50 protein-coding genes (2 of these 50 cut by a window edge) are annotated in these 57,671 nt (G+C 55.2%); 32 read left to right on the forward strand and 18 right to left on the reverse strand.

All coding sequences use genetic code 11. The features are described 5' to 3' along the window. From MKX51_RS02985 to MKX51_RS03010, 6 genes are all read left to right on the forward strand, one after another. Nucleotides 1-187, forward strand: partial view of a Gfo/Idh/MocA family protein gene (locus MKX51_RS02985; protein WP_036731252.1) — the final stretch only. It extends 800 nt beyond the left edge of the window; 187 of the gene's 987 nt are visible here — the last part of the coding sequence; its start codon lies beyond the left edge, outside the window; it ends in the stop codon at nucleotides 185-187. Between the two features lie 49 nt (nucleotides 188-236). After that, nucleotides 237-1,112 (forward strand): radical SAM/SPASM domain-containing protein, encoded by an 876-nt coding sequence (locus MKX51_RS02990; RefSeq protein ID WP_340991149.1) that lies wholly within the window; start codon nucleotides 237-239, stop codon nucleotides 1,110-1,112. 118 nt (nucleotides 1,113-1,230) lie between these two features. After that, nucleotides 1,231-1,905 (forward strand): response regulator transcription factor, encoded by a 675-nt coding sequence (locus MKX51_RS02995; protein WP_340991150.1) that lies wholly within the window; start codon nucleotides 1,231-1,233, stop codon nucleotides 1,903-1,905. Continuing rightward, complete coding sequence (locus MKX51_RS03000) at nucleotides 1,902-3,269, forward strand: sensor histidine kinase (protein ID WP_340991151.1); 1,368 nt, start codon at nucleotides 1,902-1,904, stop codon at nucleotides 3,267-3,269. The genes MKX51_RS02995 and MKX51_RS03000 overlap by 4 nt, the downstream gene beginning before the upstream one ends. A gap of 124 nt (nucleotides 3,270-3,393) precedes the next feature. Then, the gene (locus tag MKX51_RS03005; RefSeq protein ID WP_340991152.1) at nucleotides 3,394-4,332 is read left to right on the forward strand and encodes an alpha/beta hydrolase; all 939 of its coding nucleotides are present in this window, start codon (nucleotides 3,394-3,396) and stop codon (nucleotides 4,330-4,332) included. A 172-nt stretch (nucleotides 4,333-4,504) separates the two neighbouring features. Then, nucleotides 4,505-6,595, forward strand: coding sequence for a class I SAM-dependent methyltransferase (locus MKX51_RS03010; RefSeq protein ID WP_340991153.1), 2,091 nt, complete (start codon nucleotides 4,505-4,507; stop codon nucleotides 6,593-6,595). A gap of 71 nt (nucleotides 6,596-6,666) precedes the next feature. Here the strand turns inward: MKX51_RS03010 and MKX51_RS03015 are convergent, their stop codons facing one another. Beyond that, nucleotides 6,667-7,017 carry a nuclear transport factor 2 family protein gene (locus MKX51_RS03015; RefSeq protein WP_051494108.1) on the reverse strand — a complete coding sequence of 117 codons (351 nt, stop codon included), beginning with the start codon at nucleotides 7,015-7,017 and terminating at the stop codon, nucleotides 6,667-6,669. Nucleotides 7,018-7,177: 160 nt separating this feature from the next. Then, the gene (locus MKX51_RS03020; RefSeq protein WP_340991154.1) at nucleotides 7,178-8,095 is read right to left on the reverse strand and encodes an AraC family transcriptional regulator; all 918 of its coding nucleotides are present in this window, start codon (nucleotides 8,093-8,095) and stop codon (nucleotides 7,178-7,180) included. 126 nt (nucleotides 8,096-8,221) lie between these two features. Between MKX51_RS03020 and yicI the strand changes: the two genes are divergently transcribed. Continuing rightward, complete coding sequence (gene yicI / locus MKX51_RS03025; RefSeq protein ID WP_340991155.1) at nucleotides 8,222-10,543, forward strand: alpha-xylosidase; 2,322 nt, start codon at nucleotides 8,222-8,224, stop codon at nucleotides 10,541-10,543. A 779-nt stretch (nucleotides 10,544-11,322) separates the two neighbouring features. Beyond that, nucleotides 11,323-12,516: an SGNH/GDSL hydrolase family protein gene (locus MKX51_RS03030; protein WP_340991156.1), complete on the forward strand. Its 1,194-nt coding sequence runs from the start codon at nucleotides 11,323-11,325 to the stop codon at nucleotides 12,514-12,516. A gap of 402 nt (nucleotides 12,517-12,918) precedes the next feature. On the opposite strand, the gene MKX51_RS03035 is transcribed toward MKX51_RS03030, so the two are convergent. Both MKX51_RS03035 and MKX51_RS03040 read right to left on the reverse strand, forming a co-directional pair. Beyond that, on the reverse strand, nucleotides 12,919-14,844 hold the full coding sequence (locus MKX51_RS03035) for a helix-turn-helix domain-containing protein (RefSeq protein ID WP_340991157.1): 1,926 nt from the start codon (nucleotides 14,842-14,844) through the stop codon (nucleotides 12,919-12,921). A gap of 6 nt (nucleotides 14,845-14,850) precedes the next feature. Continuing rightward, nucleotides 14,851-16,680, reverse strand: a complete 1,830-nt coding sequence (locus MKX51_RS03040; RefSeq protein ID WP_340991158.1) for a sensor histidine kinase — start codon at nucleotides 16,678-16,680, stop codon at nucleotides 14,851-14,853. A 133-nt stretch (nucleotides 16,681-16,813) separates the two neighbouring features. On the opposite strand from MKX51_RS03040, the gene MKX51_RS03045 reads away from it, so the two are divergent. The 4 genes from MKX51_RS03045 to MKX51_RS03060 all read left to right on the forward strand — a co-directional run bounded on the left by MKX51_RS03045 (nucleotide 16,814) and on the right by MKX51_RS03060 (nucleotide 22,092). Continuing rightward, nucleotides 16,814-17,695: a carbohydrate ABC transporter permease gene (locus MKX51_RS03045; RefSeq protein WP_340944014.1), complete on the forward strand. Its 882-nt coding sequence runs from the start codon at nucleotides 16,814-16,816 to the stop codon at nucleotides 17,693-17,695. Beyond that, nucleotides 17,695-18,528 (forward strand): carbohydrate ABC transporter permease, encoded by an 834-nt coding sequence (locus MKX51_RS03050; RefSeq protein ID WP_340944013.1) that lies wholly within the window; start codon nucleotides 17,695-17,697, stop codon nucleotides 18,526-18,528. The genes MKX51_RS03045 and MKX51_RS03050 overlap by 1 nt, the downstream gene beginning before the upstream one ends. A gap of 59 nt (nucleotides 18,529-18,587) precedes the next feature. Beyond that, the gene (locus tag MKX51_RS03055) at nucleotides 18,588-19,892 is read left to right on the forward strand and encodes an ABC transporter substrate-binding protein (RefSeq protein WP_340944012.1); all 1,305 of its coding nucleotides are present in this window, start codon (nucleotides 18,588-18,590) and stop codon (nucleotides 19,890-19,892) included. A gap of 190 nt (nucleotides 19,893-20,082) precedes the next feature. Continuing rightward, entirely contained in the window at nucleotides 20,083-22,092 is a 2,010-nt protein-coding gene (locus tag MKX51_RS03060; RefSeq protein WP_340991159.1) for a beta-galactosidase, read from the forward strand. Here the strand turns inward: MKX51_RS03060 and MKX51_RS03065 are convergent. Further along, nucleotides 22,082-22,312 (reverse strand): hypothetical protein, encoded by a 231-nt coding sequence (locus tag MKX51_RS03065; protein ID WP_340991160.1) that lies wholly within the window; start codon nucleotides 22,310-22,312, stop codon nucleotides 22,082-22,084. The two genes, MKX51_RS03060 and MKX51_RS03065, sit on opposite strands and share 11 nt — an antisense overlap. Nucleotides 22,313-22,466: 154 nt before the next feature. On the opposite strand from MKX51_RS03065, the gene MKX51_RS03070 reads away from it, so the two are divergent. After that, entirely contained in the window at nucleotides 22,467-23,375 is a 909-nt protein-coding gene (locus tag MKX51_RS03070; RefSeq protein WP_340995480.1) for a LysR family transcriptional regulator, read from the forward strand. 183 nt (nucleotides 23,376-23,558) lie between these two features. Here the strand turns inward: MKX51_RS03070 and MKX51_RS03075 are convergent, their stop codons facing one another. Further along, on the reverse strand, nucleotides 23,559-24,395 hold the full coding sequence (locus tag MKX51_RS03075) for an AraC family transcriptional regulator (RefSeq protein ID WP_340944006.1): 837 nt from the start codon (nucleotides 24,393-24,395) through the stop codon (nucleotides 23,559-23,561). A 119-nt stretch (nucleotides 24,396-24,514) separates the two neighbouring features. Here MKX51_RS03075 and MKX51_RS03080 point away from each other — a divergent pair, with 119 nt between their 5' ends. Then, nucleotides 24,515-26,545: a beta-galactosidase gene (locus tag MKX51_RS03080; protein ID WP_340991161.1), complete on the forward strand. Its 2,031-nt coding sequence runs from the start codon at nucleotides 24,515-24,517 to the stop codon at nucleotides 26,543-26,545. A gap of 88 nt (nucleotides 26,546-26,633) precedes the next feature. Here the strand turns inward: MKX51_RS03080 and MKX51_RS03085 are convergent, their stop codons facing one another. Genes MKX51_RS03085 through MKX51_RS03095 form a run of 3 tightly spaced genes read right to left on the reverse strand, consistent with a single transcriptional unit; the run spans nucleotide 26,634 to nucleotide 30,616 of the window. Then, nucleotides 26,634-27,824 (reverse strand): Ger(x)C family spore germination protein, encoded by a 1,191-nt coding sequence (locus tag MKX51_RS03085; protein ID WP_340991162.1) that lies wholly within the window; start codon nucleotides 27,822-27,824, stop codon nucleotides 26,634-26,636. After that, a complete protein-coding gene (locus tag MKX51_RS03090) occupies nucleotides 27,817-28,920 on the reverse strand; it encodes a GerAB/ArcD/ProY family transporter (RefSeq protein ID WP_340944002.1) in 1,104 nt (367 codons plus the stop codon). The genes MKX51_RS03085 and MKX51_RS03090 overlap by 8 nt, the downstream gene beginning before the upstream one ends. Nucleotides 28,921-28,948: 28 nt before the next feature. Continuing rightward, nucleotides 28,949-30,616 carry a spore germination protein gene (locus tag MKX51_RS03095; protein WP_445322053.1) on the reverse strand — a complete coding sequence of 556 codons (1,668 nt, stop codon included), beginning with the start codon at nucleotides 30,614-30,616 and terminating at the stop codon, nucleotides 28,949-28,951. Nucleotides 30,617-30,805: 189 nt separating this feature from the next. Here MKX51_RS03095 and MKX51_RS03100 point away from each other — a divergent pair, with 189 nt between their 5' ends. Next, on the forward strand, nucleotides 30,806-31,363 hold the full coding sequence (locus MKX51_RS03100) for a DUF1273 domain-containing protein (protein ID WP_340991163.1): 558 nt from the start codon (nucleotides 30,806-30,808) through the stop codon (nucleotides 31,361-31,363). A 63-nt stretch (nucleotides 31,364-31,426) separates the two neighbouring features. Here the strand turns inward: MKX51_RS03100 and MKX51_RS03105 are convergent, their stop codons facing one another. Then, nucleotides 31,427-32,884, reverse strand: coding sequence for an amidase family protein (locus MKX51_RS03105; protein ID WP_340943995.1), 1,458 nt, complete (start codon nucleotides 32,882-32,884; stop codon nucleotides 31,427-31,429). A gap of 212 nt (nucleotides 32,885-33,096) precedes the next feature. On the opposite strand from MKX51_RS03105, the gene MKX51_RS03110 reads away from it, so the two are divergent. Then, the gene (locus tag MKX51_RS03110) at nucleotides 33,097-34,023 is read left to right on the forward strand and encodes a DUF6612 family protein (protein ID WP_340991164.1); all 927 of its coding nucleotides are present in this window, start codon (nucleotides 33,097-33,099) and stop codon (nucleotides 34,021-34,023) included. A 103-nt stretch (nucleotides 34,024-34,126) separates the two neighbouring features. Here the strand turns inward: MKX51_RS03110 and MKX51_RS03115 are convergent, their stop codons facing one another. The 4 genes from MKX51_RS03115 to MKX51_RS03130 form a co-directional block, all read right to left on the reverse strand. After that, the gene (locus MKX51_RS03115) at nucleotides 34,127-34,864 is read right to left on the reverse strand and encodes a hypothetical protein (RefSeq protein ID WP_340943989.1); all 738 of its coding nucleotides are present in this window, start codon (nucleotides 34,862-34,864) and stop codon (nucleotides 34,127-34,129) included. Nucleotides 34,865-35,037: 173 nt separating this feature from the next. Next, entirely contained in the window at nucleotides 35,038-35,541 is a 504-nt protein-coding gene (locus tag MKX51_RS03120) for a hypothetical protein (protein WP_340991165.1), read from the reverse strand. Nucleotides 35,542-35,719: 178 nt separating this feature from the next. Then, nucleotides 35,720-37,150: an ATP-binding protein gene (locus tag MKX51_RS03125; RefSeq protein ID WP_340991166.1), complete on the reverse strand. Its 1,431-nt coding sequence runs from the start codon at nucleotides 37,148-37,150 to the stop codon at nucleotides 35,720-35,722. Beyond that, nucleotides 37,138-37,818, reverse strand: coding sequence for a response regulator transcription factor (locus MKX51_RS03130; RefSeq protein ID WP_340991168.1), 681 nt, complete (start codon nucleotides 37,816-37,818; stop codon nucleotides 37,138-37,140). Before MKX51_RS03130 ends, MKX51_RS03125 begins: the two co-directional genes overlap by 13 nt. Before the next feature lie 145 nt (nucleotides 37,819-37,963). On the opposite strand from MKX51_RS03130, the gene MKX51_RS03135 reads away from it, so the two are divergent. The 5 genes from MKX51_RS03135 to MKX51_RS03155 all read left to right on the forward strand — a co-directional run bounded on the left by MKX51_RS03135 (nucleotide 37,964) and on the right by MKX51_RS03155 (nucleotide 42,298). Further along, nucleotides 37,964-38,677, forward strand: a complete 714-nt coding sequence (locus tag MKX51_RS03135) for a YceI family protein (RefSeq protein WP_340991169.1) — start codon at nucleotides 37,964-37,966, stop codon at nucleotides 38,675-38,677. Nucleotides 38,678-38,784: 107 nt separating this feature from the next. Continuing rightward, nucleotides 38,785-39,234 carry a hypothetical protein gene (locus MKX51_RS03140; RefSeq protein WP_340991170.1) on the forward strand — a complete coding sequence of 150 codons (450 nt, stop codon included), beginning with the start codon at nucleotides 38,785-38,787 and terminating at the stop codon, nucleotides 39,232-39,234. Nucleotides 39,235-39,436: 202 nt separating this feature from the next. Further along, a complete protein-coding gene (locus MKX51_RS03145) occupies nucleotides 39,437-40,228 on the forward strand; it encodes a hypothetical protein (protein WP_340991171.1) in 792 nt (263 codons plus the stop codon). Nucleotides 40,229-40,339: 111 nt separating this feature from the next. After that, on the forward strand, nucleotides 40,340-41,338 hold the full coding sequence (locus MKX51_RS03150) for a Gfo/Idh/MocA family protein (protein WP_340991172.1): 999 nt from the start codon (nucleotides 40,340-40,342) through the stop codon (nucleotides 41,336-41,338). Nucleotides 41,339-41,374: 36 nt separating this feature from the next. Continuing rightward, nucleotides 41,375-42,298, forward strand: coding sequence for an ADP-ribosylglycohydrolase family protein (locus MKX51_RS03155; RefSeq protein ID WP_340991173.1), 924 nt, complete (start codon nucleotides 41,375-41,377; stop codon nucleotides 42,296-42,298). Between the two features lie 715 nt (nucleotides 42,299-43,013). Here the strand turns inward: MKX51_RS03155 and MKX51_RS03160 are convergent. After that, on the reverse strand, nucleotides 43,014-43,715 hold the full coding sequence (locus MKX51_RS03160; RefSeq protein ID WP_340991174.1) for a class I SAM-dependent methyltransferase: 702 nt from the start codon (nucleotides 43,713-43,715) through the stop codon (nucleotides 43,014-43,016). A 161-nt stretch (nucleotides 43,716-43,876) separates the two neighbouring features. Here MKX51_RS03160 and MKX51_RS03165 point away from each other — a divergent pair, with 161 nt between their 5' ends. The 9 genes from MKX51_RS03165 (at nucleotide 43,877) to MKX51_RS03205 (ending at nucleotide 51,009) form a co-directional block, all read left to right on the forward strand. Then, nucleotides 43,877-44,761, forward strand: a complete 885-nt coding sequence (locus MKX51_RS03165) for a hypothetical protein (RefSeq protein WP_340991175.1) — start codon at nucleotides 43,877-43,879, stop codon at nucleotides 44,759-44,761. Between the two features lie 56 nt (nucleotides 44,762-44,817). Next, nucleotides 44,818-45,039, forward strand: coding sequence for a hypothetical protein (locus MKX51_RS03170; RefSeq protein ID WP_340991176.1), 222 nt, complete (start codon nucleotides 44,818-44,820; stop codon nucleotides 45,037-45,039). Between the two features lie 184 nt (nucleotides 45,040-45,223). Then, entirely contained in the window at nucleotides 45,224-45,598 is a 375-nt protein-coding gene (locus MKX51_RS03175) for a Na-translocating system protein MpsC family protein (protein ID WP_340991177.1), read from the forward strand. A gap of 118 nt (nucleotides 45,599-45,716) precedes the next feature. Further along, nucleotides 45,717-46,502 (forward strand): ABC transporter ATP-binding protein, encoded by a 786-nt coding sequence (locus MKX51_RS03180; RefSeq protein ID WP_036731326.1) that lies wholly within the window; start codon nucleotides 45,717-45,719, stop codon nucleotides 46,500-46,502. A gap of 109 nt (nucleotides 46,503-46,611) precedes the next feature. After that, a complete protein-coding gene (locus MKX51_RS03185; RefSeq protein WP_445322054.1) occupies nucleotides 46,612-47,421 on the forward strand; it encodes an ABC transporter permease in 810 nt (269 codons plus the stop codon). Between the two features lie 37 nt (nucleotides 47,422-47,458). Continuing rightward, the gene (locus tag MKX51_RS03190; protein WP_340991179.1) at nucleotides 47,459-48,508 is read left to right on the forward strand and encodes an ABC transporter substrate-binding protein; all 1,050 of its coding nucleotides are present in this window, start codon (nucleotides 47,459-47,461) and stop codon (nucleotides 48,506-48,508) included. 34 nt (nucleotides 48,509-48,542) lie between these two features. Next, nucleotides 48,543-49,181 carry a cysteine hydrolase family protein gene (locus MKX51_RS03195; RefSeq protein WP_340991180.1) on the forward strand — a complete coding sequence of 213 codons (639 nt, stop codon included), beginning with the start codon at nucleotides 48,543-48,545 and terminating at the stop codon, nucleotides 49,179-49,181. Next, complete coding sequence (locus tag MKX51_RS03200; RefSeq protein WP_340991181.1) at nucleotides 49,178-50,590, forward strand: MFS transporter; 1,413 nt, start codon at nucleotides 49,178-49,180, stop codon at nucleotides 50,588-50,590. Before MKX51_RS03195 ends, MKX51_RS03200 begins: the two co-directional genes overlap by 4 nt. 83 nt (nucleotides 50,591-50,673) lie before the next feature. Beyond that, on the forward strand, nucleotides 50,674-51,009 hold the full coding sequence (locus MKX51_RS03205; protein ID WP_340991182.1) for a hypothetical protein: 336 nt from the start codon (nucleotides 50,674-50,676) through the stop codon (nucleotides 51,007-51,009). Nucleotides 51,010-51,319: 310 nt separating this feature from the next. Here MKX51_RS03205 and MKX51_RS03210 read toward each other — a convergent pair whose 3' ends face one another. The 3 genes from MKX51_RS03210 to MKX51_RS03220 are packed head-to-tail and all read right to left on the reverse strand — an operon-like array spanning nucleotide 51,320 to nucleotide 54,253. Further along, nucleotides 51,320-53,128: a hypothetical protein gene (locus tag MKX51_RS03210; RefSeq protein WP_340991183.1), complete on the reverse strand. Its 1,809-nt coding sequence runs from the start codon at nucleotides 53,126-53,128 to the stop codon at nucleotides 51,320-51,322. 56 nt (nucleotides 53,129-53,184) lie between these two features. Then, nucleotides 53,185-54,108 (reverse strand): hypothetical protein, encoded by a 924-nt coding sequence (locus MKX51_RS03215; protein ID WP_036731341.1) that lies wholly within the window; start codon nucleotides 54,106-54,108, stop codon nucleotides 53,185-53,187. After that, nucleotides 54,101-54,253 carry a hypothetical protein gene (locus MKX51_RS03220; protein ID WP_155991665.1) on the reverse strand — a complete coding sequence of 51 codons (153 nt, stop codon included), beginning with the start codon at nucleotides 54,251-54,253 and terminating at the stop codon, nucleotides 54,101-54,103. Before MKX51_RS03220 ends, MKX51_RS03215 begins: the two co-directional genes overlap by 8 nt. 244 nt (nucleotides 54,254-54,497) lie before the next feature. Here MKX51_RS03220 and MKX51_RS03225 point away from each other — a divergent pair, with 244 nt between their 5' ends. Continuing rightward, entirely contained in the window at nucleotides 54,498-56,318 is a 1,821-nt protein-coding gene (locus MKX51_RS03225; protein ID WP_340991184.1) for a vWA domain-containing protein, read from the forward strand. Between the two features lie 85 nt (nucleotides 56,319-56,403). Then, on the forward strand, nucleotides 56,404-57,671 hold the start of the coding sequence (locus tag MKX51_RS03230; protein WP_036731349.1) for a tubulin-like doman-containing protein. The gene runs 2,122 nt beyond the window's last position; only the first 1,268 of its 3,390 coding nucleotides appear in the window; its start codon is at nucleotides 56,404-56,406; the stop codon falls past the right edge of the window.

Raw genomic sequence — 57,671 nt, forward strand, 5'->3', positions numbered from 1 at the left:
CGTCGAGGAGCTTACGCTACCGCAGGTGTATGAGGCGATGTACTATGAGATTGAGGAGTTCATTCATCTGCTGAAGAGCGGGCAGCGGGAGAGCGCGACCAACAGCCACGCCAATTCCCTGGCGGTGGCAGAGCTGATGGAAGAGGCGAGAGCCCAGATTGGCCTGCGGTATGCTTCGGATCTCTAGCGTAACGGGCAGCCTGGCCTGCATTATATATTGAAATGGGGAGCGGAACTTGAAGACATTCAAAAAGGTATACATCGAGATCACAAGCGTCTGCAACCTGGCCTGCAGCTTCTGTCCGCCCACGGAGCGGCAGAAGAATTTCATGAAGCTGGAGACGTTCAACACCATTCTTGATGAGATCAAACCGCATAGCAATCATATCTATCTGCATGTCAAAGGCGAGCCGCTGCTGCATCCGAAGCTGGGCGAGCTGCTGGATGCCGCGCATGCCAAGGGCTTCAAGGTCAATATTACGACCAACGGCACGCTGATCCGTAAAGCGGGGCCGAAGCTGCTCGGCAAGCCGGCACTGCGGCAGATGAACTTCTCGCTGCACAGCTTCGACGGCCATGCAGGCTCGGAGAACCGTGAAGGTTATCTTACAGAGATCATCCAGTTCGTCCGGGAGATCTCTGCGCGCGGCGTCATTGTCTCGTTCCGGCTCTGGAATCTGACGGAGGACAACCGGACGAATCTGGAGAAGGAGCGCAACCGTGAGACACTGGCCCTGCTGGAGGAGTCCTTCGGACTGGGCTACAGGATCGAGGAGAAGGTCGTCCCCGGCAGCGGCGTGAAGATTGCCCCGCGTGTGTACCTGAACCAGGACCACGAGTTCAGATGGCCGGCGCTGCATGAGCCGGAGGATGACGGCAAGGGCTTCTGCCATGCGCTGCGCAGCCAGGCGGCGGTCCTGGTAGACGGCACCGTTGTGCCGTGCTGTCTGGATGGCGAAGGGGTGATCAACCTCGGCAATATTCATGAGCAGCCATTCTCCGAGATTGTCGAGGGGGAACGGGCGAATAATCTGTTCTATGGCTTCTCGCGGCGGGAAGCTGTTGAGGAGCTGTGCCGTAAATGCGGCTACCGGCAGCGGTTCGGCACCTAGCCGGAGCACGAGGCCGGAGTGGGTGCTGGTGTCGGTGCATACCGGCAAAGCAGCAGGGTGATGCTAGAGGGAAGATAGAAATATTTATAAGGCCGGATCATATGAAAAGAGGGAATAGATGCCTACTATACTTGTTGCAGACGACGATGCGAATATCCGCGAGCTTGTCTGCCTATTTCTGCGCAATGACGGATTCGATACCGCTGAAGCGGCAGACGGTCAAGAGGCGCTGGCGGTCTATGCCAGAACGCATGTGGATCTGGTCATCCTGGATATTATGATGCCGGTGATGGACGGCTGGGCGCTGTGCAAGGAGCTGCGCAGAGCAGACCCGGAGCTGCCGCTTTTAATGCTGACGGCGAAGGGGGAGACCTGGGAGAAGGTGAAGGGATTCGAGCTGGGAACCGATGATTATCTGACCAAGCCCTTTGATCCGCTGGAGCTGACGGTCCGGGTCAGAGCCTTGCTGAAGCGCTCGGGAATCGGCAAATCGCATACGATCCGTATAGGAGAGGTAACGCTGGACCGGCAGACCTACAAGGTGATGAACGGGACAGAAGCGCTGTCTCTGCCGCTTAAAGAGTTCGAGCTGCTGTATAAGCTGGCCGGAACACCGGGGCAGGTCTATACCCGCGAGCAGCTGATCGACCAGATCTGGGGTATTGATTACTCCGGGGATGACCGGACGATAGATGTACATATTAAGCGCCTGCGTGAACGGTTTGCGGCTTCGCCGGATTTTCGGATCGAGACTGTCCGCGGTCTGGGCTACCGGCTTGAGGTTACTGAATGATCAAGTCGTTATATACCCGTGTGGTTCTGACCTTTCTGGTATCGGTAATCGGAGGGACGGTGATCTCCTTCAATCTGGCAATCTGGCTGTACAAAGATGAATTGAACGAGAATTTGCAGGTTCCCTTGCTGCGCTTCGGACAAGATATCGTACGGATCTATAAGAGCTTTCCGCTGAACGAAGCCAACGAGTTCGTCGCAGGCATGAAGCAGCTTGAGACCTATCATGTGCGGATTTATGATGAGAACGGCGGGATTCAGTCTTATGGCAGTCCAGAAGGAATGAAGCTGGAGACCGTGACTGAAGAGCAGGTGAAGCAGGTGCTGGCAGGCAGGATCGTTCAGGTCAATCCGACAGGCATCTCCACCAGCCTCCTAGGGCTGCAATTAACTACGGATACGGGAAAAAAAGCATTGTTCGTAGAGCCTGTCGGCCCCCCTTCTTCCGCCTTTGTGCTGAAATGGCTGGTGTATTTCGTGGTGTATTCGCTGATCTCCGGCAGTCTTGTGATCTTGGTAGCGGCCATATTCGTGGTCCGGCCGATCAAGAAGCTGACCAACGCGACGCGCAGGATCGCAGCCGGGGACTTCAACGTGAAGCTGAATATCAAGCAAACGGGAGAGCTGGGTGCCCTCGCGCGCAGCTTCGAGGAGATGACACATGATCTGCAGCAGCTGGAACAGATGCGCCGTGACTTCGTGTCGAATGTATCTCATGAGGTGCAGTCTCCGCTGACCTCCATCTCCGGCTATGCCCTGGCGCTGAAGCAGATGAATATTCCTGAGAGCGAGCGGGGCCGCTATCTCGATATCATCATCGGGGAAGCCGAACGGATGTCCAAGATGAGCGACAGCCTGCTGAAGCTGAGCCTGCTGGAATCGCAGTCCCAGCAGCTCCGGTTCACCACCTTCAGCCTGGATGAACAGATCCGGCGCGTGATCGTTGCTCTTCAGCCGCAATGGTCGGCCCGGCGCATCAACTTCGATCTTCAGCTGACGGCTGCCACGCTCACCGCGGATTATGACCAATTGAACCAGGTCTGGACGAACCTGCTCGGGAACAGCATCAAATTCTCCGGGGAGGGGGGAGTGATTAGTGTGCATACGAGGCAAGATAATAAAAGTGTGACCGTTCGCGTATCCGACACCGGCATCGGGATCTCCCCCGAGGACCAGAAGCGGATCTTTGACCGCTTCTTCAAGGCGGACCGCTCCCACAGCCGGAAGTATACCGGCAGCGGGATGGGACTGGCGATCGTGAGGCAGATCGTCCTGCTGCATCATGGCGACATCCGGGTTACGAGCGAGCTTGGAGCGGGTACAAGCTTTATTGTAATCCTCCCGCTGAATACACCCGCAGATTAGATTATTGAGCCGATTCATCTTCCGTTCACATTACCGTCACGGGGAGTACATTTTCATTGTATAAGCTATCCTTAGCAATTGATTCAGTCAACACATTCGATTCATAAGGACAGGTGATCGTATAATGAAAAAAGGACTCAGAATCCTGCTTAAGTCTATAGCGGCATTGATGATTGTGATCGTATTGTTTTTTGCTGTAGTATTTGTGGTTAATATCATCAGCAGCAAATCGGAGCTGAAGAAGATTGAGCCGTACGGGCAGCTTGTGCCAGTCAATGGCAAGAAGATGAATGTACTCATCCAGGGATCGGGTGAGGAGACCGTGGTGCTGCTGACGGGGTATGGCACCGGGGCACCGGCGCTTGATTTCAAGCCGCTGGTAGACGAGCTGTCCCCCAATTACAAAGTAGCCGTGGTGGAGCCGTTCGGCTATGGCTTAAGTGACCGGACCGATAAGGAACGGACCTCGGACAATATCATCAGTGAGATTCATGAAGCGCTGCAGCAGCTGGGGATCAAACGTTACACGCTCATGGGTCATTCCATCGCCGGAATCTACGGGCTGGATTATGTGAACAAGTATAAGGATGAAGTGCAGGCCTTTGTAGGAATTGACAGCAGTGTGCCGACCCAAGGGGGCTTGGACGATAAAATACCGGTGGGGACGCTGAAGTTCCTCGACAAATCCGGCATTATGAGATTGTTCCAAAAGATTGGCCCCGACCCGTATGCTGGGCTTCCGTTCGACGAGCACACCAAGCAGCAGATGAAAATGATCGCCACAAAGAACTTAAACAATGACACTGTCATGAATGAGATCGACCATTTCAAGGAGAATTTTACAGCAGCCCAGGCGCTGGCCTTCCCTAAAGAGCTTCCGCTGCTGCTCTTCATACAGTCGAATAATACCGATGTGGAGGGCTGGATGAAGCTGCATGAGGAGCAGGTGAAGGATTCCGTGTACGGTAAGCTGGTGCCGCTCGAAGGCGGTCATTATCTGCACCATACATTGTCCAAAGAGATTGCCAAGGATTACAGGGAATTCATGGCAGGCGTGAAATGAGGGGAATCTGATTCCCGGCCAACTATCTGATACAATTGAATAAGAGCTCTTCGCAGCCGCAGGCTTCTATAATAGAAGCTTGCGGTTTGTTCCATTCTGCGGACACTCTGATTCAAACCTGAAGCACATGGGCTATTGTATATAGATTGCTATTACATAGGGAGGCATGCAAATGCTGAAATCATTACGGGCTATAGAGGCGTATCGTGAAGGAGGATGGCCTGCCGGAGAAGGCTATCCGTGGCTGGAGTACATCGTGCAGGCAGAGCAGACGATTGTGAACCTGGAGCGGGTAGAATCGCTACAGTCGCTTGCGCAGCAGAATCCGGTGCTGGATTATGTAGAGCGGAGTCTGCGGGTGCTGGACAGTCTGCCGCTGTCGTATTGGATCAAGGAGCTGGCCGAGGAGACGCTGATCTGGTCGGAGACGGCTAAGGGCGGGACTGTCCGGCAGCGGCGGAGCTGGCAGGAAGAGGGCATTAATATTTTCGTTCATAATATCGGCTCTGCGGAGTTGTACCGGCGCTATGCAGAAGGGTTGAAGCAGGACGATGCAGGCTCTGCGGAGAAGAGACGGGTCATACATACGCTGATCGAGACACATGGGTTGATTGGACAGCAAATCCGCGGCGAGGTTCCGCCTTCCGTCAATCTTCCGTTGTCTGGACTGGTGGAGCACGGCCTGCTGAGCGCAGAGGAGCTGGAGCGGCTGCTGTTCGCACTGAATCACTGCATCATTGCTGCGGTATCCCCGGAGCTGTGGCAGGAGGTCCGCCTGCAGGTCATGGAGCTGATTGCTGTAATTGCTTCAGGGCATCTGCAGCCTGAGGTCCCGATGAAGGAACGTCTGCGGAGAATGCGCGCCGGGTCCATTGCGCAGGGGGAGGATTACGAGACGGAGTGGGACGGGCTGGTGCAGGAGGGCTTCCTGCCTGCTGCGCTGGAGCCGCTGCGGCCTGCCACCTTCTGGTATGTGGAATCGGCGCTCCAGACCTTCTCGCTGGAGCAGTTCCTGAAGGTCATAAGTCTGGTGGCCGCCAGCAGCCCGATTCAGCTAAGCCATCTGAGCTTCGAAGCGGTCATGAACAGTATTCATTACGACTATAAGGGCAGCAAGAAGATCAACGTCTATAAGAAACGGATTATTGAGAAGTATCTCTCGGAGCTGAGCTGGGAGGAAATCTACAGCGGCGTGAAGCCTTCCGGCAGCAATCCGCATCTTACGCACAGGCTGCGGGGGAAGGAGCATCTGCCGGATACGCTGTTTTTCCAGTTCGAGTTCTCGGCGGCAGCGGAGAAGCTGATTGAGTTCTGTACAGAGGCCGAGAAGTCGGCGCTGTATGAACGGGCGGTCCTGCTGCTGTTCGACCTGTTCGATCTGCGGCGTGACGCCTTCGACCGCTTCCACAATGAGGATACTTACTTAAGCCAGATGAATGATACGGCTGACTATAAGGCAGTGATTCTGGACTACGTTACCGGACGGAAGGTGCTGGACATCGGCCCCGGCGGCGGGGTGCTGCTCGATCTGCTTGAGGAGCGGATGCCGGAGGTGGTGCCGGTAGGGATTGATATTTCCAGCAATGTGATCGAAGCGCTGCGGCAGCGCAAGCAGCGGGAGGACCGCCGCTGGGAGGTGCTCCAGGGCGATGCGCTGAATCTGAAGGATTATGTGGAGCCGGGCACGGTGGACACGGTGATTTTCTCATCCATTCTGCATGAGCTGTATTCCTATGTGCCGCTGGACGGCCGGAAGTTCAATCACGGCACGGTGGCGGCAGCCCTGACCAGTGCCTTCGAGGTATTGGCTGAAGGCGGTGCGATCATTATCCGCGACGGTATTATGAGCGAGCCGGAGGAACAGCAGCGCCGGGTACGGTTTCTGGAGGCGGACGGCATGGCGTGGCTGGAGCGGTACGCGAAGGATTTTGCCGGACGGAATATCCGTTATGAACAGCTGGGCGAACACGAGGTGCTGATGCCGGTGAACGATGCGATGGAATTCCTCTATACCTACACTTGGGGGGAGGAAGCCTACATTCATGAGGTGCAGGAGCAGTTCGGCTATTTCACACCCTCGCAGTACGCCGCATTCATTGAGCAGACGCTGGGGGACCGGGCCAGGATAGAGGTCTTCCGTCATTACCTGCAGGAGGGATACACGGAGGCGCTGGAGAGCAGAGTTGAGATCATGGATGAGAGTGGAGTGCAGGTAGGCTTGCCGGATAGCACTTGCTTTATCGTGATTCGTAAGGCGGGTTGAACAAAACAGGCTGTCCCTAGTCATCTCTGACTTACGGGACAGCCTGTTTTGTTAGGAGGAACACTATACGCTTATTTAAGCGTGATGATCAGCTCGCTGATTTTACCGCCTTGTACCTTGAATTCATGAGTGAACTGCTGCGGGGCGGGGACACGGTTCTTATTGAACTCACCCTCCATCTCAGCGGTCACCGCAATGCGGCCCTGGATTTCTTCAATTTCCATAATGGTAAAGCGGACCTTAGCGGAGAACAGCTCGGATTCTCCCCAAGCCGCAATGGCTTCTGTGCCTTCGGCTGACTTCCCGTTATCCTTCACGGTAGCGCCGGGAGCGAACAATTCAATCAGAGCGTCAGGCTGGTATTGGTTCACAGCATTGTAGAAGTCCTGTACCTCAATTGGCAAGGTAACATGTTGATTCATGAATATCTGCCTCCTGTAAGTAGATTAGTGGGGAACGGCATGTCCACCGGAATGAGCCACTAGGCCACCGCTGAAGCGGCAGGTGCCGTGGTCATCCATACACTAACTTAAACGTATCCGGGCATCCGTAAGCAGGAAAAAGAATGGGGCGGGGTTCAGCTTACGGATAGAGCTGGTTCTGCCCGACGAAGGGAGCGGCGTCCTTGCGGAATTCCGAAGGTGAGCAATTCATGACTTTGCGGAACACTTTGATGAAATAGCTGACGTTGTCGAAGCCAACATCCATGGCAATATCGGAGATTTTGCGGTCCCCCTGCTTCAGCAGGGCTGCGGCCTGGCGAACCCGGTAGGAGTTGATGTAATCGACGGGCGTCTTGCGGGTCATGCTTTTGAAAAAACGGCAGAATTGCCCTTCGCTCATCGGAATCAGCCCCGACAGGTCACGAGTACGGATCGGCTCCTGGTAGTTGTCCTGAATATAGAGAATTACCCGCTTCAGGCGGTCAATCTTCGTGGGCTCCGCGCCTTCGGACTGGCTGTGGTTGACGAAGCGCCCCGGCTGCGCAATCTGCGAGAGCATAATCAGCAGGGTCCCTTTCATAAAAGCTTCGAATCCGGGCATTTGTTGATCATAGGCCTTCATCATGCGGTTCAAATGCACCAGCAGCTCCGCCTGCCAGGGAACAGAAGGGGTGAGGTGGCGGGGAAAGCTCTGGCGTTTCTCCTGAAGCGGCAGAATGACGCTCTGCTGGATGGTGTCAAATTGGGCGCTGGCCAGCAGGTCGGGGTGGAAGACAAGGGCGCAGAAGCGGCAGGGGATCTCCGTAAGCGCGTATGCGGCATGGATATCCCCGGATTCAATGAACACGGCCTCACCGGGGCGAAGCGTGAAATAGTCGGTGTCCACCTGAAACAGAATCTCGCCTTCCAGCAGCAGGAAGAACTCGGCTTCCTCATGCCAGTGGGTGTCCAGGACATGCGCTCCGGCGGGAAGGTCGATCCAGTAGGCAGCCAGGGGGAACATGACATCCCCGTGTTCGCGGTCTTCTTTGAGCAAGCGCTGCGAGGTACGGTCCATTAGGGGCCTCCTTATCTGATGACGTCAAAATAGTGTTATAAATGAGCTATATATTATTAGTTTTGAGATTTTATTATCGGTATAATGCAACTATATACACCAAATCGAAGGGTGGCAAGTGCACATATGAAATTTACAGACGGCTTATGGCTGGTTCGTGACGGAATTACAATCAATGGTGCAGTGCAGAACTATGTAGTAGAAAAAACCGAGGAAGGCCTAACCGCCATCACGCAGACGACTCCCATCACGGGACGTTCGGCGACACTCAACTCCACACTGCTGACGGTGAAATTCCATTCCCCGCTTCCGGGCGTGGTAGGCGTCAAAATTATTCATAATGACGGCGTTATTCAGCGCGGACCTTCGTTTGAGCTGACCCAGGGAACGGGTGATCATGTTCAGGTGGAAGAGAGCGAAGCGCAGACCGTGCTGATCAGCGGCGGACTCCGCGTGGTCATCAACAAGGGCACTCACTGGTCTGTGGACTTCTATCGCGGCGACGAGCGGATTACAGGCAGCGGTTACAAATCGATGGCCTACATCACGGATCAGGACGGCAACACGTTCATGCGTGAAGAGCTGGATCTGGGCGTGGGCGAATTCGTGTATGGTCTGGGCGAGCGCTTCACGGCTTTTGTCAAAAATGGACAGGTGGTCGATCTGTGGAACAAGGATGGCGGGACAAGCTCCGAGCAGGCCTACAAGAACGTTCCGTTCTATGTGACCAGCAAGGGCTACGGCGTCTTCGTGAACCAGCCGGAACTCGTCTCGTATGAGATTGCATCTGAGAAGGTGAAGAAGGCCCAGTTCAGCGTCGCCGGAGAGAGCCTGGAATACTTCGTGATTGAAGGGCCGACGATTAAAGAGGTCATCACCAAATATACCTCCCTGACCGGCAAGCCTGCGCTGCCTCCGGCCTGGACCTTTGGCCTGTGGCTGACGACTTCGTTCACTACAGACTACGATGAAGCTACGGTTAACTCCTTCGTGGAGGGGATGGCGGAGCGCGATCTGCCGCTGCATGTGTTCCACTTCGACTGCTTCTGGATGCGTGAATATCAATGGACGGATTTCCAGTGGGATTCCCGTGTGTTCCCGGACCCGGTGGGGATGCTGAAGCGTCTGCACGACAAGGGACTGAAGATCTGCGTCTGGATCAACTCTTATATCGGACAGCGCTCCCCGTTGTTTGAAGAAGGCCGGAAGAACGGTTATCTGCTCAAAAAAGCCAACGGTGACGTCTACCAGACAGACCTCTGGCAAGCGGGCATGGGACTGGTCGACTTCACGAACCCTGCGGCTTGTGAATGGTATGCCGGTTACCTGCGCGACCTGGTGGATATGGGCGTAGACAGCTTTAAGACGGACTTCGGCGAGCGGATTCCCACGGATGTGGTCTATTTCGACGGCTCCGATCCATACAAGATGCATAACTATTATACCCAGTTGTATAACAAGGTTGTATTCGAGGTACTGGAAGAAAAGCTCGGCAAAAATGAAGCTGCCGTGTTCGCACGCTCCGCTACCGCCGGCGGCCAGCAGTTCCCGGTTCACTGGGGCGGCGATTGCTATGCCGACTATGAATCCATGGCAGAGAGCCTGCGCGGCGGCTTGTCGCTCGGCCTGTCCGGCTTCGGCTTCTGGAGCCATGACATCGGCGGGTTCGAGAACACCGCTCCGGCGCATGTCTTCAAGCGCTGGCTGGCCTTCGGCCTGCTCTCCAGCCACAGCCGTCTGCACGGCAGCACCTCGTACCGTGTGCCTTGGGCGTATGACGATGAAGCCGTGGACGTTACCCGCTTCTTCACCAAGCTCAAGTGCAGCCTGATGCCGTACCTGTATGATGTAGCCGGACAGGCACATGAGCAGGGCTGGGCCTCGATGCGGGCCATGGTGATGGAGTTCCCGGAAGATCCGACCTGTGAAGTGCTGGACCGCCAGTACATGCTGGGCGATTCCTTGCTGGTCGCTCCGATCTTCCAGGAGAACGGCGAAGTGAAGTATTACCTGCCGGCCGGCCGCTGGACACACCTGTTGAACGGTGAGACCGTACAGGGCGGAGCATGGCGCAAGGAGAAGCATGACTTCTTCAGCCTGCCGCTGTTCGTGCGTCCGAACACCTTGCTGGCCTTGGGCAGCGAGGACAGCCGTCCGGATTATGATTTTGCCGACGGCGTGAAGTTCGGCCTGTACTCCCTGGAGGACGGCAAGACTACATCGGCAACCGTGCGCGATATCCACGGTGCTCCTGAGCTGAAGGTAGAAGCTGTACGCAGCGGCAGCACTGTAAAGGTTACTGCCGAAGGCAGCGGCAAAGCATTCACCCTGGCGGTGAAGGATCTCGGCGCTATCGCTTCCGTGGAAGGTGCGGAGCAGGTGGATGAGACTACAGTCAAAGTGGGCGCCGGCGAGAAGTCCGTAACGTTCACGATTACGCTGAAATAATTAACTAAATTACCGTGAAATAAGACAACTATAGACTGAATTAACAAACCCGCAAGACTGAATTAACACAACTATAGACCGAATCAACACACCCGCACGCTGGCTTAGCCTATGGCTGTGCCCTTAAGTAACCAAGCTCTCTGATGACAGGGGACATTCGTCTCCTGGATCGGGGAGCTTTTTGGGGATCAGTGCCAATGTGATCGGTTTTTCGATTACAATTGGCTAACGTGGCGTGCCCGTTCCCAATGTGATCGGTTTTTCGATTACATTCGGCCCACGTGTCGTGCCCAGTCCAAATGTGATCGGTTTTTCGATTACAATTGGCCCACGTGGCGTGCTCAGTCCAAATGTGATCGGTTTTTCGATTACAATTGGCCCACGTGGCGTGCCCAGTCCAAATGTGATCGGTATTTCGATTACATTCGGCCCACGTGGCTTGCCCAGTCCCAATGTGATCGGTTTTTCGATTACATTTGGCCCACGCGGCGTGCCCGTTCCCAATGTGATCGGTTTTTCGATTACAATTGGCTAACGTGGCGAGCCCGTTCCCAATGTGATCGGTTTTTCGATTACATTCGGCTAACATGGCGTGCCCAGTTCAAATGTGATCGGTTTTTCGATTACAATGGGCCCACGTGGCATGCCCAGTCCAAATGTGATCGGTTTTTCGATTACATTCGGCTAACATGGCGTGCCATAGAAGTACCGAAGGATTGCCTAAGGAGTGACAAGTTACTGTCAGCATCAGTCGCATCAGATTAGAGGAGTCGATCATTATGAACAATGTTGAGAACAGTCCAAACGGAGTGCTGAGCCAGCCGGAGTTCACCTCCGCTACCGCGCTGTCTACAGCCGCCAATTATATTATGAACGCGCCGGAGCCGTTCACCCATACGTACCGCACCTATATCCGTCTGCGGGAGAACGGGAGCCTGACGCTGAAGTTCTGGCACAGCAATGCGGTGGATTCGACCTGGGACCTGGGCGCGGATGCCGTAGCCAGTGAACCGGGGGGCGAGTGGAGCATCGAAGCGGCATATGTCGCCGATGGCGGAGCCGCGCCGGACGGCAGCGTTGTGCCTGGCTCACAGGTGCCGGTTACCTTCAGCGGCGAACGGTCGCGGCGCGTGGAGCCGGGCGAGCAGTTCTGGAGCGACGAAGCGCTTCTGGAGCTGCCGGAGGGCCATATGCTGGCCTTCACCTGGACCTTGAAGACGGCTGGAGCAGGCAAGTCTTTCCCCTTCAATGTGGAGGGAATGCTGATCTCCGGCTACGATGTGCCGGGCACGTTAGCGGCCAGGGAGTCGGCCGCCGGGTTCAGCGAATCCGATAAGCTCCAGGTGCTTCCAAGCTTCCTGGGCTACAAGAAGGATGTAACGAAGAAACTGATATTCCTCGGCGATTCTATCACGCAGGGGGTACGGACGGCCAAGGATCAATATGAGCACTGGGCGGCAAGAATTGCGGAGGGGCTGGGAACACAGTTCGGCCTGTGGAATATCGGCTCCGGCTGGGGCCGGGCTTACGATGTAGCCACGGACGGCCCTTGGCTGCATAAGGCGCAGCAGGGTGATGAGGTGCTGATCGTGCTGGGCGTGAATGATTTGGATATCGGCCAGCGCTCGGCAGAGGAGCTGCTTACGGACCTTACGCACATTATCTCCCGGATCAAGGAAGCACAGCCGGAGACAGCGGTAATTCTCAGCACGGTGCCGCCCTTCAATTTCGAGGGCGGGCGTGAGACCCATTGGCGCAAAGTGAATGAATGTATCCGCACGAGTCCTCCGGCCGGAGTGGACCGCGTGTTCGACATCGCTGCCGTGCTCTCTGTTGCTGTTCCCGCTGACCACCGGATCAAGCCGGAGTATATGAGCGACGAGTTCGACCCGCATCCGAACGGTGCGGCGGGCAAGGCCGTGGCGGATGCGTTTCTGGCGTGGTACGGGGAATCTGCAACAGGCAGACCGTAACTCTGCCATACTGCCATATAGCTAAACTGCCTCAGCTTAGAAATTACTCCTCGGCATGGAAATACTGCCTCGACAGGGCAGTTGGCAGAAATGTTGTACATTATGCAGCTTAGATTCATGATAACCGGGGGTTAAAGGAAGAATGTTGCAAAAAATACAAGAATAGCTCCGCAGAACCTCCGGGAGGTGGAAAAATACTGCCTTTCCTGCAACAATACTGAATTAATGGCGGCATCAGGAAGGAAATGTTGCATTTCGTGCAGGATTCCATCATCGTGCAGGATTCCATCACAAAGGTACGATTAGAAAAGAGCCTGCATTTTGCAGGCTCTCAGCTTGTCTGCCAGGGTCTTTACATGACCTGGTTCTCTTTTCTTCTCTGAGGAGGCATCCATCATTCACTCAATGCTCCGCCTGATCCCGGTAGTCTTTCGGCGAATGGCCGGTATGCTTCTTGAAGACCTTGCTGAAGTATTTGACGTCGTGGAAGCCGACCATTTCCGAGATCTGGGCCAGCTTGAGGCCCGGATTCTGCATCAGCAGCTTGGCCTTCTCGATGCGGACGCTGACGATGTAGTCGGAGAAGTTGATGCCGTATTCCTGCTTGAACCGGCGTGAGACATACTCGCGGCTGACCTGGAATTTGCCCGCCACCTCCTGAAGGGAGAGGTCGGAGGGGTAATTCTGCTCAATGTATTTTACGATCTCCGTCATCGGGTTCCGCTCTTTCTGCTGCCTGGCCGCGAGCGCCCGGGATAACTGCTGCATGAAGGCAAGGGACCAGTCGCGCCAGGCGAACAGGGAGAAGGAATAGCCGCTGGGCTGCGGAGAGGGGTTCTGCTGGTCCCCGTGCTCAAGCTCAGCCAGCACGTTAGCCGCCTGGCTGCCAAGCGCTTCCCGGACCAGACGGGAGCGAAGCAGCAGCGCATCGGCCTTCCAGTCGTTCAGCATCTGCGGGGTAACCACCCCCCGGCGGCTAAGCTCCTGAGTCCAGTGCTGCGCCGCTGCGGTCAGGGCCTCGGGCGTCCCGCTGATGACCGCCATCCGCCAGTCCTCCTGGACATCGGCGAAGCTCAGCGGGACTGCGGTCTCCCGCTTATTGCGCGGCTTCCCGCCGGGTATCGTCCCCGGCTCCCTGCCCGTCACTGCGCCAGCACCATTGCCTGTCGCCGCACCCGCACCTGACTTCCGGCCTGTCACCTCGCCCGTTCCCGAGCCAGTCAATCCGCCTGTCGCCGCACCCGCACCTGACTTCCGGCTCGTCACCTCGTCCATTCCACTGCCAGTCACTCCGCCTGTCACCGCACCCAAGCCTGGCTTTCCGCCCGTCATCACACCCACATCAGTCCCCCCGCCTGCCACCGTACCCGCTCCCATGCTTGTCCCCCCGCCCGGCAACGCCTCCGCCCCCGCATAATGGCAGTAATCCTCATGCCTAAGCAGATTCCGCCGCAGCAGGGCTTCGGCGGCTTCGGCGCGTCCCGCCGGCAGATGCGCGGGGAAAGCGCCAGGCGTGCTGATTCCGAAATGCATACGGAACTGCAGCGTCAGGAAGATGCCCTGATTCATCCGGCTAATCAGTGAAGTGACAGATTCATGCGGCTCCCAGAGCAGGATGGCAATCTCCGGCGGCCCGCCCCAGTAGCGGAAGGCGATGCCTGTGCCCTGCTGCTGCAGGAATTCGTTGCAGATGTTCACGATGGCGTAGTAGAGCAGCTCGCTGTCGCCGCCGAAGCGCCGCAGCAGCGGATTGTTGCCGCTGTCCGTCTGCACGAGGAGCAGACGCGAAATCTTAATGTCCGGCGGAATGATGCCGTCATGGATCAGGCGGCGCAGCGAGGCCTCGGCATTCACCCTGTCATCGATGAGCGCAGACAGCAGCTTCTCCCCGAAGATCGGCTTGATCTCATTCAGCCGGAGACTCTGGTGCTGGCGGTGGCTGCGTTCCGCCTCCTCGGCCCGCCAGGCGGATACTGCCTTGGAGACCGCGCTGTTAATCATATCCGGCTCAATCGGCTTCAGGATATAATCGATGCCGCCATGGCGGACGGTCTGGCGGACGAAGTCGAAATCATTATGCCCGCTGACCACAATGAACTTGGTGCTGCCTGCGAATTCATCCACCCAGGTCATCAGCTCCAGGCCGCTCCCGGACTCCATCATCATATCCATAATGACCAGCGCAGGCTTCTCCCGGCGGATCAGACCGATGGCCTCATTGCCGTTACCCGCCTCCAGAATCTCCTCAATCTGATGGGCCTCCCAGTCCACCAGCAGGCGGACGGCCTTCCGGACTCTTGCTTCGTCATCTACAATCAGTGCCTTCATATTCGTTCACTCTCCACTTACAATATCGATTTCCAGGCGGATGATTACCCCGCCTGTCTTCAGATTATCCACGGTCAGCAGGGCGTTATCGCCGCAAACCAGCCGCAGCCTGGCCAGCACATTGCCGAGGCCGATGCCCGCGCCCGGTGCATCGCGTCTACTAGGGCTGTCCTGTCCGGCATTCTGCAGCAGCTCCCGTTCTTCAGCGGTGCTGGACTGCTCCAGCTCCTTGCGCAGCGCCTCCAGCCTGCCTGCGGGAATGGGGAGGCCATTGTTGGCGATGCTGATCTCCATCCGCTCCGGAGTAAGCCCGGCCACGTTAATCTCCATATATCCGTCCTGCCGGTCAAGCTGGAAGCCGTGCTTGAAGTAATTCTCCACAATCGGCTGAAGAATCATTTTGGGCATCAGCGCCTGAAGCAGCGGCTCCTCCACCTCAGACCGGAAACTGAACTTATTCTCAAAACGCTCCTTCTGCAACTGGATATACGCTTTGACATGGTCCAGCTCACTCTGGACCGTCACCACCTTCTCATCATTGTACATGCTGTAGCGCATCATTTTGGCCAGAGCCGACAGCAGGCCGTAGATCTGCGGCACCTTCAGCTCCAGGGCCAGCGTACCGATAATCTGGAGAGTGTTGTTCAGGAAATGCGGATTAATCTGGGACTGGAGCGCCCTCAGCTCATTGGTCCGGCTCGCCAGCTCCAGTCTGTACTCCCGCAGAATGAGATTGTTGATCGTGTCCATCATACTGCGGAAATGCTCGGTGACCACCCCGATCTCATCGTTGCCCGCCGGGCGGATCTCAATGTTGAGATTCCCGGTCTGGACCTGATTCATATACCGGGTCAGCTGCTTGATCGGCGCGGTAATCCGGAAGGAGACGAGGATCGTCAGAACAATGATCGTCACCAGCAGCAGCGCCAGCAGCAGCAGGTTGATCGCAGCGGCCTCCTTGGCTTCGCGGAACAGATAGGAGACCGGAATCTGCTTGACGAGCGTCCAGCCGAGGCCGATGCTGTCGATCTTTTGATAGATGAATACAGAGCTGTCCTGTTCAAAATAACCCTGCAGCTGCGTGCTGTCCGCAATCTGGCTGTTATACCAGGCGGCATTCAGCGGTTTGCCGAGCAACCCGGAATCCTGACTGTAGACCAGCCTGCCGCTGCTGTCCACAAGATACAGCTTCTCCTGATCCTGCTCGTACAGCTGGTCCACAATCTCACTGAGGGCTGCCAGCTTCACATCAATTGACAGATAGCCTAGCGCCTGCGAGGTAGGGATACGCTCAATTCTGCGGTGCAGCGTAAAAACCGGCTCCGGTATAAACTGCGTTAACGGCAGCCTCAGCCCGTAAGCGTTGCTCAGATGTGTACTCTGCACGCTTACCGGGGAGCTTCCGCTCAGACTGGACTGGTGGTAGGGTGCACTAGCCAGCCAGCGCTTGGGTGTTGTATTGTCCGTAATCAGCGTAGCCTTCGAATCTTTCACACTGTATAAGTACACCTGTGAGAGGTGGGGCAGGGAGGTGGAGATATAGCTGAGCGAGTTATAGATGGCAATATCGGAGGACAGATCGTCGTACCCTGCTTCAAGCAGCCGGTAGAAATCGCCGTCAGAATACACGTTCAGCGACAGACGATTGAGCTCCTGCAGCAGACTGTCAATGTTTTTGTAGCCTTGATAGAGCAGATTCTTGTTCTCCTCGACCGCCCGGTCCCGCAGTGACTTGGTGGTGTGGGAATAGCTGACATACATTGTAGCCATAATGCAGATTAAGGTGGGCACAAGCAGGAAGACGATCAGCTTCGTGCGGATACTGGTCCATTTCATGGGGCGGGTCACATCCAGGTCAATATTTTACACCCTAAAGATCACTTGCGTAGGTGTAAGAGGCTCTGCAAAAAACAGATAATATCTTTAGATCATAAACAAGTGAGTGAGTAAAAGAAAGGGGGGCCATAACATGCGCGGCAATAAATTGTCCCAGTTTGGTCAGCAGGTATTTTTCGTTGGCCCGGCATTATTGTTTTTTACCTTGATCATGATTATTCCGTTTCTGATGGGGATGTACTACTCCTTCACGGACTGGAACGGCGTATCCGGTAATGTGAGCTGGGTCGGCTTTGAGAATTTTAAAAGTATTTTTACGAATGATCACGACTTCTGGTCATCCTTCTGGTTTACCGTGAGATTCACCGTGCTGGGTGTGATCTTGACTAACATAGTAGGCTTCTTCCTGGCCTATCTGTTGACCAAACCCCTGAAGACACGTAATATGCTCCGGACCATTTTTTTCATGCCGAATGTGATCGGGGGCCTGCTGCTCGGGTTCATCTGGCAGTTCATCTTCATCAAAGGCTTCGCCACGATGGGCGATCTTACGGGCCTGTCCTTCTTCAACCTTCCCTGGCTCGGGGATGCGACCACCGGCTTCTGGGCGATTGTCATGGTCTTCATCTGGCAGTCCTCCGGCTATCTGATGGTCATCTACATCGCTTCGCTCAGCAACGTCTCCAAAGAGGTGCTCGAAGCTGCCGAGATTGACGGCGCCTCCCGGATGCAGGTGCTGCGCAACATTATCGTTCCGCTGATTATGCCTGCGGTTACGATCGGGCTGTTCCTGGCGATCTCCTGGTCCTTCAAGATGTTCGACCTGAACCTCTCGCTGACCAAAGGCGGACCGTTCAAATCGACGGAATCTGTAGCGATGAACATCTATAACGAAGCCTTCCTGAACAACCGTTATGGTCTGGGTACGGCGAAGGCGCTGTTATTCTTCCTCATTGTAGCGCTGATTACGATCATTCAGGTTCGTATAACGAAGAGTAAGGAGGTAGAAGCTTAATGAATGCCAAGACCAAAAGCAGATGGAATATCGGCATTGAAGTGATTATGATCCTTCTGGCGCTTCTGTTCCTCTCTCCGTTCTACTTCCTGCTGGCGAACTCGGTGAAATCCTTCGGCGAGATTCTGAGCGACGCAGCCAGCTGGCCGCAGGCCTTCATGTGGGAGAACTATGCGAATGCGTGGAAGCTGGCCCGGTTCTCCGAAGCCTTCCGCAACTCGCTGATCATTACGATCATCAGTGTAGCGCTGATCTCGCTGTTCAGTGCGATGGCGGCCTACCGCATGGTGCGTGCCAATAACCGGTTCAACCAGATTCTGCTGCTGCTGATGGTAGCGGCGATGGTGGTTCCGTTCCAGACGATTATGATTCCGATCCTGAAGGTTGTGAATGTCCTGGGCGTGAACAACTCCTTCACCGGTCTCATTATCTCCCATCTGGGCCTCAGCATTCCGATGGCGATCTTCCTGTTCCACGGCTTCATCAAGTCCGTGCCGCTGGAGATTGAAGAGGCGGCCACGGTGGATGGCTGTAACCCGGTCTCGGCATTCTTCCGGATTGTATTGCCTCTCTTGAAGCCGATGCTGATGACCATTATCGTGCTCAATGCCCTGGGGATCTGGAATGACTATCTGCTGCCGTCCCTGATTCTCCAGGCACCCGGACTGCGGACGATTCCGCTGGCGACCTTCTCCTTCTTCGGCCAGTATACGAAGCAGTGGGATATGGCACTTCCGGCACTGACCATCGGGATTGCTCCGATCGTCATCTTCTATCTGTTCATGCAGCGTTACATTGTTGAGGGAATAGCGGCTGGCTCGGTGAAGGGTTAATTCACCGGGCTCCCGTTCCACATAAGAAGCAGTTAAATTATTCAAGGGGGAAATATCCAATGAAGAAGAAACATTCTGCACTGATGATGTCATCCGTAATGCTAATGTCAGTAGTGCTCGCAGCTTGCGGCGGCAATGCCGATAAGTCTGCCTCCAATAATGCTTCTAATGGAAGCGCTGGCAACAGCGGCGCTGTGAAGACCGTTAAGATTTTCCAGTTCAAGACCGAGATCGTGGAAGGCCTGAATGAGCTGAAGGTGGAATTTGAGAAGGAACATCCTGACATCAAACTGGATATCCAGACCGTGGGCGGCGGCGCAGACTATGGTGCAGCGCTGAAGACCAAATTCGCTTCCGGCGATGCTCCTGATATTTTCAGTAACGGCGGGTATGCCGAAATGGCACTGTGGGCAGACAAGCTGGAAGACCTGTCGGACCAGCCTTGGGTGAAGGATCTGATTCCACTTGCCGCAGAGCCTATGACCAAGGACGGCAAAACCTACGGGATGCCAATGAACCTTGAAGGCATCGGTTATGTATACAACAAGGACCTGTTCGCCAAGGCCGGGATTACAGAGACGCCAAAAACCATTTCCGAGCTTGAAGAAGCAGCCAAAAAGCTGCAGGCGATTAACGTGACTCCGTTCGGCAACGCCTATCAGGAATGGTGGCTGCTGGGGATTCAGGGGATTAGCGTAGCTTTTGCCCAGCAGGATAATGTGGATGAATTCATCAAGGGTCTGAACGACGGAACTGCATCCATTGTGGGGAATGAGAAGTTCAAGGATTGGAGCAATCTGCTGAACCTGACGGTAAAATACGGCCAGAAGAATCCGCTGACCACTGATGCCAATACTCACCTGGCACTGTTCGCCAAGGGCGAAACGGCTATGATGCAGGAAGGCAACTGGGCACAGACACTGGTAGATAACATTACGCCGGACATGAACATCGGGATGTTCCCGATGCCAATCAACGATGATGCGGCGATGAACGATAAGCTGTCGGTGGGTGTTCCGGCGAACCTGGTGGTGAACAAGGAATCCGGCTCCAAGGAAGAAGCGAAGACGTTCCTGAACTGGCTGGTCACTTCGGATATGGGGAAAGAGTATATCGTGAAGAAATGGAAGTTCATTCCTGCATTGTCCACCATTCCGGCAACCCCTGAGGATATTGGTCTCCTGGGTGCGGATGTCTGGAATTATGTAAAAGAAGGCAAGGTCTATGGACTGCAGGCATCCAAATTCCCTGATGGCGTCACTCAAGAGTTCGCCAGCTCCATTCAGGAATTGATTGCGGGCAAGGTGGATGAAGCCGGCTGGGAGAAGGGCATGCAGGCTGCCTGGGATAAGCTGAAGAAATAATCTGAAAGGGAACAGATTGAATAAAGTGGTTTGGCCGGGACGCTCATGCCCATCTCAGAGAATGAGGTGAGGCGGGGCGTCCTTTATGGTTTTCGGCTAACTGGGGATTGAGGTATACTCGAATCAGAGTCTTGTACATTACGATAAGAGGGAGCTGGGCACAATTCAGGAGCGGAATGATTACAGCAACGTGCAAATCGGTGTCGACTATTATCCTGAGCATTGGGACGAGTCCATATGGGAGAAGGATATCAAGTTAATGAAGGAAACCGGGGTCAAGGTTGTCCGGGTAGCGGAATTTGCCTGGAGCCGGCTGGAACCTTCGGACGGCAGCTTTGACTTCGCCTGGTTGGACCGGGCGCTGGATTTGTTCCATGCGTACGGGATTCAGATTGTGATCGGGACGCCTACAGCAACACCGCCGCGCTGGCTGACCTCGGCTTACCCGGATGTGTTGCCTGTATTCGGCGATGGAAGCGTATTCTATCCCGGTGTGCGCGGTCACCGCTGCTACAACAGCAACTCGCTGCGGAAATATGGCCGCCGGATTGTTGAGGCGCTTGCCCGCCGTTACAGCAGCCACCCTGCGGTTATCGGCTGGCAGACGGATAACGAATTCAGTATGCTGGATTGTCATTGCGACAGCTGCAACCTGGCATTCCGGGACTGGGTTCAGCAGAAGTACGGGACGCTGGAACGGCTTAATTCGGAGTGGGGAACCGTGGTCTGGAGCGGAAGCTACAGCAGCTGGAGTGAACTGACCGTTCCTTATGGCGCTTCACCTTATCAGAACCCTTCACTGCTGCTGGACTTCCAGCGGTTCCAATGGGATTCAGTGATTGCCTTCCAGAAGTCGCAGATTCATGTGCTGCGGGCGATCTGCCCACATCACTTCATCACCCATAACTTTCACAGTTATCCGCAGCGGCTGGATATGCACGGGCTGGCAGAGGAGCTGGATGTGGCGGCCTTCGATTACTATCCGAATCCTTCCCCTAAGAAACAGGCCACTGCACCATACAGCGGGGCCTTATCCCTGGATCTGACGCGAGGGATTAAACGCCGGGGCTTCTGGATCATGGAGCAGCTTAGCGGCCCTCCGGGCTGCTGGTTCCCGATGTGGCGTACTCCGTATCCCGGATTGATCCGTGCATATGCCTGGCAGGCGATTGCCAGAGGTGCGGATACCGTGGTGCATTTCCGCTGGAGAAGCGCAGCCGCCGGAGCAGAGCAGTTCTGGCACGGCCTCATCGACCACAGCAATGTGCCCGGGCGGAGATTTGCCGAATTCGGACAGCTGTGCAGTGAGGTGAATGCTCTGGCTCCGCTGCTGGAAGGGACCGGGGTCATGAGTCAGACAGCTATCCTGTATTCGCACGAGCAGCTGGCTGCGCTTCGGATTCAGCCCCAGGCGGAGGGGCTGGACTATTATGATAACATCAAGCAATATCACCGGGCGTTAACCAAGCGGGGCATCAGCTGTGATGTGGTGGACTGGCGTCAGCCGCTGGAGGGCTACAAGCTGATTATAGTCCCAAGCCTGTACCTGCATGATGAAGAAGCGGCAGGGGCGCTGGAATCCTTTGCGGAAGGCGGCGGCACAGTCATTCTGACGAGCCGAAGCGGTGTGAAGAACATGAATAATATCTGTGTAATGCAGCCTCTTCCCGGGCTGTTCTCGCGTGCGGCCGGCATAACGGTGGAGGAATATGATCCGGTTGGAGACGAGGTTCATACGCTCCGTGATGCTGAAGGGAATCTGTATGCATGCAGCCATTGGTGCGACATTCTTCGTCTGGAGGGAGCGGAGCCGATTGCCTGGTATGAAGATGATTACTATGCCGGAGTTCCTGCAGCTACACTGAACCGCTTCGGGGCGGGTAAGGTATATTATATCGGAACCGATCCCGGGGAGGATTATTGGCTGAAGCTTTTGGGTGATATCGCGCTGGACGCAGAGCTTGAGCAGTTCGCGGAATTACCGGAGGGCGTTCAGGCCTTCAGGCGTACAGGAGAGAACCGGGAGCTGCTGTTCCTGCTGAACCTCAGCCGGACGGCTCAGAGCATCCGGCTGGAGAGGCACTACCGCAGCGCGCTAACCGGCAATCTGGAGACTGGAACCGTCATGCTTCCGCCTTTTGCTGTTCACATCCTGCAAGCTGTAGGCGCTGGCCTGCCGGAAGCTGGGGTCAGGCAGTAGGGTGACGTCTCTTCTCCTGCAGACGGGAGGCCAGGGAGACCACAGGAGCTTTCGGCTGTGGCTTCCGCCTTTCGGCCTGCTGCTTCTGCGCCGCCATAAGCTCCTCTTGGCGGAACCGGCTTAGGAGGTCATGGACAGTTCTGATTTCACTTGTACTGATAGCTATTTCTATGCCATCCGGATTACCGGGCAGCTGGAACTTCCACTTTTTGTTTTCCACTGCTATCACTCCTAGCAATTTTATAGTTGGGGTCTCACGTTCCTGTTATATTTCCATCATAAACGGTGTACCGGATCATGTATAATGAAGGGAAATGATGGTGGCTATCACTGCGGCTGATGGGTGATCCGGGGGGGAGCGATGCGGCGTGGATATGGGTCTTCTCAAAGTGTTTCAAGCGGTTGCCGAAGAAGGAAGTATCTCAAAGGCAGCCCAAAGCCTGAACTATGTACAGTCCAATGTAACCGCGAGAATTCAGCAATTGGAGCAGGAGCTGAAGACTCCGCTGTTCTACCGGCATAGCCGGGGGATCACCTTAACTTCGGCCGGACGGACGTTCATGGAATATACGGTCAAGATCCTTAATCTGCTGGAGGAAGCGAAGCTGGCGGTGCTGGATTCGCCGATTCCCACAGGCTCGATTACGGTCGGCTCGGATACGACGGCAGCAGTGCGGCTGCCTGCTATCCTGTCCACTTACCGCAGGTGCTACCCGGATGTAGAGGTTCATCTGCAGGTCGGACGGGCGGGGGAGCTTATCGAGTCGGTTCTGCAGCATAACGTGCAAGGGGCCTTTATGGACGGACCGGTAGAGCACCCGGAGCTAGTCCAGGAGCTGCTCATTCATGAGCGGATCGGACTGGTAATTCCCGATACGATGGATTATCAGGGAGTCCGCTCTGTTCATGACAAGACTCTGCTGATGCTGAATTCAGAATGTCTGTACCGGAACAGGCTGGAGAGCTGGCTGGCGGAAGAGGGCGGACGGCTGGGCAAGGTGATGGAGTTCGGGACGATGGAGGGACTGCTTGGCTGCGTAAGGGCGGGAATAGGGTATGCGGTGCTGCCGTTATCCTATTTCACCCGGATGAACGTCACGGAGGGGATAAGGATCTATCCGTTTCCCGAGAAGTATGCGGAGGTGCCGACGGTATTCATCCGGCGGCGTGACCTGTATATGACGAGCGCGTTCCGCGAGTTCATAGAAGAGCTGAAGGCGGGGCTGCCGGAAGCGGTGAGCGGGACAGACAGGTTGCAAAGCGGCAGCGGTCCTGTGGAGTAACGGGCAGCAGTGAAGTCATAAGCGTAGCATGAATAAGATGCGAAGCACGCGGTATAGCTGGCTTGTGCACAAACGGATACCGTCCATTTATAAGGAGGGTATCCGTTTCTGTGTGTGTATAGAAAATGTAGATAGCCATCTGCCAGCTGTATGCGAAAAACCGATTACAATCTTGCTTGCTACTCAGTGCAGCTTCCTGAACTGCTCCGGTGTAACCGCCGACTGCTTACGGAAGGTGGCTACGAAATGGCTGACATCGCGGAAGCCGACCAGCTGCGAGATGGCCTTGACGGTCAGCTGGGGCTTCGCAACCAGCAGCTCCTTGCTCTTGCGGATGCGCAGCCGGACGAAATATGCATAGGGCGATAGCCCGAAGGTCTGCAGGAACAGGCTGTTCAGATATCTGCCGGACACCTCAAGCCGGGAGGCGAGATCACTGAGGCCTACCTCGGGATCACCATAATGGCTGTCCATCCATTTCAGCAGCGGCTGAAGCTTGTCTACATTGCGGGAGATTGCCGTGTTGTTATGCAGCTGTCCGTATTTGTTCAGGGTCAGCAGGAACCGGTAGGCATCGCTGGATTCCCCCAGACTGAACATGTCATTCGAAGCATCATGGCGGTCCAGCATCTCCTTCAGCATCCAGCTCAGCGGCGCCCCGCTCTCCCAACGATAGAACAGGCTGGTATTCATCCCGAGCGAATCCAGAATATGCCGGGCTGAGGTCCCGCCGAAGGTGAGATAATAGGTGCGCCAAGTCTCTGAGGAGAGCGCTTCATAGCGGTGCGGTGTCCCCGGCATCAGCAGAATGCCGCTGCCCTCGGTGAGGGTGAGCTTCTTGTTGTCGAAGTGGATCATCCCGCCGCCATGCGCCGTCTGCAGCCAGTGATAGGTGTGATAGCCTTGCGGCCGGGAGACTTGCTCCTGATCAGGGTTATAACCCATACTGTCGAGGGTGATGGGGAGCAGCTGGCCGCTCTCCTGGGCGAATACGATTCTGCGGACGGTATCCAGTGACATTCCGGTTCATCTCCAACTGTTCCATATTATTATATTCCAATTCATTAATATTATATTTATAGCGATAGGGGTAGCGATTAAAATAAGGATATACTTATACTATAAAGGATGTGCGTAGCGTGATCAACGAGAAATTACCTAAGATCTGGTACGGTGGAGATTATAACCCGGAGCAATGGGAGGCCCCGGTCTGGGCGGAGGACGAGCGGATGTTCAAGCTCGCAGGCATAGACGTAGCAACCATTAATGTGTTCTCCTGGGCGCTGATTCAGCCGTCTGAGGATACGTATGATTTCAGTGGTCTGGATGAGTTAATCGACCGCTTATATAAAAACGGCACCTATGTATGTCTGGCTACGGGTACAGGGGCACATCCGGCCTGGATGGCTCACCGCTATCCGGAGGTCACCCGCGTGGATGTTCAGGGCCGGAAGCGTAAATTCGGCGGCCGCCACAACTCCAACCCGAACAGCGCAGTCTACCGCAAATATGCGGCCCTGCTGGCCGGTAAGCTGGCTGAGCGCTATAAGGATCACCCGGGCCTGGTGGCCTGGCATATCTCCAATGAATATGGGGGATATGATTACTCCGAGCAGTCCGAGGCTGCTTTTCGTGTCTGGTTGAAGGAACGTTACGGAACGCTCGATGCGCTCAACAAAGCCTGGAACACCCGGTTCTGGGGCCATACCTTCTATGACTGGGAGGAAATCGTTGTTCCGAATGAACTCAGTGAAGAGTGGGGCGGTAACCGGACCAACTTCCAGGGAATTTCTCTGGACTACCGCAGATTCATGTCGGATAGCCTGCTGGAATGCTACATCCTCGAATATGAAGCAATCAAACAGCACAGCACGAACATTCCGGTTACAACCAACATGATGGGCTTCTACCCGGAGCTGGATTATTTCAAGTGGGCGAAACATCTGGATGTAATCTCCTGGGATAACTATCCGGCACTGGACACACCGGTCAGCCATACGGCGATGACGCATGATCTTATGCGCGGCCTGAAGAACGGACAGCCGTTCATGCTGATGGAGCAGACGCCAAGCCAGCAGAACTGGCAGCCGTACAATTCCCTGAAGCGCCCCGGCGTCATGCGCCTCTGGAGCTATCAGGCGGTAGCACGCGGTGCTGACACTGTGCTGTTCTTCCAGCTGCGGCGGTCCATCGGCGCTTGCGAGAAATACCACGGAGCGGTCATTGAGCATGTAGGGCATGAGCATACCCGCGTATTCCGCGAATGTGCTGAGCTGGGCCGGGAGCTGGAGAGCTTGGGCAGCGAGCTGCTGGATGCACGCAGCGCGGCGCAGATCGGGATTATTTACGACTGGGAGAACCGCTGGGCGCTTGATCTCTCCAGCGGCCCGTCTGTTGCACTGAAATATGTGGACGAGGTCCATAAGTATTATGATGCGCTCTATCAGCAGAATATTGAAGCGGATATGATCGGCGTAGAAGAAGATCTGTTGAGATACAAGATTGTCATTGCACCGGTGCTGTATATGGTGAAGCCGGGCTTCGCCGAGAAGGTCGAAGCCTTCGTCCAGGCTGGCGGCACCTTCATTACGACGTATTTCAGCGGGATTGTAAATGAGAATGATCTGGTTACGGTTGGCGGGTATCCGGGAGAGCTGCGCAAGGTGCTGGGGATCTGGTCCGAGGAGATCGATGCCCTGCTGCCGGACATGAGCAATGAAATCGTGATGAACAAGGAGTGGGGATCACTTAACCGTTCATATAGCTGCGATCTGCTCTGTGACCTGATTCATCCCGAAGGCGCAGAGGTGCTCGCCCAGTATGGCGCGGATTTCTATAAAGGTATGCCGGCCCTGACGGTGAACAGCTTCGGCGCAGGCAAAGCCTATTATGTGGCCACAAGTCCCGATGCGGCCTTCCTGCGCGGCTTCCTGGCTAACCTGTGCGCCGATAAAGGCATTGCGCCGCTGGTCAGCGCGCCGGAAGGTATTGAGTCCGTCCAGCGTGTGAAAGACGGCGTATCCTATCTGTTCCTGCTGAACCATTCAGCAGAGGAGCTTCGTGCGGATATCGGTACCCTAGAGCGGACCGATCTGATTACCGGCAGCAAGTTCAGCGGCTCCACTCCAGTTCCCGGGCGTGGTGTGCTGATTCTCTCAGACAAACAGTAAGGTGCGAAAAAGCTGTCCCGAAGGCCGTTCATTAGACACGGCTGCTGGGACAGCTTTTTTTAGAACAGACTCACTTAACGGGATTACCCTATTGAGTGAAGGAGCCGAAGTCTGTTATCTTCAGATCAATAGTGACATGAATAGGAGTCCGGCTGAACACCTCGTCCCAGCGCTCCTCCAGCTTCTTCCATAAGGCGGGCTCCTGAATGCTGAGCCTGGTGGAGAAGCCGCCCACATCTGCTTTGTAATCCGACTGCAGCTTGTGAAGCATACTCGTCATCATCCGCTCGAGCCGCTCCTTGAACAGCTTCTCTGCTTTTTGGGGAAGATGGGTGGCCGCAGGGTATTCCTCTACGTTCCAGGTCTCGCTTAGCCTTCCTTCCGTTGTGAGCTTGACGTCGAAGGATAGCTGGCCGCCGTCTGCTTTGGCAGTGATTTTACTCTTCATGGACTTGAGTTCATAGGTAATCGGCTCATTGCTCCAGTCGTAGGTCTTGATGACGCCGCTTTGCCCCCCGTTGGTCAGCCAGCTCAGACATTCGGTTTCCTCCTGATTCAGCGCCCCCACCCAGTGTCCGGTATCCCCCTTGATGACTCCGGCTCCCGAGAATTCTACCTCACCATTCGCCGTTACCAGGTTCTGCAGCGCATAACTGCGTTTGGAGAACATATTGGCATCCATTTTCGATAAAATAACAGGGTCCAGCACCTTGCTGGTTCTCTTCTGATTACGCAGCATATCTCTGATATGAAAGGCAGGAATTTCATTTTTTTGCTTCGTGACCATAGTGTCTGCTGCCCGGCCTTGGCTTATGAACACCATCGTACTGGGACGGATGTCATTATCCCGAAGCACGAAATCCATTAACTGGTTTATACTTTGCTGCTTGAGCAGCTCACTGGAGATCACAATTACCTTGAGGTGGTGGCCGATGATCGGCCGTTCACGCAGAATCGAATATTGACGGAAAATCTCCAGCACAGAATCTCCGGTTCCGGATACATTCATATAGGGTGCACTACTGCTGGTGCCGCCTTGTTTATCTGCTCCACCCACGGAGTTAGCCGGAACCATCTGCACAGTGGCGGTAATCTTATTCTTTTTATAATAAGTAGCGCCCTTGTCCTCCAGCTCCTGTTCTGTAGGCGTGAACTCTCCGATATCCAGAGCCAGGCCGGCGTATAGGGCCAAATCCTCAATCTCTTTACTGCTCCAGCAGGAGGTCAGTGTGGCAAGCATCAGCAGCGAACACAGCAGGAGGAGGATTCGTCTAGACATGCTGCTTCAGCCCCTTCACCCGGATGAGCCAGACGACGGAGAGCAGGACAGGCACCAGCAGGAACAATACCAGCCCTATCTTGCCTATGGTATCCCCGAGTGCGAACAGGTCGCTTAAGGACTTCGGCAGCATCGCCGAAATGAACAGAAGCGGAACCAGCGCATATATAATCGGATGGACCTTAAGCTTGAAAATCTGGGAGAGACCCAGTGAGGACTGGAAAAAGAAGCTGCTGAAGTTGCAGAACATCTGCATCAGCCAAATGACCATGAACGGGAATTCCAAACGCTCGAAGAAAAATCCCGGCACCTCAAAGCTGCGCAATAGATCAATAGTGGGCCAGGTGCTGGTAATGGCGGAATCAATAGAGATGCCTCCGATCACTACAATAATGGTCAGGAAATAGATGGCCAGCAGGATGCTCAGGCCGCCAAGCATAGCTTTGACAGCCTTTTTGGGGTCATCCATGAACGCCACAAGCGTCATGGTGACTTCACAGCCGGTGAATACAAGTACAGTGGATTTGAGTCCTGCGAATACAGGGGACCACCCACTGCCGAGCACAGGACGCAGATTATCGATATCGAACATCCGCAGGCTGAGCACGAAGGAGATGAGCAGAATCATGATGCTGATCGGAAAAACAATGGTGTAGACACGGGCAATAGAGTTGATGCCTCCGTACACCAGGTAGGTGCTCAGCCAGAGAAAAGGAAGAATTACTGCCCAGATCGGAGTCCCTTCCAGCAGAAAAAACAGGGTAACCTCGGCCAGTGTACGGATCTCAAAGCCGGCGATAGTGATGAAGTACAGGATTAACAGCATGGACAGAATGCCGCCGACGAACCGGCCGGTCAGCAACCTTGAGTACTGAAAGACGGTTTTTCCCGGAAATTGCTGGCTGATCTTCACCATAAGAAGAACTGCCAGCATTACAATGGCCCCGCCGAGCAGGGTGGAGATCCAGCCATCCGGAGTTCCGACACTCTTGCTCACGCTGCGCGGCAGTGTGAGCACACCCGCGCCCAGCAGGGTATTGTTCAGGAAAATGGCCGTTTGTGTAGCCGTGATTTTATCATCCGTACGTATGAACATACTGCATTCCTCCTTATACCAGGCGCGGTCATGATCTTCGTTTACTCTGTTGGGGTTTCATCATTTTCGGTCTGCGTTTCATCAGAGCCATTGGAGCCCGCAGGAACAGATCCTTCCAGTCACTGAGCCGGAAAGGGGAGAGCGGGGTCAGATAAGGCACTCCGAAGCTCTTGAGCTTGGTCAGATGGCAGCAGATCAGCAGGAAGAACAGAATGGTCCCGTACATTCCCAGCACCGAGGCGAACAGCATACCGGCGAAGCGCAGCATCCGCAGGGTGATCCCGGCGCTGTACATCGGGATGGAGAAGGAGGAGATGGCGGTTACGGCCACCGTAATGACCAGGAACGGACTGACAATCCCCGCCTGAACCGCTGCATCGCCAATAATCAGACCGCCGACGATGCCCATCGCCGGACCAATCGGCTTCGGCAGCCGGATGCCGGCTTCCCGCAGAATCTCGATGGCGACCTCCAGAATCAGCACCTCAATCAGCGAGGGAAAGGGTACACCCTGCCGGGTCTTGATGATCGTAATCGCCAGCTCTGTAGGAATCAGCCCCGGATGAAAGGAGATGAAGGAGATGTACAGGGCCGGAGCCATCAGGGCAAAGAAGGAAGCGCCAAAACGCAGCAGCCGCAGAAGTGTTCCCGGCAGCCAGCGATCATAATAGTCTTCCGGCGACTGCAGCAGCATGCTGAAGGTTACCGGTGCGATTAGTACAAAGGGTGTGCCGTCCAGCAGGATGGCAACCCGTCCTTCCAGCAGGGCACTGATCACTCTGTCCGGCCGTTCTGTATTCTGTAGCTGCTGGAACGGACTGAGATAATTATCCTCAATGAGCTGCTCGATATAACCGGATTCGGCCAGGAAATCCATATCGAGCTTGGCGATCCGGTTCTTGATCTCCTCCAGCAGGTCGGGATTGACGATATCCTTCATGTAGGCGATCACAATATCCCGCTCAATCGTGCTGCCTGCCCGGTAAGACTTCATCTCAAGCTGGTCGCTCAGGCCCTGGCGGCGCAGCATCGAGGTATTCTCGCTCAGCACCTCGGAGAAGCCCAGCCGGGGACCGCGGAGCAGGGCTTCGGAGACCGGCTCCGCGATGGCCCGGTTAGCGGCACCGGGCATCTCGATGAGAAGTCCGCAGGGCAGACCTTCGATCAGCAGGCCTCCGTGTCCGAAGAGGATGTATTTATTAAACGCTTCGATAGCGTTCTCTTCCTTAAGCTCGCTGAAGGGAAGCAGCTGACGGGCAAGTCCTGCGGAAGACAACGGTCCTTCAGGCAAGTCGTACATCAGGAACTGCATAATTCGCATATTCAGCAGCCGGTCATTCTGCATGCCGTCGATATGGATAAGCACGGCCCGGGCACCTGTATTCGCTAATGTGAATTCCCTGAAATGCAGATCGCTGTTGTCTCCAATGGCGGCTTGCACAGCGAGCAGATCCGTGCTGTAGCTGCCGCTGAAGGGAGCTGTACCCGCCATGCTGGAGGGGGCAGGTGCAGGCGGCTGGGTCTGGTGAACGGTTCTGGAGCCGTACCCTATCTGGCCCCGTCCGCTGCCTACCAGCCTATAGAGCGATCTATACAGTAACGTGAGAAGCAGTGGAACGAGCATAGCAACGCCCGCCTGACCAAAGACTGCCCAGCCGGGTATATACGATACAATGGAAGCGAACAGTGTGATCATCCCCAGCCGCAGAAATTTAAATGTCAGGACAGAAGCAGACGTTTTTCTTCTCATCAAGTTTTCCAAAGTTTATCTGAATTTACTCCTAATTCCCGAAAAAAGTTCGAGCCGGCCTAAATGGTATATAATGCATACTAGAACAGATTGTTCAGGACAGCAGGAATGAATTAATCAGGAAAGAGGCAGCGCATGAGAACCTTACTGGTCACAGGCTACCGGGCCCATGAGCTCGGCATTTATGACAGCAAGCATCAGGGCATTCCCTATATCAAAAAAGCACTCGCGAACCGGATCATTCCGCTGGTGGAGGAGGGACTGGAATGGGTCATTACTCCCGGGCAATATGGCGTTGATCTGTGGGCCTGCGAGGTGGTGCTGGAGCTGAAGCAGCAATACCCCGGGCTGAAGCTGGGCATTATTACGGCCCATGCCTCACCGGAGGAGAAGTGGAAGGAAGAGAAGCAGAATGAATACCGCCGCATTGTAGCTGGTGCCGACTACTACGGAGCCGTAAGCAATGCCCCCTATGACGGGAGCTGGCAGTTCAAGGCCAGGGATGATCTGCTGCTGCGTAAAAGCGACGGGATTCTGTTATTCTACGACGAGGATGCAGCGGAGAGCAGTGCGAAGTTCACCAAAGAGCGGGTCGTGAAGCTGCATGCCGAAGGTGATTATGAGCTGCATCTGATGCATGCAGAGGAGATTCAGAGCATTGCCGATGAAGAGAACCGGCATGACTATGATTGAGAAGGGGGTGCGCAGCTGCGAGCTGCGCACCTGGAGCCTGTCCCATGTTGGCATCAAGCGGGATCAGATGAAGCTGCGGAGTGAAGGCGGCTTGCGCACCTTATAGTTCTGCTCATAGGCGTAAGCCAGTCTGATAAGCACCGGTTCTTCATAGGCCCGGGCGGAGAAGGTTACGCCGAAGGGCGCGCCGGCTGAGGTATAGCCTGACGGCACCACGATCGACGGATATCCGGCTCTTGAGGTAATCCGTGCGCCGAAGTCGGCCGGGAACAGCAGGGCATCAAGCTGATGCTCGCGCATAGTAGCATCGATCCCCAGCTCCTTGCAGAGTCTGAGATCCGTCATGCGGTCACGCAGATATTGCGGCTCAGTGAAGGTGCCGGAGGTTGTTAATTCGGCATCGAGCAGGGTCGCTTGCCCGAACTTCAGCGTCTGGACCGGATGGGCATGATTGAAATCAATAATATCCTTCAAGGTACGCATCGGTGCCCCCGGGCCCAGGCGGGCCAGGTAGGCGTTCAGCGAGGTTTTGAATTCATTCAGCACCACGGATGAATAGCTGATCTCCCGCGCCGTTGTAATCTCGGCCGGATCGATAATGGTCGCCCCGAGCTCCCGCATTCTCTCCACAGAGGCATTGAACAGCGCAAGCTGCTCCTCCGTCAGCTCCTCGAAGTAATAATCGCGCGGAATTCCGATTCTTGCTCCCCGCAGACCGTCTGCATCCAGGAAAACAGTATAATCCTCGTGAACCTTACCTCTGTTCGTACCCATTGCCGCATCTCCGGCATCCTGACCGAGCAGAGCGTTCAAGAGAAGGACGGCATCCCGGACCGTTCGTGCCATAGGCCCGGCGGTATCCTGCGTGCTGGAGAGCGGCAGAATACCGGAGCGGCTGATCAGCCCCACCGTGGGTTTAATACCGATAATAGAGCCAAGATTGCCGGGATTGAGGATGGAGCCGGAGGTCTCTGTTCCAACGGAGACGGTGCAGAAATTACAGGCCACCGCTACCGCAGACCCGGCGCTGGAGCCGCCTGTCGGCGTGGAGATGTTATAGGGGTTAAGCACCTGCCCGCCCCGGGAGCTGAAGCCGGAGGGCATGCCATTCGTCATGAAGTTGGCGAATTCCGTCATATTAGCCTTGCCCATAATGATAGCTCCCGCCTCGCGCAGCCTGCTGACGATGAAGGCATCCTCTCCGGCAAAAGAGTCCGCCAACGCGAGCGAGCCCGCGCTGGTATGCATGTTATCTCCGGTATTAATGTTATCCTTCAATAGCACCGGTATGCCGTGCAGCGGTCCGCGCGGACCCTGGAGCTGGCGCTCTACGTCCAGGGATTCAGCGATGAACAGCGCATCCGGGTTAATCTCCAGTACAGAATTCACCGTCAGACCGTTTTTGTCATGATCCGCTATGCGCTCAAGGTACATCAGGACTAATTGTCTGGAAGTGATCTCCCCGGAATCCAGAGCGGCTTGAATGTCAGACAGGGTAGCCTCTACGATTTCAAAACTCATGCGGGTCCACGCTTCTTTCCCTTTTGGATTTAGTAGTATTCTTCCTCATATAAGCACAGTTTGGCCTGTCTTCATAGTGTTCTTTTGCGGGCGGGACGACCATGACTTTGGATGTAACTTTTAAACGGCTGATTAAAAGGGGGGCTCCTGTGGTTAAATACATCACAAGATTTAACAATACTACTTGCTAACATCACTAGGAGGAATCGAACTTGAAGAAATGGACTACGTTATTTATGGGTGTTATGTTATCTGTGGCCTTGGCTGGCTGCGGCAATAATGAGGAGCTCAAACCATCAGAGGGCGCTGCAACAGCTGCACCTTCAGGAAACGCGGCTCCGGAAGCCTCCGCATCGGCAGCGCCTGCTGAACAGACATCAGACGGCGTTCCAACAGTGGATGAATTGATTCAGAAGTCGGTTGCCGCATCGGGTGATCTGAAGAGCTTCGCGATGGAATCGCAGGTGAAGCAGAAGATCAACGTGAAGACGGCACAAGGGGACAATGCGCAAGATACCGATATGACCACGAAATCCGAGTTCAATAAGGAGCCGCTGATGATGCATCAGGAGGTGCAGATGAAGACGGCCCAGGGCGACCAGAAGATTGAGCAGTATGTGACTAAGGACGGCTTCTATTCCCAGGTGAACGGGCAATGGATGAAGATGCCTGCTACGATGGGTGAACAGGTCCTGACTGCTATGCAGCAGTCCGCCAACCCTGAGAAGCAATTGGAGCAATTCAAGGCGCTTACCGAGAAGACAAAAATCACCGAGGAAGGCGATAGTTATCTGTTGTCTGCCGAGGTATCCGGCGATGACGTCAAGGAGCTGGCGAAGTCTTATATGAATCAGGGCGGCAGTGCCGATCCTCAGATGGCTGCTATGATGGAGCAGATGAACATCAAGAGCATGAATATCGCCTATGCGGTAGATAAGAAAACCTACTTCCCAACCCGTACAGATGTAACGATGGTCATGGATATGACCAGCAATGAACAGACGATATCGATTGATATGGATATGAAGTCGACCATCAGCGATCACAATAAGGTCGACGAAATCAAGGTTCCGCAGGAAGCGCTGGACGCGAAGGAAGTTGAAATGCCAGCGGCTCCGGCAGCTCCTACAACTCCGTAACAGGCTTACCGGGCTGAATAGAAATGCAACATATGGAAACGGCGTTGCTGTCCTGATTAGGACGGCAGCGCCGTTTTTGGTATAAGCTTTTTACGGGGTGATTTTAGAATTTGAAGGAGTTGCTTAGCATACCAAAGGCCGCTCCGGCTATGACGGAGGTGATCAGCTTGTAGAAAATATATCCGGTCACAATGTTGGCGATGGCAATCGGGTATAAGGTGTCAATTCCCCGGCTGCCGGCGGTGTTCAGCGGATATTGAAACAAAGCCGTATTCATGCTGATGAAGACAAACAGGAAGGACAACGCCACCAATGTGGTCGAGAAGGAGTACAGGCTGACAAGTAGTGTAAGAATCGCCAGCACCAGCAGCGCCACGGCCGGAACGAGCAGCGTGCCCATCCGGGTAATCAGCAATTTGAAATCGAAGCTGACCTTCTCCAGCCGGAGAACGGCATAAGTGGCTCCGCAAGCAACGGCAAGGCCTACCGCCGTCAATAACAGCGGCTTCAGGAAGCCGGGGCCGAAGATGGCCGAGACATCCCATTTGATGAACAGGGTGAGGAAATATAAGGCCGTTAACAACGCCGTAAGGCCCATGGTGATCAGGCTGTTCATGAAATGGGCCACAGGAATTTCCCTCATTGTACTGTACGGGCGGGTAAGGGCTCTCAGGTAAAAGCTCCAATACTGCTTGCCTACTGCCTGTGCCTGCTGTACACGTTCATCCTTGAGCAGATTATTGAACTGCTCGGTTACCTTACGCTGGGGCTGCGGCTGCCCAGGCTGGTTGTTAGGCCCCTCAGGATTCGTGAAGGGTGTTCCGCCTTCCGGGTTGTTCATTGTGATTCCTCCTTGTGAAATATATGGAAAATGCCATTGGCTCTAGTATAAGGGCACTCACCGAGGAATTCTATAAATTTGCCGGAATATGCAGAAATTCATGCGAAAAAGCCCGTAAATCGTCGATAAAGGTCGATTTACGGGCCTGAGCCATTCCTATTTCTGTTCCGGTGTTAGTCTTCCGCCCGGGCAAACCCCTCTTCAGCGAGATATTCCTCCGCTTCAGCCGTCGTCTCGAAGGCCATCTCAAGCTGTAGTCCGGCATAGAGATACCACAGATCCTCCTCGAATCTCAGGCTCAGCGTATGCCCGGCCTCATTCTTCCACAGCGACTGCGCTTCAGCTCCGCCCGTCTGCACTTTTTTCTTTCTTTTGGAAGGGGCAGGGGCCTCGGGAATGTACATCAAGAGAGAAGTGATAGACGCATCGAGCAGCTCGCGCAGCGCAGCCTCCGAATAATCGCGGATATTGACCAGTCCCTTATCATCCGTCTCATAGCCCCGCAGCAGCCCGGCATAGACGAAGCCGTTCCCGTTCGGATGAATATGCGAAGCCACGGTCTTCTTGTCGTGACGGCTCTGCTCCAGGTGATAATTCACCCGTCCCAGTGAGACCTTCCGCGCCTCCAGCTGGGGATAGGAATCAAGAATAGCTATTTTCTGTTCAAAAGTAAGCATATACGCCTCCGGTTCACTTGAAATATAAAAATGTATAGGTTTCACGCTATACATTATCTTTCTATTTCTCGCTGAAACGGTACCGTCCTTTAAAAGAACGGCAATACCGTTTCCACTTGTAGCCAGTTGATTATACCACGCAGCGGGGTGCTGGACTATAACGCGCTTCCCCGGTTCATTACTCTGCCAGCGGGAGCCGCAGCACGAAGGTGCAGCCCTGCGGCGGGTTGCTGCCCAGCTCCAGGCTGCCGCCCATGGCTTCGGCCAGCAGTCTGCTGAAGGTCAGGCCCAGCCCGAGTCCGCGAAGCAGGCTCTGCTTGCCCGAGCTGCGGTAGAACGCTTCGAAGATCCGCTCGCGGCTGTCCGGATGGATGCCTGGCCCATTATCCGTAACGGTGATTTCGGCATGACCCTGCGGCGTAGCCGTAAGTTCAAGCTTCAATTGAAGCTTGCGGTCAGGCATCTTCGCCTGCAGGCTGTTGCCCAGCAGATTCACAATAATCTGCTGGATGCGCAGCGGGTCTCCCCGCAGTACAAGCGGAGTCTCCGGCAGCAGCAGGATGGGCTTACTGACCTCCTCGCTCTGGGTCAGCATCCATTGATAGAGAATCTCCTCCAGCAGCGGGGCTGCTTCGAGCTTATCATGACGGACGGCAACCATGCCCGCTGTCAGCGCATTGTAGTCCAGCAGATCGGCGACCATATGCTGCAGCCGCCCGGTCTCAAGCAGAGCGATATCGAGGAATTCCCCGGCCTCCTCGCCTTCGACAACGCCCTCGCGGACCGCATGGAGCAGTCCTTTGATCGAGGTGACCGGCGTCTTGAGCTCATGGGACACGCCGGCCAGCATGATGGCCCGCGACTGCTCGAACTGCTGCAGCTTGCCTGCCATCTCCTGGAAGGAGACGAGCAGCTCGTGAATCTCACGTTCTTTGGCCCCGGTCTCAAGCGCGATATTATATTGGCCGCTGCTGATCTGCGCGGCGGCGGCAGCCACCCGCTGAACCGGCTTGGCCAGCTTGACCGACAAGAGATAGATTGTCAGCCAGCTTAGGATAATCAGGAAGACGATGATAATCGAGAAGAAGGTGATCTCTTCTATCGGAATATGACGCAGGGAGCGCTTGGACTGCATAACCAGCACCTGCCCCAGCGTGCCCTGGTCCCCCTGGATCTGAGCGGCAGCGGCTTTGTATTCCGAGGTCCGCGAATCGGTCAGGGTATCATTGAGCTTATATCGCATCTCCTCGTCCGTCATCGGGGGCTGGGAGTATAGCAACTCGCCTTCGGGTCCGGTGATGATTACGCACATCTCCTCAGTTACCTTGAAGAAGCGTTTGCGGTCCTCAACCAGCCTATTCAGGCCCCCGGTAATCGCTAGTTGACCGTCTGTATCCACGCTCCGGTCAGCGATCTCCTGCGCCAGCAGGCCGGTCGTCTGCATCCGGTTGCTCATCGCCTCCTGCTGCATCCACCAGAAGGTGAACAGCGCCGTCACCAGCAGCCCGATGCTGATGATCAGCAGATACCGCAGAGTCCAGTAAGTAAGAATGGAGGTAGTCTTCTTCTTCCTGCTGCTGTTCTTCTTACTCTTTTTTATGTTGTCCATAATTGATAACCCGTTCCTCTCAGTGTGCGGATCTCGCCCTCGTCCTCCGGCCAGTGCGAGAGCGCCTGGCGCAGTCTTTTGATGGAGAGATCAACGGCCCGGTCGCTTCCCTCGTAATCCATCTCCCATACATGCTCCAGCAGCTGGTCACGGGTACAGATCTGATTCGGCCGCTCGGCCAGGAACAAGAGCACCGACATGTCGCGCGGGCTAAGGCTGACCTCTGCTCCGTTCAGGAAGATGCTGCGGGCCGAGAAGTCGATGAACAGGCTGCCGTAGTGGCGCTTGCGGCTGCCGTCTGACCACTGCGAAGGGCGGCGCAGCACCGCCCGCACCCTTGCGACCACCTCCTCGGGGATGAAGGGCTTCGACATATAGTCATCCGCCCCGCCGTCCAGACCCGCCAGCCGGTCCTTGATCCCGTCGCGGGCGGTGAGCATGATGACCGGGCAGCTGCTCCGCTCACGGATGAGCCCCAGCAGCTCGAAGCCGTCCATCGCCGGCAGCATGATGTCGAGCAGGACCAGCGAGGGAGGCGCCTCCCCGAAGGCGTCCAGGGCACTCCGGCCGTCTGCGGCCCGGGTGACGTGAAAGCCTGCTTTTCGCAGATAGGCACTAAGCACCCGCGCGATGGCTTCTTCATCCTCTACGATTAGTATCGATTGCATGAGCTTCAGTCCCTTAACTAAAATTACGACAATTCTAACACATTTGCAGGCTCGTATGCTTTGACTTATTCCCGACATATTGCTTTGGTAGAATGGGAGCCAAGCCAATAGAGCAGAGATAAGAATATGGAATGGAGGAGATCGTATGAAGAAGAGGACAGTCGCTATAACCGCAGCCATTGTAATTATTGCAGGAGCCATCATCGCCTTCATCTTAGTGAACAACAGCCTTGGCAATAAGGTGGAGATTGAATCGGTGATTCCTGAGCAGGCGCAGGACAGCGGAGCCCAGAAGGAAGGAACGGCCAATGCGGCTGCCGCCGCTGCTGCTGTAACGCCGGAGCAGTTGAACGGAACCTGGAACATTGCAGAGCCGTCCAAGGTCTACTGGTCCGTAACCACATCCAAAGAAACGGTTAACTTCGTAGATCCTTCCGTGAAGGGCACCTGGAAGGTGAATCTGGAGGATGCCTCCGCGATGACCGGCGAAGGGTCGGTCGACATGAGCGCGCTTGATTCGGGAACCGCCCAGCGGGACGAGCATGTCAAGGGAGCAGACTTCCTGTCCGTGGCAGAGTTCCCGGAAGCCACCTTCACGGTGAAGTCCTTCTCGGAGCTGCCGAAGGAATGGACAGAGGGGACGGCGGTGCCTGTACAACTGCAGGGTACGCTGACTGTGAAGGGCATTGAGAAGGAAGTGACGTTCGACTCGCAGGCCGCATATAGCGGCGGAGAGCTTAAGCTGTCGGGTACGACTACCGTAACCTTCGAGGATTTCGGCCTCAGCAATCCGCATTCCATCGTGCTCAGTACCGAGAACAACCTTGAGGTGCGCCTGGAGCTGGTGCTTAAGAAATAACATAGAGTTGGGGATGACCCTCCCCGTCTGCCGTGGATTCGCGGCTGGCGGGGAGGGTTTTTTGATGTAACTTGGGCTGTTGCGGCGGCGGGGGCTGTGGAGGATGTATGTGGAAAAGCGAACACATTGGGCTGGCGCGGGGTGTACGGCCGGAATGTAATCGAAAAACCGATTACATTGGGCTGTCGCAGGGCGTATGGCCGGAATGTAATCGAAAAACCGATTACATTGGGCTGGCGCAGGGCGTATGGCTGGAATGTAATCGAAAAACCGATTACATTGGGCTGTCGCAGGGCGTATGGCTGGAATGTAATCGAAAAACCGATTACATTGGGCTGGAGCGGGGTGTGTGGCCGAAATGTAATCGAAAAACCGATTACATTGGGCAGGAGCGGGGTGTATGGCCGAAATGTAATCGAAAAACCGATTACATTGGGCTGTCGCAGGGCGTATGGCTGGAATGTAATCGAAAAACCGATTACATTGGGCTGGAGCAGGGCGTGTGGCCGAAATGTAATCGAAAAACCGATTACATTAAGCCGATGCTGGGCGGATGAGAGGAATGTAGACGATAAACCGAACACAATCGGTGCTGCTGCGGTGAGATGGACATATGCTATCCATACAAGCGGTCGGTGAGAGAATGCTCTCAGAACTGGCGAATTCCCGCTGACGGTGCAAATTCCCGCCTCCAGGTTAAATATAAGAGATACATAGTCATTCAACAGGACCATCAGGTAAGGAAGGGAGCTAAGATATATGGACCGAAAGGCCAAGACCATACTGCAAAAATCATTCTGGAGCGCGAGCGGCTGGAAGGGGACGTACGGGCCTTTTTCCGGTGAGGATTTCGACTATGCGAAGAGCAAGGGGGTTATGTTCGATCCCCTCACGATCACCCATGATGAGCTGGTGGAGAAGCTGCGGGTGCTGCACAGTGGAAGCGTGACCCGGGACAAGGTGGCGGCTGCCTTCCTGCATAGTCTGTCCACCCGGAAGGTTCATCTGCGGAGCGCCTTGTCCAGCTGGGCTTTGACCTCGGAGCTGGCTGCACATGCCTACGCCCAGCCGCCCGCTGAGCAGCCAAGGTATAGCAGTTGTGCTGCTTGTGATGCCAGGCACCTGATGTCTGATCAGCAGTACAACGCTGTGGATCTGAATGTGCTCAATTTCGAGCGGGTCAAATGGGGAGGCATCCGCCTTAATAAGCTGCTGTATTGCTGGCTCGATCTGGAGCTGTTCAGCCGGGAAGAGGAGGTGGAGGCTGCTCCGCAGGATCTTCGTATTTTGCAGGATATGGCCGAAGCCGTGAAGCTATGCGGCAGCAAGGATGGTGCACGGAAGCTGGAGAAGCATTGGAAGGATATATTCCCCTCGAACCAGCATGAACGGGATGTGGTGATGGAGATCTGGGGATATGCTGGAATTCTGGTTCCGCAGGAGGAGAAGCGCCAGGGGCGGGGCGGAGACAATGACTTCAACGCTGTAGCCAACTGGCGCGGGGAGGACGGTTATTCGGAGGAGCGACTGAATTTGTTGTTCGGGCTATAATACATATCTGTATGGAGCTGGAGGGTTCAGGCGGGATGCGGACATGTACACAACAGGGAGATTTTGATAGAATCAGAGGGACCTGAGCTTCATTAAGAGGAGGATATTACTATGGCAGAAGATAACGCTTACACGATAAAATGGGGCATTCTCAGCACGGGCTGGATCGCCCATCAGTTCGCCACGGATCTGGCCCACGCCAGCAATGGGGTGGCCTATGCAGTCGGCTCGCGCTCGCAGGAGAGCGCGGATAAATTCGCAGCCGATCACGGCATTCCTGTCGCATACGCCACCTACGAAGAGCTAGTTAACGATCCTGATGTGGACGCCATCTATATCGGCACACCGCATCCGTTCCACCGGGAGAACGCGCTGCTCGCGCTGCGTGCGGGCAAGGCTGTGCTATGCGAGAAGCCTTTTACCGTTAACAGTGCTGAATTGGAGGAAGTCGTGGCCTATGCCCGGGAGCATAAGCTGTTCCTCATGGAAGCGATGTGGAGCCGGTATATCCCGGCACATGTGAAGGTGAGGGAATGGCTGGCCGCCGGGCGCATCGGTGAGGTGAAGATGGTGAAGGCGGACCTTGGGTTCCGTTCTGACTGGAAGCCGGAGGGGCGTCTGCTGAATCCGGCCCTTGGCGGCGGTGCGCTGCTGGATGTCGGCATCTATCCGGTCTCCTTCACCTCGATGGTTCTCGGACCTCATCCAGAGTCGATCGCCAGCACCGTTCATATCGGGGAGACCGGCGTGGATGAGCACTTCTCGCTGCTGCTGTCCTACGGGAATGGCGTATCTGCTTCACTCAATGCCGGCATCCGGCTGAATCTGGACGATGAAGCCTATATCTATGGAACGGAAGGCCGTATCGTGGTCAATGGCACCCTGGTTAATCCGAAATCGGCCGAGCTCTACGTGAACGGCGAATTGGCGGAGAGGTTCGAAGATGACCGCGCTTCAGTCGGGTACTGCTTCGAGGCGGAAGAGGTAGGCCGTTGTCTTCAGGCCGGACTTACCGAGAGCCCGGTGATGACGCTGGATGAATCCGTAGCCCTGATGAAGCTGCTGGATGAAGTCCGGGCGCAGTGGGGGCTGAAGTATCCCGGCGAATAAGTGCGGGCAGGAAGCTTCCGGGAAGGGGGAGACCAAGTGACATTGACGATGGACCGTTATCAGGGCTGCCTGCAGGGGCTGGCCGCCGGGGATGCGCTGGGCACAACTGTAGAATTCCAGGCACCCGGAACCTTCAAGCCAATGACAGATATTGTCGGCGGCGGGGTATTCGCTCTGCAGCCGGGGCAGTGGACAGACGACACCTCGATGGCGCTCTGTCTTGCGGAGAGTCTGCTTGCCATGCAGGGCTTCGATCCGGCAGATCAGATGCAGCGTTATGTGAAATGGTACCGCGAAGGAGCACTTAGCAGCACCGGCAGATGCTTCGACATCGGCAACGCAACGCGCGAAGCGCTGCACCGGTATGAAGCAAGCGGGGAGGCGTACAGCGGTTCAGAGGACCCGTTCTCTGCCGGGAACGGCTCAATTATGCGTCTGGCTCCGGTGATGATGTACTACGCGGAGCAGCCCGCTGAGGCGATCCGCTATGCAGCCATGAGTTCAAGAACCACACACGGGGCCGCCGAGTGTCTTGCTGCCTGCCGCCTGCTCGCGGCCTATATTCTCGCCGGGCTGCATGGCTGGAGTAAGCAGGAGATGCTGGCGCCGGATGCCTTCCGCGAATGGCTGTATGAAGATACGCTGACGCCGCATATGCTGAATATCAAGCAAGGCTCCTACAAGCTGAAGGAGCCGCCGCAGATTCAAGGCTCGGGCTATGTCGTAGAGTCGCTGGAAGCGGCGCTATGGGCATTCCATAAGTCGGACAGCTTTGCAGAGGGCGCGCTGCTTGCCGTGAATCTCGGCAATGACGCCGACACCACCGGTGCCATCTACGGCCAGATCGCAGGAGCCTACTATGGGCTCAGTGGCATCCCGGCGGGATGGAGCCGCAAGCTGGCGCTGCGTGAGCTGATCAGCGAGTATGCGGGGCGGCTGTTTATGGAGCGGGTGCGATAGACGGAGGTAGTTAAGCTGCACGTGGCAGGCGGGGCGCATGGGTTACAGGGCGCCCCGCCTGTTTGTTGTGCAGGATGATGCGGAGTTTCGTGTGTGAACTCATGTGAACTATAGAAGTAGGTTATTGCATTAACGCGGTAATGTTCGAGGCGACGTTTGAAAGACATTCTGAGATAAGTGTATTCTGCGCAATTAAAAACCGCGAAATGGCAAGCATTCCTCTTCTAACTGTAGTCTGTACAACTAAATTTGCCTGAGTGGGCGAGAACCCAGATATAGAGGGATTTTAGTTGTACGAACTACAGCTAAACGGCTATCCTACGGCACATCAGACGATTTAGTTGTACAGATTGCAATTAAGTTAACCGCTCGTACCTTAATGGGGGCCACAATGGATGATAGTAGGCAATTCTGCACCTGTCGCCGGCCCCTGGACTTGAATTGAAAGCAGCTGATTGTATTTCCTGCAATAGAAAACTCATATTTGACTGTAAAATGAGATTCTATTGTATTTCGTACAGTGGAATGTTGCGTAGTGGGCTAAAAATGGCCTTTTTTCAATATTCAAATGTACCGAATACAATAGAATCTATTTCGATGCCATTTTAACCGCATTCCATTGTACAAAATACAGTTACTACTGTTTCAGCGCCCGCAGCATCCGAATAACTGCTCCTGTAGGCGCTGGCTCGTTATAGCTCTGATGCTCTACTCCTTATCTTTTCCGGAACAAGGCCGTCCACAGAAAAGCTTCACCGAACAGATTCTCACTCTGCTCGGTCTGGCGCATCCGCCGGAACCGGATATTCTCGAACCCGCTGAAGAACGTCTTAAGCTGCTCCTCCGTGAACCCTAATCCGCCTCTCATCCGCCGCTGACGGTAGACCTCCCAATCAGTAATCTCTGCACCCATGGAGCCTGCTGCGAAGCAGGTCAAGCCGTAATACCCGCCGGGCGTAAGCGCCCGGTCCAGCAACTCCAGATAACTGGCTCTGCGGTGGGGATAGATGTGATGGAAGCACCCGCTGTCATAGATGAGGTCATAGCTCCCGGGTGCCAGCTCCAGGTCAAAGATATTCCCGCAAGTAAAATTCACCTCTACCTGATGTGCCGCTGCACGCTCCATCCCCCAATTAACCGCAGCCTGAGAGATATCAACAGCGTCCACCTTGCATCCCTGCTGCGTCATGTACACCGCATTTCTGCCGCCCCCGCAGCCCAACTCGAGTACCCGGCCCGGGGTAAGCGCCCCGCCACTGAAGTGTTCCACCAGATTCTCATCGGGATAATCTCTGAAAAATGGTATCTCCTTCTCTTTATCCGCATAGAACTGATCCCACCAGGCCCCCTCGTCCCGAAACAAAGTGTCCAGCATCCTCAGCGTGTCCTCATGGCTATAAATCGTTTCCATGTTCATTCTTCTCAAGGTCTCCCTTCCTATCATCATACGGCAAACCGAATATACACTATGAGACAATGCAGACAGTAACTCTCCTAAATTATGTTATAATATTCCGGAAATATGTTCTGTGCGGTTGGTTGCAGGGAGCGGAAATTCTATGAGGGGGAGGGGAGCGTGTGCTCTGGACGGCAAGTCTATCCAGTCTGCTGCTGAAGCCGGACAACCGGCAGCGGCATAGCGAATTACTTCAGGAAATTGGCAGCTATATCAGCACTCATATTCTGAATCACCCGCTGCTTACGGAAGATTGCGGGAATATCAGCATCCTGCTGGATGGATCAACGGCCTTGGGGATTGTGGACGACAGCTCGGATGTAGATCTGATTCTGGTCTGCCAGGATGAACGCTATGAGCCGATTACAAGCCGGTTCGAACAGGCCGGGCTGATCCCGGAGAGAAGCAGCTTGTTTGTCGATGTGTACCTGTCCAGCGGCAAAACAGGACATTACACCCTGCTCAAGTTATCGGAGCTGGAGCAGGCGCTGGGAATGGGACAACTGGACTGGTTGTGGAATGCATCGGTCTCCTGTCTTTATCATGATCCGCTGGATCTGAGGGCGTTGTTCGCGCAAGCGGTTCCGCTGCCCTCAGACCTTCTGCTGAGTCTGCGGAAGAAGACATACATAGACCTTCGGAGTGCTGCCAAAAGCCTGGATAATCCCGTGCGCCGGGGAGAGGCTTTTCCGATTCTTTTTCAGGCGGTGGAGGTGTTCAAGCAGGCCTTACGCTGTGCCATCACGGTGGAGGGATACCCCTATCCGTATGATAAATGGCTTGTACAGGTAGCAGAGCAGCTTCCAGTGGGGAAAAGGGTGCTTGATTGCATGAAGGACTTCCGGCAATACCTATCAGAAGATCTGTCTTACGCGCCAATGTACCAGGAGGATAACAGCTTTGTGAAGATGGAGAAGCGGGTCCGCCGGGTGCTGCTGGAGGAATTCCGCCTGCGCGGCGTAGAAGAGCCTTGGCTGGTGGAATGGTGGAAGTATTTTGAGGAATGAATAGAATAAGAAGTCACGCTGGCGCAGACAATCTATAGATGAAAGGGGCTCAACCCATGTCCAAGAGCTTTGAAGTCACACTCCAAAAAGTAGTCGATCATTCTTACTCTATTGAGATCGGTGAGCATCTGTTTGCCTCATTGACCCGCGATTTGCGGCAGGGGCTGATAGAGGGAGCCAGTAAATATGCGATCATTACAGACTCTACGGTGGAGCCGTTATATGGCCGTCCTTTGCTGGAGCTGCTAGAGGAGCTTCGCGCGAACCTGGCGACTTAAATGTTATATATTCTATCATAATATATATATTTCTTTTATTTATGTTATATTATCTTCCGTATTTTTATTGACAAGTCTTTAATTTTATCTATAATGATGTATAAGCGGTGGGCAAAAAGGCGATATAGTTGCTTGTAAGTCACATTTCATAACACAATCTATTGCAGCAAAGGTGTGATCGCTAATGATCGCTTCCGCCGGACAATGGAAACAGGATATTCTACGGATTTACAACGAAATCAACAAGAAGCTGTTTAACGCCGGCGTCAAGCAGCAGAAGGTCGATTTTGTGGGGAACAAGATTATTATTTTATCCATTAATAGCCGGGTGCCCGTACTCAAGGTGCTGGATACCCATGATCCCGCGGCAAGCCGCCAGATGAATCTGGTGCTGCATGAAGTATTCAAAGGTGAGATCAAGCAGGCATTTCTGGATGAATTTCAAGTCAATATTAAGGCTGTTCTTAAAGATTATGATGTGGAGACCGAGTATTCCGGTACGATCATAATTTTGGAGAAGGACCTTGAGTATTATCTGAACGCTACGTTGGAACTCTGATCTTTCGGAGAGCCGGCCTGCCGTCAGTTTTCGGACATTTCCCTGCGGGGCTGTGTCCAGAACTGGCGGCTTTTTGTTTATGGTCATTATTCTATTACTTCCTTAAGGAGCTGATTCTATGAAAACCAAAATTGAGATTGCCGGTGTCAGCAAGTGGTTCCGCCGTGACGGCCAGGAGATTATGGCCATGCAGGAGACGAATCTCTCCATAGAACAAGGCAGATTTGTCAGTATTATCGGTCCCAGCGGCTGCGGCAAGTCCACGTTGTTCAATATTATCGCGGGCCTGATTCCGCCCTCCACCGGCCGTGTGCTTGCAGACGGAGAGGATATCGTAGGGAAGACCGGATATGTAGGCTATATGCTGCAAAAGGATATGCTGCTGCCCTGGAGGACGATACTGGACAACATCATTCTGGGCATGGAGATACGCGGGGTGCCGCGCAAGGAAGCGGTCGCCCGGGCCAAGCCCCTGATGGACCGCTATGGATTGAAGGGCTTCGACGGACATTACCCGGCGGAGCTGTCCGGCGGGATGCGCCAGCGGGCAGCGCTGCTCCGAACGCTGCTGTATGAGCGGGATATTATTTTGCTGGACGAGCCCTTTGGCGCATTGGATGCCCAGACCCGGCTGACTATGCAGAACTGGCTGCTGGAGCTCTGGGAAGACTTCCGCAAGACGGTGTTATTCGTTACCCATGATATTGATGAAGCCATCTATCTGTCTGACGACATCTATGTTTTCTCCGGGCGGCCGGGAAGGATCATCTCCAAGATTTCTGTAGATATGCCGCGTCCCAGACACCAGGAGGATACGGTATCTGCTTCGTTCATGGAGCTGAAAGCCCACTTGCTGAATCTGCTGTCAAGCGGGGACCAGGAGCCTGCGACCCGCATCTCTTAGAACTTATAAACTGTTGAAGGAGAGGACAACTATGGAGAGCGTACACAAGAAGGGCTATGTCATTCACAAGCTGGAGCCCGCCCCGATCTATTCAGTCAAGCCGGACAAAATGCAGAAAGAGCCCGTCATCATTGATGAAGAAGCCGCCAGACGCCAGATGCGGCGGATCATCGGAATCGGGCGGCTGTCTGTGGCGCTGCTGATCGTGCTCTGCTGGGAGCTGTTTACGCGGATTGGCTGGATGGACTCGTATTATTGGAGCAGCCCCCTGCGGATTATTAGCACAACCTGGACTCAGATGACAGAGGGGACGCTGCTGGAAGATATCGCTTATACCTCAAGCTCGACGATTCTCGGCTTCATCGGCGGAACGCTGATTGGCTCGTTGCTCGGCCTGTCCTTCTGGTGGTCCCGCAAATTTGCGGGCATCAGTGAACCGTTCCTGATCCTGCTCAACGCCATGCCGAAGCTGGCGCTTGCCCCGGTGCTGGTCATTCTGCTGGGCATCGGGTTCTTCTCGAAGGTGGCGTTAGCTTTTGCCATGACAGTGGTTGTGGCGGCCTTGTCGGCGCATAGCGGTGTGCAGAGTGTGGACAAGGATATGGAAAAGCTGATGTATTCGCTCGGGGCGAAGCGGCATCAGGTATTCACCAAGGTGGTCATTCCCTGGGCGATGCCCTGGATGATCAGCAGCCTGCGGATTAATATTGCCCTCTCGCTGGCCGGAGCCATTGTTGGTGAATTCATTGCTTCGAGCCATGGCATTGGCCGTATGGTCATCTACGCCGGTACCATTCTCGATATTAATCTGGTCTGGGTAGGCGTTGTAGTTCTGTCTGCACTGTCGATGGTCATGTATGCGGGAGTGGTGCTGCTGGAGAAGTGGTTGTCTAAGGGATATGGGATGAAGAAGGCTTAATATGCAGGCATTTCAACAAGATAGAGGAGAGAAGCCAATGATGAATGTAACGAAAATGAAGCTGTCGGCCGTCCTGCTGGTCTCTGTAATTCTGCTGTCCGGCTGCGGCGGCAAAGGCAATGCTGAAGTGGAAGCAGCCGCTGCCGGAAACGTTACGGAGAAGCTGAAGAAGCTGGTTATCGCCGAGCCGCTGCACTATACGGGTTATTTGCCGCTGTACGTGGCGCAGCGTGAGGGGTATTTTGCCGAGGAGGGCCTGGAGGTGGAGATGCTTCAGGCTGCAGGCGGCACCCATGTCACCTCGGTAGTCAGCGGGGATGCCTGGGCGGTCATCGGCGGGCCGGAGTCCAACGCACTAGCGAATATTGGCAACTCGGACCCGATCGTCTCGGTCAGCAATGTGGTTAACCGGGCTAATGTCTATCTGATGGCCAAAAAAGGGACAGCCCCGGCAGGCAGCTCAGCTGAAGAATTGGCAGCCTTCCTGAAGGGCAAGAAACTGAATGCCGGACGGCATGGCGGTACGCCGAACCTGCTGACCCAGTATTTGCTGTTGGAGCTTGGACTTGATCCGCAGAAGGATGTGCGGCTGCTGGAGCCGGCGGACGGCTCCACGGTGGTAGCGATGGTTCAGCAGGGGGCAGCGGATATTGCGAACGGCGCAGAGCCGCAGATCAGTGACGGGATGAGCAAGGGAGTGTGGGATGAGCCTTTTTACAAATTCCATGATCTGGGTGATTATGCTTACTCGGTGCTGAGCGTGAAGAAGTCCACCCTGGAGAAGGACCCGGAAACGGTACAGAAGGCGGTGAATGCTGTCGTCAAGGCGCTGAAGGTGATCCAGGAGGATAAAGAGCTGGCGATGCGTGTCCTGAAGGCTGAATTTCCTACACTCTCCGATGCTGCTGCCCAGGCTGCGCTTGACCGGGCGTATGAGGACCGGCTCTGGAGCCCGGATGGTGTGATCTCGCAGGAGGCGCTGGATAAGGACATGGATGTGATGATCAAGACCGGTATCTACAAAGGCGAGTATACCTATGATGACCTGGTCGATATGCAATTTGTGAATCAAACAACAGCGAAATAAACAGAGGTCTTCAAAAATGAAAGAGGTGACGAAAATGGAGTTAACTGCCGATCTGATTATGCCTGATAAAACAGCACTTATTATAGTAGATGTGCAGAATGATTACTGCCATGAGGAAGGCGCGCTGGCCGCAGGCGGGAACGATGTGTCAGCCGTCAGTGAGATGATGCCGCAGCTCCACGGGTTGATTGCCGCAGCGAGAACGCAGGGAGTACCGGTCATTTACATCCAGACCTTTCATGAAAAAGCGACGGATTCGCTGGTCTGGACGTCCCGCTCCGGGCGGGGCTCGCTCGGTGTCTGCCGCCGGGGAAGCTGGGGCGCTGAATTCTATGAGGTGTCCCCGCTTCCGGAGGAGATTATCGTGAATAAGCACCGGTACAGCGCTTTTATTAACACCCGGCTTGATTCTGTGCTGCGCGCACAGCGGATCGAAACCCTGATCATGACTGGCGTAAGCACCAATGTGTGCGTAGAGTCAACCGCAAGGGACGGCTTCATGCTGGATTATCAGATTGTGATGGTTCAGGACGCCTGTGCTTCGTATTCCCGGGCGGCGCATGACATGACGCTGGAAAATATGAAGGGATACTTCGGCGTGGTTGCTTCAGCCGCAGAGATTGAAGCGGGCTGGAAGATCTGGAACCAGCCTGTGCTGCAGCAGCTGTCATGAGCCTCACGGTGCCGTCACCGGAACGGGCCGTGAACCTCACGGCAGTCAAGGTAGTGATCTGTCTCGGGGCGTTCCTGTCCAATCTGTCTGCCGGGATGTTCAATATATCGCTGGTTGATATTTCAGCCGATCTGCAGATTCCCGTAGCCTCTGCGCAGTGGGTGGTTAGTATCTATCTGCTGGTCATTTCAGTGCTGCTGCCTGTAATGGGACGGCTGGGAGACAGGTTCGGCCGCCGCAAGGTGCATAATCTGGGTCTGTTCGCATTCGCAGCAGGAGCGCTGGGCTGCGCACTCGCTCAGAATGAAGCGATGCTGCTGGGCTTCAGAGTCTTGCAGGGGGGCGGGGCTTCCATGTATCAGGCGACTAACATGGCTCTGATCGTCTCGCTCTTTCCGGCGGAGCAGCGGGGCCGGGCGCTGGGGCTGATGAGCACCTTCGTGGCTGCGGGCTCGATGGCAGGGCCGGCCTTAGGCGGTTTCCTGATCCAGTGGTTTGCCTGGGAGAGCAGCTTCTGGCTGCTGGCCGTTGTTGCGGGGGCCGTGGGTGTGCTCGCACACCGGCTGATTCCCCGGGATACGGAGACCGCCGGAGTCCAGTTGAATCTGGCCGGCGCAGCCTGGATGGCGGCCTGCCTTACTTCGCTGATGATTGCCGTCGATCTCGGCAGCCGCTCCTCGTTCCTGTCTGTATCCGTACTGCTGCTGCTCGCGGTCTCGGTAGGACTGGCAGCGGGTTATACGGGATACGCCCGTTTCGCTCAGCGCATCTCTCCGCCTGCGGAGAACGGCTTCAGCCTGTTCACGGACCGGAGCTTTGCCGCCGGGATTGTGATTACGGTTATCACGTATATGGCTGCTTTTGCCGCACAATTGGCGTTGCCTTCGCTGCTGCGTCTATCGGGAGCTGAGCCTGCGTGGGTGGGGCTGATCATGATCGGCTATCCGCTGGCGCTGGTGGTAACTGCCCCTGTCAGCGGGAGCATCGCGGACCGTAAAGGGCCGCTCGGCATTCTAACCGCAGGCCTGCTGCTGATGAGTGTCACGCTGCTGGCGCTGGGCCTTGGCTCCCCTGCTCTGCGAACAGGTGCGATGGTGCTGCCGGTCGTGCTGCTAGGCTGTGCTATGGGGATGGTTACTTCTCCTAACACAAGCATCGTTATGGGTTTGGCGGCAAAATCGCAGCTTGGCCGGGTCAGCAGTATACTGGCGTTATCCCGCAACATCGGCATGATGTTCGGAACGGCGGCCGGCGGTCTGATGATCAGTGGGGGGAACAGGCCGAACGGAAGCTATGTGGCGGTGTTCGTAGCCTGTGCAGCGGCAGTCGGTCTGTCTGCCGTCTGGCCGCTGTACTCCTTCCGCCACAGCAGCAAGCGCAAAGGCGCGGAGCATCTGCACATACCGTAATAGAGTTGAGTTTCAGGTGAGCTGAATCCCGCCCCCTTCATTCTGGGTAATATAGAGAAAGAGAGCTTAGGAGGGACGACGATATGGGCAATCCGTTGAAGGAATTCAAGAGCAGCATCGACGGGCTGAAGCAGTCACTGGACGGGGTAAAGCAATCTGTCGACGGACTGAAGGCTCCGGTCGATGAGCTCAAAGCGAATATGCAGGAGACGGTGGAGGCGGCGAAGCTGCGGAGTGACGGGGTGAAGTCGGAGCTTGGGCGGATGAAGCAGTCGGTCAAGGACACTCAGGAGGTGCTTGGCGAGGTGAAGGAGACGCTGAGCGCATCGGCGGAGGTGCTGACTACCCGGAAGCGGTATCTCAGGCTGTTCAGCCGTAAGAAGGGACGTCAGATGGCTGCCAAGGCCCGCCGTTCGTGAACGATAATCACACATCTCCCGCGCCAAAAAGAAGACGCAAGCGTCAAGCGGCATCCGTGCCGTCCGACGCTTGCGTCTTTGTGTTCCGTTTTGGGATTTTCGGTCCATGCGGACTGGAGGGCCTTTATTTGGTCCGTTTACGCCATTCCAGTAACCTATCCGGACTCAGAGGACCTTAACTAACCTGTATCGACTCATTTTCAGTGTCAACGCGCCGTTTAACGGCCTCCCAGTCCGCGACGGGCAGAAAATTTGTCTTTTTGACCAAATAGCGTTCTCACAGTCCACCAAGCATTCAGCCGGGCCGCCATCAAGGTGCCATCAGGCTTAAGCTCTGCGCCGAATCGACCATAAACACAGGCACAGACTGTACCCCAAGCTCCGTCTCCACCTCTCCGAATTCATTCCCGAACTGGCCGCTGACTGCGGCGGGGCCGGTAAACAGCGGCACCTCGCCCTGGAGGAGCAGATCACGCCCATTTGCGCGTGCAACGGTTCTTCCGGCGGAGTCGATGATAATCTCGCAGGAGAACATCACCTTCTCATTGAGATGAAGCTCAAGCTGTGCCGCATCAATTGGAGTATAGGTGGCGGCGGACTCCTGATAGAGTTCCGAGAATTCATATGCCCCGTTCACTTGGCGGAAGATAGCGGTTCTGCCGGCAGCACCATCGGCCAGATCCGTATTCATTACGCGGATGGAGCCATCCTCCGCCATCAGCTCATAGCTGCTGCCTGTGAAGCTGAACAGCAGAGAGATTCCCTCCGGCCGGATGGTATAGCCTGTGAAGATGCTGCGTCCGTCAGTCTCACCGCTGTTAGCTACAACTACGGGTACTTCGGAGTAAGCAGACAACGCTTCGTCAAAAGAAAGAGTGCTCAGCATCCCCGAACCCTGGATCACCTCTCCGGTCCGGGTGGAGACCGTGCCGTCCCCGCTCATCTCGGCGTAGACCAGCTTGCCGCCAGCATCTACTCCGGCTACGGCCACCTTGGCACCGTACTTGTCAGTGACGGAGGCCGTAAGCGAATAGCTGCCCTGCACTTCACCGCCCGGCAGCAGCCGGAGCGGCTCGGCCAGGTTCCAGGCCAGCGTTGCCGCAGCGGTCTCCCCGGAGGTGTCCTGCACTGGGGCCAGCTCCGCATAGAGCCTGATGGCATCCGCATACCGGCCGCCGCGCACATGGCGCGCGCCCTCGCGGAGCAGCCGGGCGATGCTGTTGTCGATCAGCTTCAGCACCTTGGAGCTGGTAATGCCGGCTGATGCGGCATAGCTGCGGTAACGGGCGGCATGTCCGGCGAAGGCTGCGGTGAGGTCACCGTCCAGATCCTTGTTCAGGATGATCGAAGCGCTCTCCTGAACCTGCTTGCTAAGCCAAGGCGCGGTATAGCTATGATTCTTATAAGCTTCTTCCATAGAGAGGGCGCTCTCCAGCATAGGCCCGAAGCTTCCGGCTGCGGCCAGAGCCTTGAGCCTCGCGGTATCATGGGCCTTGAAGCTCGCAGCCAATAACTCCTCTTTGGCCGCCACCCCTCCGTAATAGTCTGCCGGAATCTGCAGCAGGCTCCATTTGAGACTGTCCGTACTGTCGCTGCCCGTCCCCGAATCTGCTCCCTTAGACGAACCTGCGGCGAGTCCGGCCAGATACTCCTCCTTGAACAGCCGGAACCCGGCTGTCATCTTGTCTGAGAGGCCTGAATCTGCCGAGAGCTGGCGATAATAGGCTTCATAGGGACCGCCCGGCATCATATATTTGCTCTTCAGGCTGAGCAGGGAGGCATAGCTCTCCATCAACCCTGCGAAATCCTTCACAGTCAGCTGGTCTGCAAGCGTTAAGGACAGTCTGCTTAGACTGCTGCGGATGCTGGTGATGGGAGCCAGCTCTGCCAGTCTTGCCGAAATTTCTTCTTCTTTATAAGAAATCGCGTGATTGGCCGCTGCTTGGCGGTACCGGTTCTCAGCAGCAATAAGCTCCCCGGCGGCGTACAATTTTTCGGCTTCTTGTACATCCTGAAGCTTATTCTTAATCCCCAGCGCCTTCTGTCCCAGCGGGAGCAGCATCAAAATACACAGAATAATCATAATATTCCGCAGGGTTATAGCCCGTATGATCGTCATATAATATAGCCCCTTTATAGATAGATAAGGATTAGAGCGGCAGTCGGCTTCTAACCTTATACTTCAGGGTCCCAGCGGTACTTAAGCTCACGGATCTCCTCCACCTTGACATCCAGGCCGTTCCACGGCTCATAGGGATTCGCGGCAATGAGTCTGGATAAGCGCAGGAACCGGTCTTTGGGCAGCTCCTGCACATAGCGGCCGATCATGCCGGAGTAGAGCAGCGCGTATCGCTTCATGCGGACCGCAGCACTGGCAACGGCGGTCATAATGTCCAGCCCCTTATCCATTTCGAGAATCTGCACCTCGTAATTCTTGACATAGCGCAGGGTGCGGTCTTTGATCAGCTCGGGACGGACCCTGGCGATCTCGCCGATATATTCAGCCAGCAGCGGCTCGAAGTCCTTCAGCAGCAGCTGCTCCAGCTCCAGCGTCATGTCCTTGCGCAGCTGGAAGCCGTGCAGCAGGGCGACGCGCTGGCGGGAGATCCGGTCTCCGCGCAGCAGCACGGAGATCTCGCGCAGCTTCTCATAAGCGAGCACATCATTCTCACGCAGCACCGTCACGGCTTCCTGGCGGTTCAGCTCCAGATCCTCCTTGATGCTATAGATATTACGGCCAAGCAGTTTGTTCAGCGCATACAGATTTTCGTTCTGCCGTACTTTCCGCTGCGTATAGTAGACCAGTCCGGCTAATACGAGGCCGCCTGCGCCGCACAGCACCATCTGCTGCAGATTCTGTCCGAAATAGATTCCGGCCAGGGTCAGCAGGAGGATAACGAGCAGCCGGGTCTGGACCTTGCGCCCGGCCTGGGACACTGCATACTTCTCCACCGGAGTCAGCGAGGCGCGGCCGCAGCGGGTGCAGCGTTCCTCGCCCAGCGCGGTGTAACGGTGACAGCGGCGGCAGATGCGCAGCTTCTCGAAGGCGTAACGGGGGGCCTTGAAGGGACGGAAGATGACGGGTTTCTTTTTACTCACGGGCGGTATCCCCTCCGTTCAATGCAGCCAGCAGGCGCTCGTCGATATCCTCACGGGTGAGCGGCTTCCGCTGGCGGGAAGCATATAGAATGATCTGAATCACAGCATAGAGAAACGTTATCCCGAGTATGGCGTATGTAATCATGGAACTCTTCCTTTCTGCTCTGGTTACGGTCTTTTAATCAAATATTCAGGATTGCGGCGTATACTTAGAATAGTCTATCCGGCTCAGGATGGCGATTGTTACTCGCGGAAGTGCCGGTCCAGCGGTCACTATGTTGAAGTTTACAAGGTTTAATTATATCATAATGGCATGCTATTGACAGAATTTAGCTATGCGTTACGGATCTGCCATATCCGCCTAATTTCACACAAGAGGAGCCCTATTTATGCTTCGTAACGAACGTAATTTCAGCAAGGCCAAGAATAGACTGCAGCGCATATTGCCTGTATTGCTCATGATTCTATGTATCACTGTATCCCCATATGCTGCTTCGAGAGCCAGCGCGGCTTCGGCCGCACCCTCGCATATTGACGCTGTGCTGCTGATCGATGTCAGCAACTCGATGAACAAGAGCGACAAGAACAAGATTGCCAATGAAGCGATGAAGATGTTCATAGATATGCTGTCCACCCAAGGCGATAAGGTAGGCATTGTGGCCTACACCGATAAGGTGCAGCGCGAGAAGGCGTTGCTCGGCATCAAATCCGCCGGCGACAAGGAGGATCTGAAGAATTTCATCGACGGGCTAAGCCGCGGACCCTACACAGACCTGGCGGTCGGGATGGAAGAGGCGGTGAAGGTGCTGGAGAACGGCAGCGATCCCGGCCATGAGCCGATGATCGTCATGCTGGCCGACGGCAACAATGACCTCAACGAAGCCAGCGGCCGGAAGCAGTCCGATTCCGACAAGGAGCTGAAGGCGGCAGTAGAGGCTGCCAAGCAGAAGGGGTATCCCGTATATACCATAGGACTGAATGCGGACGGCAAGCTGAACAAGAATATTCTGGCCGGACTGTCCAACGAGACAGGCGGCAAGGCGTTCACCACAAATTCCGCGGATGATCTGCCGCAGATTCTCAGCGAGATTTTTGCCAGCCACTTGAAGCTGAAGGTGGTGCCGGTGCCGTCCATTACGGCAAACGGCGATTATCAGGAAGTTACGGTAAATGTGCCTAACGGCAGCGTGCTCGAAGCGAATATCTCAATCATGTCCTCGAAGCCGGTGACCGCGAAGCTCAGTAATCCTGCGGGGAAGGAAGTAGCGATTCCCTCCGATAAAGTGCTGTTATCCAAGTCGTCCAGCTATACGCTGATTAAGCTGCTGTCGCCGGAGGAGGGAGACTGGAAGCTCCAGGTCAAGGGAGTGCCGAAGGACAAGATCGATATTAACTTGGTATTCAACTACGATCTGGAGCTGAAGCTGGATGCTCTGCCCTCCAAGTCTTACGGCAAAGGCGATACGGTGGATATCTCCTCGCATCTGTTCAGCAACGGGACAGAGGTAACGGAGAGCAGCCTGTACCAGGATATGAAGGCTGTGCTGCTGGCTACCGATAAGGACACCGGCCAGGTGCAGGAGATTCCGCTGGATAACTCGGGTGCCGAGTTCAAGGGTGCTTTTGAAATCAAGGATAATCATGAATACGAGCTGAAGGTCCGGGCCGAAGAGAGCAGCTTCTATCGGGAGAGCGATGTGCTGACCATCAATGCCAAGACCGGAACGGTAGCGACCACCCCGCCGTCAGCAGGCACTCCTGCGGGCGAAGAGCCTGCTGAGGAGAAGACCTCGAACACGCTGTACTATATCATCGGCGGCATTGTGCTGCTGCTGGCTGCTGCAGCCGCATTCTGGCTGCTGCGCAGTAAGGCGAACCGGGGGTTCGTCGGACAGATGGTGGTAGAGGTGCTGGACAACAACACAGGGGAGAAAACCTATCCGCAGTACAAGAAGCTCTCCGGCTTCCGCGGCAAATTCACACTTCACCAGCTGCTGCAGCTGGCCCCGGAGCTGAAGGAGAGCGAGAAGCTGGTCTTCACGCCGGGAACGAATGACCGCCTGCTGCTGCGCAGCGGCGAGGGCATTACTGTAGAACGCTCAGGGCGTGCTGCTGATACCTCGCGGGGCCTGGAGATGAAGAGCGGGGACCGGGTGACGGTCTCTCTGCAGACGGTAGACAAGACGATTTCTCTGGAATATTTGATCTGATAAGCAGGCTAAGTGTACGCTCCCGAAGCAATCATGCGAAGTGATTCGGGATGCGTAGGCTATCACAACTTTTGGGGGAGAACCTATGAAACCGGTAGTAAGAGAACATATTCAACAGCTGGATGTATCGCTTGGCGGAGGGATCGTCAGCGACAAGATCAGAGTGGATACCATCGACAACCCGATCCTCATTATCGGGCTTGGCGGCACGGGCATCGATGCCCTGCTGCGGCTCAAATACCAGATTAACCGCCGCTTCAAGCTGCCTGAAGATCCGTTGTCCAAGAAGAAGCGGGATAAGCCCGATAACGTGGAATTCCTGGCGTTCGAGACCAATGAACAGGACCGCGGCAAAAAATACAAGGGCATCGGCCTCGACCCGCAGAATGAATTCGTGCTGCTGGCCAATGCTGAGATCGGCGGACTGCTGCAGAACCGCAGCATCCTGGATTCTTACATTACAGACTGGCTGTCGCCGGAGCTGAGCATCACAGACGGCATGAACGGAGCCGCCGGGGTGCGCCAGGCCGGACGCCTGCTGCTGTTCACGAAAATCAACCAGGTGGTTGCCGCCATCGACAAGAAGATCAAGACGCTGTCTGTCGGCACCAGCAAGAAGCTCATGGTCTTCCTGCTTACCGGTCTGTCCGGCGGAACGGGCAGCGGGGCGTTCCTGGATATTGCCTATATCGTGCGCGGCATCATTGAACGTGACTACGGCGCAGCCGGGATAGACCGTGTCAATACGCTGGGCTATCTGTTCACACCGGACGTCAATCTGTCGAACAAGAGCCTCAGCGAGCATACCCGCGAGTATATCCGCAAGAACGGGTATGCCGCGCTCAAAGAGCTGGACTACTGGATGAACGTGGACAGCCGGGGCGAACGCTTCCGCCAGAAGTACGGCAATATTCTGAGCGTTAACTCGCCGCTGCCGCCGTTCAATCTCTGTCATCTCATCTCCGCAACCAATACGGAGGGCAAGCTGCTGGAGAATGCCTACGATTACTGCATGAACGTGACGGCTGAGAACATCACCAACTTCATGGCCAGTGAAGAGAAGGCCTCCGGCGAGGAATTCGCGATCCATGATTATATCAGCAACATCCGCACGAACATTGCCCAGATGAACAAGACTTATCCTGCCAACTATGAATACAACATTATCGGGGCATCCTCGGCCGTGCTGCCGATTGAGGAAATGACAACATACCTGGCCTACCGCCTTTTCGACAAAATGGACAAGATGTTCCATCACGCCCCGAATCAGGAGGATGTGGAGAAGATGGCGCGCAAGCTCGGCATCGATCTCGATACGATGATCAAGACGTTCGAGTCCCGTGTGCCGGAGCC

Source organism: Paenibacillus sp. FSL M7-0420 (genome assembly GCF_038002345.1).
In the GTDB taxonomy this organism is placed as follows: Bacteria; Bacillota; Bacilli; order Paenibacillales; family Paenibacillaceae; genus Paenibacillus_AQ.

Coding starts and splice junctions, on each gene's coding strand:
- MKX51_RS02995 (WP_340991150.1), top strand. CDS start 1,231: ATGCCTACTATACTTGTTGCAGACGACGATGCGAATATCCGCGAGCTT.
- MKX51_RS03000 (WP_340991151.1), top strand. CDS start 1,902: ATGATCAAGTCGTTATATACCCGTGTGGTTCTGACCTTTCTGGTATCG.
- MKX51_RS03005 (WP_340991152.1), top strand. CDS start 3,394: ATGAAAAAAGGACTCAGAATCCTGCTTAAGTCTATAGCGGCATTGATG.
- MKX51_RS03010 (WP_340991153.1), top strand. CDS start 4,505: ATGCTGAAATCATTACGGGCTATAGAGGCGTATCGTGAAGGAGGATGG.
- MKX51_RS03015 (WP_051494108.1), bottom strand. CDS start 7,017: ATGAATCAACATGTTACCTTGCCAATTGAGGTACAGGACTTCTACAAT.
- MKX51_RS03020 (WP_340991154.1), bottom strand. CDS start 8,095: ATGGACCGTACCTCGCAGCGCTTGCTCAAAGAAGACCGCGAACACGGG.
- yicI (WP_340991155.1), top strand. CDS start 8,222: ATGAAATTTACAGACGGCTTATGGCTGGTTCGTGACGGAATTACAATC.
- MKX51_RS03030 (WP_340991156.1), top strand. CDS start 11,323: ATGAACAATGTTGAGAACAGTCCAAACGGAGTGCTGAGCCAGCCGGAG.
- MKX51_RS03035 (WP_340991157.1), bottom strand. CDS start 14,844: ATGAAGGCACTGATTGTAGATGACGAAGCAAGAGTCCGGAAGGCCGTC.
- MKX51_RS03040 (WP_340991158.1), bottom strand. CDS start 16,680: ATGAAATGGACCAGTATCCGCACGAAGCTGATCGTCTTCCTGCTTGTG.
- MKX51_RS03045 (WP_340944014.1), top strand. CDS start 16,814: ATGCGCGGCAATAAATTGTCCCAGTTTGGTCAGCAGGTATTTTTCGTT.
- MKX51_RS03050 (WP_340944013.1), top strand. CDS start 17,695: ATGAATGCCAAGACCAAAAGCAGATGGAATATCGGCATTGAAGTGATT.
- MKX51_RS03055 (WP_340944012.1), top strand. CDS start 18,588: ATGAAGAAGAAACATTCTGCACTGATGATGTCATCCGTAATGCTAATG.
- MKX51_RS03070 (WP_340995480.1), top strand. CDS start 22,467: ATGGGTCTTCTCAAAGTGTTTCAAGCGGTTGCCGAAGAAGGAAGTATC.
- MKX51_RS03075 (WP_340944006.1), bottom strand. CDS start 24,395: ATGTCACTGGATACCGTCCGCAGAATCGTATTCGCCCAGGAGAGCGGC.
- MKX51_RS03085 (WP_340991162.1), bottom strand. CDS start 27,824: ATGTCTAGACGAATCCTCCTCCTGCTGTGTTCGCTGCTGATGCTTGCC.
- MKX51_RS03090 (WP_340944002.1), bottom strand. CDS start 28,920: ATGTTCATACGTACGGATGATAAAATCACGGCTACACAAACGGCCATT.
- MKX51_RS03095 (WP_445322053.1), bottom strand. CDS start 30,616: ATGATCACACTGTTCGCTTCCATTGTATCGTATATACCCGGCTGGGCA.
- MKX51_RS03100 (WP_340991163.1), top strand. CDS start 30,806: ATGAGAACCTTACTGGTCACAGGCTACCGGGCCCATGAGCTCGGCATT.
- MKX51_RS03105 (WP_340943995.1), bottom strand. CDS start 32,884: ATGAGTTTTGAAATCGTAGAGGCTACCCTGTCTGACATTCAAGCCGCT.
- MKX51_RS03115 (WP_340943989.1), bottom strand. CDS start 34,864: ATGAACAACCCGGAAGGCGGAACACCCTTCACGAATCCTGAGGGGCCT.
- MKX51_RS03120 (WP_340991165.1), bottom strand. CDS start 35,541: ATGCTTACTTTTGAACAGAAAATAGCTATTCTTGATTCCTATCCCCAG.
- MKX51_RS03125 (WP_340991166.1), bottom strand. CDS start 37,150: ATGGACAACATAAAAAAGAGTAAGAAGAACAGCAGCAGGAAGAAGAAG.
- MKX51_RS03130 (WP_340991168.1), bottom strand. CDS start 37,818: ATGCAATCGATACTAATCGTAGAGGATGAAGAAGCCATCGCGCGGGTG.
- MKX51_RS03135 (WP_340991169.1), top strand. CDS start 37,964: ATGAAGAAGAGGACAGTCGCTATAACCGCAGCCATTGTAATTATTGCA.
- MKX51_RS03140 (WP_340991170.1), top strand. CDS start 38,785: ATGTGGAAAAGCGAACACATTGGGCTGGCGCGGGGTGTACGGCCGGAA.
- MKX51_RS03145 (WP_340991171.1), top strand. CDS start 39,437: ATGGACCGAAAGGCCAAGACCATACTGCAAAAATCATTCTGGAGCGCG.
- MKX51_RS03150 (WP_340991172.1), top strand. CDS start 40,340: ATGGCAGAAGATAACGCTTACACGATAAAATGGGGCATTCTCAGCACG.
- MKX51_RS03160 (WP_340991174.1), bottom strand. CDS start 43,715: ATGAACATGGAAACGATTTATAGCCATGAGGACACGCTGAGGATGCTG.
- MKX51_RS03170 (WP_340991176.1), top strand. CDS start 44,818: ATGTCCAAGAGCTTTGAAGTCACACTCCAAAAAGTAGTCGATCATTCT.
- MKX51_RS03175 (WP_340991177.1), top strand. CDS start 45,224: ATGATCGCTTCCGCCGGACAATGGAAACAGGATATTCTACGGATTTAC.
- MKX51_RS03180 (WP_036731326.1), top strand. CDS start 45,717: ATGAAAACCAAAATTGAGATTGCCGGTGTCAGCAAGTGGTTCCGCCGT.
- MKX51_RS03185 (WP_445322054.1), top strand. CDS start 46,612: ATGCAGAAAGAGCCCGTCATCATTGATGAAGAAGCCGCCAGACGCCAG.
- MKX51_RS03190 (WP_340991179.1), top strand. CDS start 47,459: ATGATGAATGTAACGAAAATGAAGCTGTCGGCCGTCCTGCTGGTCTCT.
- MKX51_RS03195 (WP_340991180.1), top strand. CDS start 48,543: ATGGAGTTAACTGCCGATCTGATTATGCCTGATAAAACAGCACTTATT.
- MKX51_RS03200 (WP_340991181.1), top strand. CDS start 49,178: ATGAGCCTCACGGTGCCGTCACCGGAACGGGCCGTGAACCTCACGGCA.
- MKX51_RS03205 (WP_340991182.1), top strand. CDS start 50,674: ATGGGCAATCCGTTGAAGGAATTCAAGAGCAGCATCGACGGGCTGAAG.
- MKX51_RS03210 (WP_340991183.1), bottom strand. CDS start 53,128: ATGACGATCATACGGGCTATAACCCTGCGGAATATTATGATTATTCTG.
- MKX51_RS03220 (WP_155991665.1), bottom strand. CDS start 54,253: ATGATTACATACGCCATACTCGGGATAACGTTTCTCTATGCTGTGATT.
- MKX51_RS03225 (WP_340991184.1), top strand. CDS start 54,498: ATGCTTCGTAACGAACGTAATTTCAGCAAGGCCAAGAATAGACTGCAG.